Annotated in this window: 53 protein-coding genes and 2 pseudogenes (1 of these 55 running past the window's edge); 10 read left to right on the forward strand and 45 right to left on the reverse strand. The window is 37.6% G+C overall.

The window, feature by feature from the left end; translation table 11 throughout:
• Positions 1-128: 128 nt before the first annotated feature.
• Positions 129-452 (forward strand): annotated as a pseudogene (locus DYI81_RS04805) (triacylglycerol lipase); the annotation flags it as partial.
• Positions 453-512: 60 nt separating this feature from the next.
• Here DYI81_RS04805 and rplS read toward each other — a convergent pair.
• From rplS to ispH, 12 genes are all read right to left on the reverse strand, one after another.
• A complete protein-coding gene (rplS, locus tag DYI81_RS04810) occupies positions 513-887 on the reverse strand; it encodes a 50S ribosomal protein L19 (RefSeq protein ID WP_117006866.1) in 375 nt (124 codons plus the stop codon).
• Positions 888-1029: 142 nt separating this feature from the next.
• Positions 1030-1770, reverse strand: coding sequence for a tRNA (guanosine(37)-N1)-methyltransferase TrmD (gene trmD, locus DYI81_RS04815; protein ID WP_117006867.1), 741 nt, complete (start codon positions 1768-1770; stop codon positions 1030-1032).
• Positions 1771-1812: 42 nt separating this feature from the next.
• Complete coding sequence (gene rimM, locus DYI81_RS04820) at positions 1813-2361, reverse strand: ribosome maturation factor RimM (protein WP_106983964.1); 549 nt, start codon at positions 2359-2361, stop codon at positions 1813-1815.
• A gap of 18 nt (positions 2362-2379) precedes the next feature.
• Entirely contained in the window at positions 2380-2637 is a 258-nt protein-coding gene (rpsP, locus tag DYI81_RS04825; RefSeq protein WP_005013161.1) for a 30S ribosomal protein S16, read from the reverse strand.
• Positions 2638-2787: 150 nt separating this feature from the next.
• Positions 2788-3261, reverse strand: coding sequence for a type IV pilin protein (locus DYI81_RS04830; RefSeq protein WP_117006868.1), 474 nt, complete (start codon positions 3259-3261; stop codon positions 2788-2790).
• A complete protein-coding gene (locus tag DYI81_RS04835; RefSeq protein ID WP_117006869.1) occupies positions 3246-3722 on the reverse strand; it encodes a prepilin-type N-terminal cleavage/methylation domain-containing protein in 477 nt (158 codons plus the stop codon). The genes DYI81_RS04830 and DYI81_RS04835 overlap by 16 nt, the downstream gene beginning before the upstream one ends.
• 12 nt (positions 3723-3734) lie before the next feature.
• Positions 3735-7337 (reverse strand): PilC/PilY family type IV pilus protein, encoded by a 3603-nt coding sequence (locus tag DYI81_RS04840; protein ID WP_171356311.1) that lies wholly within the window; start codon positions 7335-7337, stop codon positions 3735-3737.
• A 13-nt stretch (positions 7338-7350) separates the two neighbouring features.
• Positions 7351-8205, reverse strand: a complete 855-nt coding sequence (locus DYI81_RS04845; protein WP_117006871.1) for a pilus assembly PilX N-terminal domain-containing protein — start codon at positions 8203-8205, stop codon at positions 7351-7353.
• Positions 8202-9146 carry a PilW family protein gene (locus DYI81_RS04850; protein WP_117006872.1) on the reverse strand — a complete coding sequence of 315 codons (945 nt, stop codon included), beginning with the start codon at positions 9144-9146 and terminating at the stop codon, positions 8202-8204. The genes DYI81_RS04845 and DYI81_RS04850 overlap by 4 nt, the downstream gene beginning before the upstream one ends.
• The gene (gene pilV, locus DYI81_RS04855) at positions 9147-9662 is read right to left on the reverse strand and encodes a type IV pilus modification protein PilV (RefSeq protein WP_117006873.1); all 516 of its coding nucleotides are present in this window, start codon (positions 9660-9662) and stop codon (positions 9147-9149) included.
• Positions 9659-10105 (reverse strand): prepilin-type N-terminal cleavage/methylation domain-containing protein, encoded by a 447-nt coding sequence (locus tag DYI81_RS04860; RefSeq protein WP_120363917.1) that lies wholly within the window; start codon positions 10103-10105, stop codon positions 9659-9661. The genes pilV and DYI81_RS04860 overlap by 4 nt, the downstream gene beginning before the upstream one ends.
• A 166-nt stretch (positions 10106-10271) precedes the next feature.
• Positions 10272-11222: a 4-hydroxy-3-methylbut-2-enyl diphosphate reductase gene (gene ispH, locus DYI81_RS04865; RefSeq protein WP_117006875.1), complete on the reverse strand. Its 951-nt coding sequence runs from the start codon at positions 11220-11222 to the stop codon at positions 10272-10274.
• A gap of 134 nt (positions 11223-11356) precedes the next feature.
• Between ispH and gmk the strand changes: the two genes are divergently transcribed.
• From gmk to bfr, 6 genes are all read left to right on the forward strand, one after another.
• Positions 11357-11980: a guanylate kinase gene (gene gmk, locus DYI81_RS04870; RefSeq protein WP_106983957.1), complete on the forward strand. Its 624-nt coding sequence runs from the start codon at positions 11357-11359 to the stop codon at positions 11978-11980.
• Positions 11981-12056: 76 nt separating this feature from the next.
• Positions 12057-12338, forward strand: coding sequence for a DNA-directed RNA polymerase subunit omega (gene rpoZ / locus DYI81_RS04875; protein WP_004809957.1), 282 nt, complete (start codon positions 12057-12059; stop codon positions 12336-12338).
• Positions 12339-12557: 219 nt separating this feature from the next.
• Complete coding sequence (locus tag DYI81_RS04880; protein ID WP_117006876.1) at positions 12558-14663, forward strand: HD domain-containing protein; 2106 nt, start codon at positions 12558-12560, stop codon at positions 14661-14663.
• A 77-nt stretch (positions 14664-14740) separates the two neighbouring features.
• Positions 14741-15124, forward strand: a complete 384-nt coding sequence (locus DYI81_RS04885; protein WP_106983954.1) for a RidA family protein — start codon at positions 14741-14743, stop codon at positions 15122-15124.
• A 155-nt stretch (positions 15125-15279) separates the two neighbouring features.
• Complete coding sequence (locus tag DYI81_RS04890) at positions 15280-15474, forward strand: bacterioferritin-associated ferredoxin (protein WP_117006877.1); 195 nt, start codon at positions 15280-15282, stop codon at positions 15472-15474.
• Positions 15475-15699: 225 nt separating this feature from the next.
• Complete coding sequence (bfr, locus tag DYI81_RS04895) at positions 15700-16164, forward strand: bacterioferritin (RefSeq protein ID WP_106983952.1); 465 nt, start codon at positions 15700-15702, stop codon at positions 16162-16164.
• A 31-nt stretch (positions 16165-16195) separates the two neighbouring features.
• On the opposite strand, the gene DYI81_RS04900 is transcribed toward bfr, so the two are convergent.
• Positions 16196-16645, reverse strand: a complete 450-nt coding sequence (locus tag DYI81_RS04900) for a pilin (protein WP_117006878.1) — start codon at positions 16643-16645, stop codon at positions 16196-16198.
• Positions 16646-16841: 196 nt separating this feature from the next.
• Here DYI81_RS04900 and DYI81_RS04905 point away from each other — a divergent pair, with 196 nt between their 5' ends.
• The gene (locus tag DYI81_RS04905; RefSeq protein WP_117006879.1) at positions 16842-17975 is read left to right on the forward strand and encodes a glycosyltransferase family 4 protein; all 1134 of its coding nucleotides are present in this window, start codon (positions 16842-16844) and stop codon (positions 17973-17975) included.
• Positions 17976-17979: 4 nt separating this feature from the next.
• On the forward strand, positions 17980-19050 hold the full coding sequence (locus DYI81_RS04910; RefSeq protein ID WP_117006880.1) for a glycosyltransferase: 1071 nt from the start codon (positions 17980-17982) through the stop codon (positions 19048-19050).
• On the opposite strand, the gene DYI81_RS04915 is transcribed toward DYI81_RS04910, so the two are convergent.
• The 30 genes and pseudogenes from DYI81_RS04915 to DYI81_RS05065 form a co-directional block, all read right to left on the reverse strand.
• The gene (locus tag DYI81_RS04915; RefSeq protein ID WP_117006881.1) at positions 19033-19764 is read right to left on the reverse strand and encodes a glycosyltransferase family 2 protein; all 732 of its coding nucleotides are present in this window, start codon (positions 19762-19764) and stop codon (positions 19033-19035) included. The two genes, DYI81_RS04910 and DYI81_RS04915, sit on opposite strands and share 18 nt — an antisense overlap.
• A complete protein-coding gene (locus DYI81_RS04920; RefSeq protein ID WP_117006882.1) occupies positions 19764-21188 on the reverse strand; it encodes a mannose-1-phosphate guanylyltransferase/mannose-6-phosphate isomerase in 1425 nt (474 codons plus the stop codon). The genes DYI81_RS04915 and DYI81_RS04920 overlap by 1 nt, the downstream gene beginning before the upstream one ends.
• Positions 21189-21203: 15 nt before the next feature.
• On the reverse strand, positions 21204-22172 hold the full coding sequence (locus DYI81_RS18015; protein ID WP_117006883.1) for a GDP-L-fucose synthase: 969 nt from the start codon (positions 22170-22172) through the stop codon (positions 21204-21206).
• Between the two features lie 3 nt (positions 22173-22175).
• Positions 22176-23294, reverse strand: a complete 1119-nt coding sequence (gene gmd / locus DYI81_RS18020; RefSeq protein ID WP_117006884.1) for a GDP-mannose 4,6-dehydratase — start codon at positions 23292-23294, stop codon at positions 22176-22178.
• Positions 23291-24481 (reverse strand): glycosyltransferase family 1 protein, encoded by a 1191-nt coding sequence (locus DYI81_RS04935; protein ID WP_117006885.1) that lies wholly within the window; start codon positions 24479-24481, stop codon positions 23291-23293. The genes gmd and DYI81_RS04935 overlap by 4 nt, the downstream gene beginning before the upstream one ends.
• Positions 24463-25221: a class I SAM-dependent methyltransferase gene (locus DYI81_RS04940; RefSeq protein WP_117006886.1), complete on the reverse strand. Its 759-nt coding sequence runs from the start codon at positions 25219-25221 to the stop codon at positions 24463-24465. Before DYI81_RS04940 ends, DYI81_RS04935 begins: the two co-directional genes overlap by 19 nt.
• On the reverse strand, positions 25221-26333 hold the full coding sequence (locus DYI81_RS04945; RefSeq protein WP_117006887.1) for a DegT/DnrJ/EryC1/StrS family aminotransferase: 1113 nt from the start codon (positions 26331-26333) through the stop codon (positions 25221-25223). The genes DYI81_RS04940 and DYI81_RS04945 overlap by 1 nt, the downstream gene beginning before the upstream one ends.
• On the reverse strand, positions 26334-26762 hold the full coding sequence (locus DYI81_RS04950; protein WP_117006888.1) for a hypothetical protein: 429 nt from the start codon (positions 26760-26762) through the stop codon (positions 26334-26336). It abuts the gene before it with no gap.
• Complete coding sequence (locus DYI81_RS04955; protein WP_117006889.1) at positions 26759-27658, reverse strand: glycosyltransferase family 2 protein; 900 nt, start codon at positions 27656-27658, stop codon at positions 26759-26761. Before DYI81_RS04955 ends, DYI81_RS04950 begins: the two co-directional genes overlap by 4 nt.
• A 2-nt stretch (positions 27659-27660) precedes the next feature.
• Positions 27661-28320: a hypothetical protein gene (locus DYI81_RS04960; RefSeq protein WP_117006890.1), complete on the reverse strand. Its 660-nt coding sequence runs from the start codon at positions 28318-28320 to the stop codon at positions 27661-27663.
• Positions 28321-28336: 16 nt separating this feature from the next.
• Complete coding sequence (locus DYI81_RS04965) at positions 28337-30055, reverse strand: ABC transporter ATP-binding protein (protein WP_240627344.1); 1719 nt, start codon at positions 30053-30055, stop codon at positions 28337-28339.
• Positions 30056-30057: 2 nt separating this feature from the next.
• Complete coding sequence (locus DYI81_RS04970) at positions 30058-30909, reverse strand: glycosyltransferase family 2 protein (RefSeq protein WP_117006891.1); 852 nt, start codon at positions 30907-30909, stop codon at positions 30058-30060.
• Between the two features lie 370 nt (positions 30910-31279).
• Positions 31280-32197, reverse strand: a complete 918-nt coding sequence (locus DYI81_RS04980; protein WP_117006893.1) for a glycosyltransferase — start codon at positions 32195-32197, stop codon at positions 31280-31282.
• Entirely contained in the window at positions 32173-33468 is a 1296-nt protein-coding gene (locus tag DYI81_RS04985) for a glycosyltransferase family 39 protein (protein WP_117006894.1), read from the reverse strand. Before DYI81_RS04985 ends, DYI81_RS04980 begins: the two co-directional genes overlap by 25 nt.
• Before the next feature lie 72 nt (positions 33469-33540).
• Complete coding sequence (locus DYI81_RS04990) at positions 33541-35451, reverse strand: tetratricopeptide repeat protein (protein WP_117006895.1); 1911 nt, start codon at positions 35449-35451, stop codon at positions 33541-33543.
• A gap of 69 nt (positions 35452-35520) precedes the next feature.
• Complete coding sequence (locus DYI81_RS04995; RefSeq protein ID WP_117006896.1) at positions 35521-35991, reverse strand: pilin; 471 nt, start codon at positions 35989-35991, stop codon at positions 35521-35523.
• Between the two features lie 202 nt (positions 35992-36193).
• Complete coding sequence (locus tag DYI81_RS05000) at positions 36194-36751, reverse strand: TPM domain-containing protein (RefSeq protein WP_117006897.1); 558 nt, start codon at positions 36749-36751, stop codon at positions 36194-36196.
• Entirely contained in the window at positions 36745-37824 is a 1080-nt protein-coding gene (locus DYI81_RS05005; RefSeq protein WP_117006898.1) for a TPM domain-containing protein, read from the reverse strand. Before DYI81_RS05005 ends, DYI81_RS05000 begins: the two co-directional genes overlap by 7 nt.
• Before the next feature lie 31 nt (positions 37825-37855).
• Entirely contained in the window at positions 37856-38446 is a 591-nt protein-coding gene (locus DYI81_RS05010) for a LemA family protein (protein WP_106983937.1), read from the reverse strand.
• A 138-nt stretch (positions 38447-38584) separates the two neighbouring features.
• Positions 38585-39469: pseudogene (locus DYI81_RS05015) on the reverse strand (metal-dependent hydrolase).
• A 221-nt stretch (positions 39470-39690) separates the two neighbouring features.
• On the reverse strand, positions 39691-41112 hold the full coding sequence (locus DYI81_RS05020) for an FAD-dependent oxidoreductase (RefSeq protein ID WP_117006899.1): 1422 nt from the start codon (positions 41110-41112) through the stop codon (positions 39691-39693).
• 74 nt (positions 41113-41186) lie between these two features.
• On the reverse strand, positions 41187-45662 hold the full coding sequence (gene gltB, locus DYI81_RS05025; protein WP_106983935.1) for a glutamate synthase large subunit: 4476 nt from the start codon (positions 45660-45662) through the stop codon (positions 41187-41189).
• A 444-nt stretch (positions 45663-46106) separates the two neighbouring features.
• Positions 46107-46967: a hypothetical protein gene (locus DYI81_RS05030; protein WP_117006900.1), complete on the reverse strand. Its 861-nt coding sequence runs from the start codon at positions 46965-46967 to the stop codon at positions 46107-46109.
• Positions 46968-46981: 14 nt separating this feature from the next.
• Positions 46982-48061 carry a 3-dehydroquinate synthase gene (gene aroB / locus DYI81_RS05035; RefSeq protein ID WP_117006901.1) on the reverse strand — a complete coding sequence of 360 codons (1080 nt, stop codon included), beginning with the start codon at positions 48059-48061 and terminating at the stop codon, positions 46982-46984.
• A gap of 13 nt (positions 48062-48074) precedes the next feature.
• Complete coding sequence (gene aroK / locus DYI81_RS05040) at positions 48075-48626, reverse strand: shikimate kinase AroK (RefSeq protein WP_106983932.1); 552 nt, start codon at positions 48624-48626, stop codon at positions 48075-48077.
• Between the two features lie 36 nt (positions 48627-48662).
• The gene (pilQ, locus tag DYI81_RS05045) at positions 48663-50753 is read right to left on the reverse strand and encodes a type IV pilus secretin PilQ (protein WP_117006902.1); all 2091 of its coding nucleotides are present in this window, start codon (positions 50751-50753) and stop codon (positions 48663-48665) included.
• A gap of 16 nt (positions 50754-50769) precedes the next feature.
• The gene (locus DYI81_RS05050; protein WP_106983930.1) at positions 50770-51297 is read right to left on the reverse strand and encodes a pilus assembly protein PilP; all 528 of its coding nucleotides are present in this window, start codon (positions 51295-51297) and stop codon (positions 50770-50772) included.
• On the reverse strand, positions 51297-51995 hold the full coding sequence (locus DYI81_RS05055) for a type 4a pilus biogenesis protein PilO (protein ID WP_106983929.1): 699 nt from the start codon (positions 51993-51995) through the stop codon (positions 51297-51299). Before DYI81_RS05055 ends, DYI81_RS05050 begins: the two co-directional genes overlap by 1 nt.
• Positions 51992-52645: a PilN domain-containing protein gene (locus DYI81_RS05060; RefSeq protein WP_106983928.1), complete on the reverse strand. Its 654-nt coding sequence runs from the start codon at positions 52643-52645 to the stop codon at positions 51992-51994. The genes DYI81_RS05055 and DYI81_RS05060 overlap by 4 nt, the downstream gene beginning before the upstream one ends.
• Positions 52645-53703: a pilus assembly protein PilM gene (locus DYI81_RS05065; RefSeq protein ID WP_106983927.1), complete on the reverse strand. Its 1059-nt coding sequence runs from the start codon at positions 53701-53703 to the stop codon at positions 52645-52647. Before DYI81_RS05065 ends, DYI81_RS05060 begins: the two co-directional genes overlap by 1 nt.
• Before the next feature lie 164 nt (positions 53704-53867).
• On the opposite strand from DYI81_RS05065, the gene ponA reads away from it, so the two are divergent.
• Positions 53868-56396 (forward strand): penicillin-binding protein PBP1a, encoded by a 2529-nt coding sequence (gene ponA / locus DYI81_RS05070; protein ID WP_117006903.1) that lies wholly within the window; start codon positions 53868-53870, stop codon positions 56394-56396.
• A 72-nt stretch (positions 56397-56468) separates the two neighbouring features.
• On the opposite strand, the gene DYI81_RS05075 is transcribed toward ponA, so the two are convergent.
• Complete coding sequence (locus DYI81_RS05075) at positions 56469-57272, reverse strand: putative RNA methyltransferase (RefSeq protein ID WP_106983925.1); 804 nt, start codon at positions 57270-57272, stop codon at positions 56469-56471.
• A 69-nt stretch (positions 57273-57341) separates the two neighbouring features.
• Positions 57342-57671 carry the 3' end of a phospho-N-acetylmuramoyl-pentapeptide-transferase gene (gene mraY, locus DYI81_RS05080; RefSeq protein WP_106983924.1) on the reverse strand. 789 nt of this gene lie beyond the right edge of the window, so only the last 330 of its 1119 coding nucleotides appear in the window; its start codon lies off the right edge, out of view; its stop codon occupies positions 57342-57344.

Consider the following 57671-nt stretch of genomic DNA (forward strand, 5'->3'; position numbering starts at 1 on the left):
CGTTGAATTTCTTTGTCAGACATAGTGATCAGCATCTATATTTATATCCAGTCCATGGTGATAAAAACCATCATAAACTAGACATTTTTATTGGTGAGAATATAGACACTTTAAATGGGTTCTAACACATGCCAACGACGGCCTGCGGTGATGGAGCTAGCCTCGCCAACGGTATTCGCTTTTATTCTTGGACGGGCGTTTCGAATACCACCAATTTACTTGACCCAGACACAATTTTTACAGCCTTGGGTCCAATTGCCTTTAGTGGCCAACCCAATGATGGCTTAGTCAGTCGTTGTAGTAGTAAATTAGGCCTGACCATTCGTGATGACTATAAATGGAACCATTTCGATGAAGTCAATCAAGTGCTTGGCTTAAAAGGCTTATTTGCACCAGACCCCGTTGCGGTATTTAGACAACACGCGAATCGCTTAAAATTACAAGGCTTATAAAATATTGAAATAAAAAAATGCGCCAAATGGCGCATTTTTTCACTCGTATAAAACTTAAAATTAAGCTTTAACTTTACGAGCTGGTAATTTTTCGCGAATACGCGCAGCTTTACCAGACAATTCACGTAGGTAGTAAAGTTTAGCACGACGAACGTCACCACGACGTTTCACTTCGATACCAGCAACGATTGGAGAGTGAGTTTGGAAAACACGCTCAACACCAACACCACTAGAAATTTTACGTACTGTGAACGCAGAGTTCAAACCACGGTTTTTCTTAGCAATTACAACACCTTCAAATGCCTGAAGACGTTCACGCTCACCTTCTTTTACTTTTACTTGAACAACTACAGTGTCACCTGGAGCAAAAGCTGGGATATCTTGTTTAAGTTGCGCGTTTTCAATTACTTGAACTAAAGGATGCTTACCGCTCATGGGGTATCTCCAATTTATGTGGGCCAGAAGAGGTCTGAGATCCACTGGGGCTAGAGGCTAAAGCGCATAGACCCGATTGACTTTCCCTTTATACTTGACCGCTTCAATGTATAAAGAGCCTAATAATAAGATTTAAAAAATTTTAAATCTTGGAATCTTTCAGCCATTTTTTTTGCTGCTTACTCAACTCTACTTTTTCAACCAATTCTGGCCGACGTTCAAGTGTCCGTTGATAACGTTGCAAAAAGCGCCATTTTTCAATATTTGCATGATGCCCAGATTTTAAAACTTCAGGCACATCCAAACCTTCAAAATGATCTGGCTTGGTATATTGTGGGCAATCTAAAAGACCATCCACAAAAGAGTCTTGTACGTGTGATTGCTCATCAGACATTGCACCCGGAAGTCTCCGAATAATACTGTCCAATAAAACCATCGCAGGGAGTTCACCGCCAGATAAAACGTAATCCCCTATGGACCATTCCTGATCAACATATTTTTGGATCAAACGCTCATCGACCCCTTCATAACGACCGCAGAGCACAATCAGTCCATCATATTCGACAAAGTCTTGTACTGCTGGTTCATTTAAGGTTTGCCCTTGTGGTGACATATACACCACAGGAACACGAACTGCACCCGCTTGCGTTGCAAGCTCTTTAGCACGGTGGATTGCTTTTGCCAAAGGCTCAGCCATCATTACCATACCTGGGCCACCACCAAATGGACGTTCATCCACTCGTTTGTAATTGCCCTCAGCAAATTCACGAGGATTAATACAATGGACTTGTACTATCTCTTTCTTTGCTGCGCGCCCGCTAATACCGTAGGCTGTAATCGCTTCAAACATTTCAGGAAAAAGCGTTATGACTGCAAAAAACATCGCAGACTCCTCTATTTTCCTGCTGCGTCAATCCTTTAAGGATTAATAATCTACGCCCCAATTCACGTAGATACGACCAGCTTCGAGATCAACTCGCTGTACCACATCTTTATGCCATGGAATCATACGCTCTTCGCTATCGATACTGTCAGCAGTAGCGCGAACTACCATCACGTCGTTAGCACCTGTTTCAAACAATTCGTGGATTTGACCAAGATTCACTTCTTGCTCTTCTTCATTTAGACCTAACACTGTTAAGCCTTTTAAATCAGACCAATAATACTCGTCCACGCCTGCTTGAGGCAGTTGCGATTTAGAAATCCAAACATTTGCGCCGACCAAGTTGTCTGCTGCAGTGCGGTCCAAGACCCCTTTCAGCGCAACAACTAAGCCTTTGCCATGTGGTTTCCAGCGTTTTACATCTGCTGTTTGCCAACCTGCTTTGGTTTCAATGTACCAAGGCAGGTAGTCAAAGATGTTGCTCATAGGTTCTGTATTGGAATAGACCCAGAGCCACCCATTTAATCCATAAGCTGAACGTAGCTGTCCAATCTGAATACGATCTTCTGGAACATTCTGTGTTGGTGTCATGGGCAAGCTACTACCGTATTAAACAGCAGCTGCAGCTTTTTTAGCTTGAGCAGCTAAAGAAGCAACACGGTCAGACGGTTGAGCGCCTTGAGATACCCAATGAGCAAAACGGTCAGCATCTAAACGAAGTTTTTCTGCTTTACCTTGAGCTGTAGGGTTGAAGAAACCGATACGTTCGATGAAACGACCGTCACGTGCATTACGGCTATCAGTCACAATGATTTGATAGAACGGACGTTTTTTAGCACCACCGCGTGCAAGACGAATAACTACCATGATACAACCTTATAGTTTTTACGGATTATCCCTGTACCGACCATCGATACACTTCAAACCCCTTTCATAGAGGGCGATATTTTACGCTAAAATCATATAAAGGGAAAGGTTAATATTCACTTATCCACAGTTTTGAATTTGGTTCAATTGTTATGGTGATTGTGTCGTCCAACTCGTTGAGGAGTTAGGATCGCACCACATTACATCAGAACTACTCCAACACCGCATATCAGCTTGGTTTAAACCTAAATAACCATTCCCCAATTGCCCACCTACAGGTCGAGCAGACAATCTCCAAGTATTGGCTGTCACTGCATTTAAAGTAATGATATAAGTTGCTTGTTGATTTGGCGCAAAGCTGTATTCACCACTTGAATTTACGGTGTAACCAAGATTTGCAAGGGTTACCGCCGTACCATTCGGTGTAAAAGAGTAATTTGCCATTTTAAATCGTTGCAATTGCCCCGCAATATTAACCAATTCAGTTTGGACTTCAACACGCTTCGTTTTTTGCCCTGCATTTTTATATGACGGATAAGCAATGGCTGCAATAATCCCTAAAATTGCAATCACAACGATTAATTCAACAAGTGTTAAACCTTTCTGCTTCAAGGCAACTTCCATGTCTCTTCTCCCGTACCACACGTAGTGAATGTAACATTTGCGTACGTTTTATTTTTACAACTTGCACCACTACTATTGATTAAATAGCTATATAACTTACCGTCTGTAGCCAATGCTCGAATAACCCAATTACGCCCTAGAGGTGGAGTGGTTGCATTCAGTTTTTTCGTTGGATCATCACCATCCATCACTTCTATTTTGTATTTAGCCGTAGTTGCTGTTGCACCATAAGGTAAATACAACGGATCAGGAGAGAGTACATAACCTAAATAATTAAACTGCCTTGATTTTTGATGCTCTAAATCTTTGACAATTTTTTGAATTTCCTGCTGCACATTACTTTCTTGCGACTTGCGCACAAAAACTTGATAACTTGGCAATGCAATTGCAGCGACGATTCCAACAATCATCACTACAATCATCATTTCCAGAAGTGTAAAACCTTTCCAATGTCTCATCATTTACACTTCATCCTAGTTCTTTTCATACCAACTTTGTGGGATTAGTTGATTACTTGCTCTGTAGGTTGTACCTGTAATTTTATTACTTGATGGTAAAACACCTAAAGATGTGATAACGCGGCGAGATGTTGGATCAGAACCTGGTCCCATTGTAATACCTAATAGTCCTTTGCCTAATTCCAAGGTATTACCAGTCACATTATCTGTATTTTGACATTGACCATACGGCATACAGAAACGGTGCGCACGACTCGTACCATAAATACCAGCCCCACAACTTGCCGTTGAATCAGTGCCCTCTGCATTAAATGTACTTACATATAAATCATTATCAATTGCAATTAAATCACCTTGAACTTTTTCAATTGCTTTACGCCCTGTACTTGAGGTAAACGCGTAATACCAGCCTTTGTAGTTCGAAGTCTCTTTATTAGCAGCCAAATTTGCAGGGGCAGTCTGTCCTGATGTAATTGCATTTAATTCACGATTACTATCGGTAATCGCAAAAAGATTAGTTCGCGTAGGACTTGTTCCCAGTGTTGCTGTAGCAGGGGTCTTTGTCGTAACTACAGTGTCATAAATATTATATATAGCATCATCTGTTAAAGTCGTATTTAATGCTGTTGTTTCACCGTTTACAATATAAGTACCGTTCACTTGCTTACCTAATAGTGGCGTACTTCTATTCCCTGAACCAATACTGATTACAGCAAATAGACCGCCAGTTCCTTGATACACTGTAAATGCAGGCATTTCATAGAAGCGTGGGCTTACACCACCATCTACATGACCATTATAGATTCGTGTGATTTGAGATGCATAATTAGCTACAGTATCTGTAGCACCATGTGTGCTCTTTAAATCTACACGGAAAACCTGACCACCTAAATCGCCAAAATAAAGATGATCTACATCGCCATCACCATCGCGGTCAACCCCTTTAATTTGACTTACGACACTGTATTTTAGGTAATCACCATCTCCAATGAGTGTTGTTCCTGCTGTTGCAGGTGTTTTTACAGCATCATAAGTCGACCATAAAAACTCACCTGTGTTGGCATCAAACATATAAACGCCAGCACCCATGCCGTTTGTCTGATTATAGTTAAAGGTTTCATAACCAGGATCATATCCACCACCAACAAACATCACTAAACGGCGTTTGCCTTTCCATTGCACATTAGCAATGGTCGGTTTTGACCAGCTTTGCCCCATTTTTGCTAAGTTTGCATAACGTGCCGTTTCAGCTGTACTTGATGGAGTTGCGAAACCATCGACACTACTATTCACTGGGTTAATGCGGAACTTAACAGTAGGTGAGTCCATATTGGTCAAATCTAACGCATAATAACTCCGCCCCCCCATCCGCAGTCCGCCATACACCCATTGTTTACCAAACTTTGTAGCAGAGTCGTAAACCTTAAACGTTTCATCTGCCGTGTTATATACATATTCAGTATGAGCTGTCCAAGCACCATCAACACCATAGTACAAATGATTCATACCATTTGAACTAGTATTAGTTGCATCTACCGTTTGCGGTGGATCTAAAAATGCTTTTCCTTGGGTTGCCAGCATTTCTTGCGGCACAAATGCAAAGACTTCTTGCCCTGCAGTGTTTCCAACAGTCGTTATCTCATCTGACTTCCCAGCTTTTACAACATGCAACACGCCCTGCGTTGTACCAAATAAGATATAGTCATCCCTATTGGTTGTATCCATATATGCATCTCGTGCGGCCACAGCAGCAGTTGTTGCTGTTGCTGCTTGAGCCGCTTGGGCTGCCACATAAGAAACTTTACCTGCTTGAGTAAGTAATACAGGCGTTGAATGCATTACAGCGCCAATTTGACGTAGTTCACTGGTTGTTTGAGGCAGTTGACTTAGATCAAAGTTAGAAGTTAACCCTTGTACTTGAGCAGCCGTAATGTCATAACCAAGCAAACCTAAGTAATAGCCACGGTTAGTTGGATCGGCTTTAATATAGTCTTCATTAACAGCAGTTAATGTTGTGCCATTACTGGTAAATACTTTACGGTTTAAGCTTGAACCCGTTTTTTGAAGATTTAAACGACTTAGCAGGCCACCTAATGCTTTTAAGCTTTGCTGATTAGCCGTCAACGTCGTATTTGTAGCATAATTTGGCGTCCATAAATCTTCATTAGCCGTATTTAAAACACTAGCACTGCTAAATAAAGCGGTATTATTTTTATCTTTTAAGATACCACCAGAAACATTATATTTTTTTAGATTACCCGTCCAAGCACGAAAGTCTTCAGAAGGTTTTGGTTGAAATTGTGGGAAATATGCATAAGGCTGAATAACTGAGGTATTCAAAACATCTTGCGGAATAGCAGATGTACCTGTAGTAATCGCTGGGATTGGAATTTTAATAGAATTTACAAAGTTGGTCACACTATTAACAATATCATTGGTATTAGATGCACTATACCAACCGCCTTTACCAGCAACAGCAGCTTTTGCTGCAGCAAGTGTATTTCCTGAGAAAGATTGACTTAATGTATCATCAGTATAAGTTGTCGTTGGATTATAAATTACACTCTGACCATTTGAATTTGAAAAGTTAAAAGCTGTACCAAAACCTACAACTGCTGTTTTAATCTCTACATTGCTATTATTTTTTTTCTGTTGAGAGTTTGCAGCCATAGATTGCACACATGACCACGAATCTGAATCTCCGCCCGTACACTGCGTATCAGTTAAAGCAAACGTATTACGCACTTTCGCATTGTATGTAGTTTTAGCTGATGATGGGTTATCTCCGGACGGATCACCATCCGTTAGATAATACACACCGTACCCAGCACAAGCAGTTTCAGTATTAGGGCTTGATATATGATCAAATAATCCTGATATACCTGTAGCATATGCACGCGCAATAGGCGTACCACCTGTAGCACTCCAAGTTTTTATTTCATTCAATAATGCCCCTCTATTTTCAGAATTCAACACCAGTGGGTTTGACTTAATTTCAGGAGTAGAATTTCGAAATGTTGTAAGACCAATTGATGATGTTGGCGGTAAAGGAGTATTTTCTGTAGCAAGTTTCCCACCATCGACAGAAGAATTTCCAGCAATTAAATCAAATAAGCTCCGCTTTAACATTGTTACACGGTCAGGGCAACTATAGGCTTGCTGAAGCTGTGAAACCCAAACTTTCTTCAACTCCCATCCAACCCATTTCCACTCCCAACCTCCGAAATCACGACTCTCTTTCAAACAGTTCTTCGCTTCAACTTGTGAAGTAATTTGAGCTCGCCTAGTAGTACTTAATCCACCAAACGTGCTCTCATTGATATAACAATATGAACCATTAAAGTCATAATTCACTCCCCCTAAAACACTACGAACAACTAAGCTCTCACTGGTACAACTTGTATTTGTTCCAAAAAAATCTCGTTGCACCGACTTATCTATTGACTGTGACATAGATCCAGATAAATCCAGCACAAACATTAATGTCGCACCACCATTTGTCGGCGCTTTATAAATCTCAATATCACTGGCATAAGTCGTTGCTGTTTGACACAACATTGCAGTTGAGAGAGCAGTTAAACCTGTTACTAAACCTTGTTTATATTTTTTGGTTTTCATTTTCATGTCCTCATTATTTGCTTAATGTCTGCGTCAAAGCATAATTGGCAACTTGTGTATGGGTAGGTACACCTAAATTTGATAAGCAACTTGAAACTGTGACTTTTGACAATTGTAAGTTTGCTTTTGTAGCCTCATTAGTGGCTTTATCTGCTGCTGATGTTGCTGGGTCATTAATCTTGCCATTAGCAGTCTCAATATCAACATCCAATTCACCTTGCTTAGTACTTGGGATACTATTAAAACGTGAATTAAAACATGCATTAATTTTGCTATTTAAGTCGGTAGAACTTAATGTTGAGGCACTTAAGTTTGGAAAAATCGACGTTGCATAAATTGTATACATCTGAGCAGGATCTTTTTTTGAAGACTCAGGATCAGTTCCCTTTTGCATATATTGGAAATCTACTGCATCCTTTGTGTCCATGGCTTTTACAGCAATCTGCGTAATTACAGCACTACGACCCGAGGTAAAAAAACCGCTTTCAACCTTACAAAAACCACCACTACTCAAACCATCATTTTTAATAGATGTACCATTCCAACTAATTAAACTTGAATTGGTAAGATTAAAAAAATTGGTATTACCAGATTTAAAACAAAATACTAATTCTTTACCAACATTATCTTCACCCTTGATATAACCAAACATTCCGTTTAAGGCCATATTTCTCATTAACTGGTCAGGATCTTCAATTTTAAATAATGCAGCATCTGAGTTTTGCAAAAGCAACTGTTGCGCTTGGCTCAATGTTGAAACCTTTAGTGATAAAACACTAGAGCGAATAGCCAAACTTCCAATGACAGTAATTGCAACAAGTAAAACCAAGACGATAATAAGCGTCGCACCCCGTTGATTTCTTATCATGAGCGACTCCCTAAAGCATTTCTTAACGCAACAGTTTGCATAATCGGTGTTCTAACATAACGATTCGGAAAGGTTGTTTTTTGAGTTATAGTCTGCCCAAACATTGAAAACTCTTGCGAAGTTGATACTGCTCGCTCAACGCTTGTATCTTGTGCTCTTGCAATCACACCTAACTGTACGGCAAGAATACGAGGTTTAGTTGTCGTGAGTGCGTTATAATCAAGCACCGTCATATACTTCTTCCCACTTGTATCCTGTACTAGGAAGCGGACACGAAATAAATCAACACGCTTCATAATAATTTCACCACTACCATACAAACCCGCTGTATTTGAAGACTCTAACGCTGTTGCTACAGTTAGTCCTGATGAGTACCGACTTGATGCACAAGCCAATGCTGACTTTTCAGCATCTGTACCACTACCATTCGTATCAGTGCGTACAAAATAACGTTCTAAAATATAAATATTGGTACTATCAATTACTTTCCCTTCGCAATCATAACCACCTATTTCAGTAGGTCGATATTGAATGACCAATTGATCATTCACTGCATCGTCAAAACTTGCAGGAGTTGTCGTAGCATTTTTTATACGCATATTACTGGTGTTAGTACTAATATTTGCCGTTACAAATTTGCTATTAAAATTAGTATTCAAGACTAATTTATTACTAACATTCGCTGAACTAAAAACAATACCAGAGAAGTTAGAAGTATTACTCAAGCTGGCTGAAGGGCTATTTAAATTAGCTTTGCGAATATTTTTTGCAATGTAGTTCAAGCCAAAGTTCTGGTCATCTTGTAAATCTGTCGTATTTTTTTGCATCGCAACGTTACGTTGACCACTTAGAAATAGTAAAAGTGCAGCAGCAACGATAATCAGCCCAAGAACAATCGAAATCATTAACTCAACGAGTGTGAAACCGGTTTGCTTTTTCATTTAGTAAACCTCCATCATTACACACGTTGAATTTGCTCTATATGCATTTCCATTCACACAGGAATTCGCATTAGAACTACTATTTGTAGGCAAAGTACTTCCCCAAGCAACAAATAAACATTGTCGCCCTGTTGTATTAGGACAAGCAGACATCCCCAACGTCATGCCATACTGCGTCGCATATGTTGATATTTCAGCCACATCAAAATCAGCAAGTTGAGCTTCATTGCAAGCTGAAGATGCACAGTCTGGAGTCGTACTAGCACGCGATTGCGTACCTGCGAGTTCTGTTAAATAAGTGTTTGTTGTACCATCCCAAGCAGTACGATTCACTCTCACGCGCTCAGCAAGATCTCGTGCAATATTAATTGCCTGAATACGCTGAGTACCTTCTACCGTTGCTTCCATTGCCCGGACCTGCAACATCACATAACCCAATACACCAATAGCTAAAATAATGAGCGCCACCAAAACTTCAACCATACCAACACCCTTTTGTGATGATCTTGCGCTCATGGACAACTCCCATCTTCAATTTTTTCAATTTGACCAAATTTAGTTAAGGTTATTTTTTTAGAACTTGTCGGATTAGTCGTTGAAGCACCTGAAGTTTTACATAATTCAACAACTGAAAATGTACTCACAAGTACCCCATTTCCATCAAATTTAAGCTCATCATTCGCTGGAGTCTTTAAAGCAACCTTACCTTCTTGCATCCAATTTAAAGTCGTCGGTGCATTATTGGCAGAAGACGCTAACTTTAAAGTAATTTGTCTTTTCTCCAAAATTGCTTTAGTTCTTGCTGCTTTAATCTCTTGAGTCAATGTATTTGTACTTTTCTTTAAATTTTGATTTAAGCTTATGGAGTTAAAAGAAGGTACTGCCATAGTTGCAATTATTGCTAATATTGCAATCGTGACCATTAGTTCTATAAGAGTAAATCCCTTACTTTTATACATGCACACTCCAAAGACTAAAAAACCAAATACCCTATTACAAATCATAGCGTGTTCACGTACAAACCAATTACAAATAGGGATAAAAGGTATAAAAAAACAGATAATTGCTAAAAAGCAATTATCTGTCAAATGTTTAAAAATATCAGAATGTTAAATAATTAACACTTTAAGCTTGTGTTACAGGAATACGTAACTCTTTCGGTAAACTAAAGGTAATGTTTTCTTCCCGACCAGCCAATTCCTGCGGCGCTTTTGCCCCCCAATCTTGTAACCGCTGAATCACTTGCTTAATTAAAATTTCAGGTGCAGATGCACCTGCTGTCACCCCAATTTTTGAGTTTTCTTCAAACCATTCTTTTTGCAATTGCTCAGCATTATCGACCAAATAAGCATGCTTACCCATACGTTCAGCTAGTTCACGCAAGCGATTCGAATTTGACGAATTTGGTGAACCTACCACCAATACCACATCACATTGTGTCGCTAAATCACGAACTGCATCTTGACGGTTCTGAGTTGCATAGCAAATATCATCTTTACGTGGACCCTGAATTTTTGGGAATTTTTCACGTAAAGCATCAATCACTTTTGCAGTATCATCAATTGATAAAGTCGTTTGCGTTACAAAAGCCACATGTGATGGATCTTTAATTTCTAAAGCACCAACATCATCTTCATCTTCCACCAAATAAATAGAACCACCTTGTTTGGTGTCATATTGCCCCATAGTCCCTTCTACTTCTGGATGCCCTTCATGACCAATTAAAATGGCTTCGACACCCTCTCGAGCATACTTAGTAACTTCAATATGCACCTTAGTCACTAAAGGACACGTTGCATCAAAGACTTTTAGACCACGGCGCTCAGCTTCCTGTTGCACCGCTTTTGAGACACCATGTGCACTAAAAATCACAATATTATCATCAGGAACTTCATCCAGTTCATCAACAAAAATGGCGCCACGCTGACGAAGATCATCCACCACAAATTTGTTATGTACCACTTCATGGCGCACATAAATGGGCGGGTTAAAGCATTCTAAAGCCCGATTGACAATCGCAATGGCACGGTCAACACCAGCACAAAAACCGCGTGGATTGGCTAAAACAATTTCCATAGAATCCTCAATGCCCATTCAATAATTTGGATATTCAACTGAAATAAATGTAAACAATAGATGTCTAACTCTTTAGTTTAAAGCGTGTCTGCTCTAAAATAGAGAAGATATTTTATCATATCAGGAAAAATATCATGTCGGGTCTCTTGTTTGTCGTTTCTGCAGCGTCAGGAACAGGCAAAACATCCCTCGTTAAAGCCCTACTCGAACGTGTAAACAACTTACATGTTTCTGTATCTCATACCACTCGTGGCCAACGCCCTGGTGAACTCGATGGTGTTCACTATCATTTCTCAAACAAAGATGATTTCTTGGCTTTAGTTGCGAAAGGTGGCTTTATTGAATATGCAGAAGTATTCGGCAACTATTACGGGACTGCGCAACAAACTGTAAAAGAACAACTTGAGAAAGGTCACGACGTCTTGCTCGAAATTGACTGGCAAGGTGCAGAGCAAGTTCGTAAGCTTTTTCCTGAATCAAAACAAATTTTCATTTTACCGCCAAGCCAATTTGACTTACGTCAACGCTTATCTAACCGCGGTACAGATTCTGTAGAAGTCATTGAGCATCGCTTAAGTTGCGCAGTAGAAGACATGCAACAATATACAAACTTTGACTATGTCATTATTAATGATGACTTTAACAAAGCCCTGCATGATCTAGAAGCTGTCATTATTGCGAATCGTTTGGTGCTGAATCAACAAGCCAATCGACACCAAGAGTTGATTCAAAAGCTAATTACTCCGACTTCGTTGTGATTAAAACTTGAGTCTATAGCCAAAGACTCTTATACTGCACAGTCTGTTAAAATTTATTATTCAAACGAGATTTCTTATGGCACGCGTAACCGTTGAAGATTGTTTAGACCATGTAGACAACCGCTTTGAGCTTGTACTAGTGGCAAGCAAACGCGCGCGTCAATTAGCACGTCAAGGCATTGAACCTACTGTTGAATGGGACAATGATAAGCCGACTGTTGTTGCACTTCGTGAAATCGCTGAAGGCCATGTATCTAAAGATATTCTAAAGCAACGCGATCAAGACTACCAAACTTCAAGCCTTGATCTTGCACTTTCAGCAAACAATCTTAACTTGGATGGTTTTTCTTTCCAATAATTATAGATTGATGTAAAAAAGCCTAGTTTTTAACTAGGCTTTTTTATGTTCATGCTTTTATATTTGACCAATAACAGTTATAAATAAACAGATAGAAATGCTGTGCAGATGTTGGTTTTTTTCATTTTTTTGAATGAATAAATTGACAAGTCATGCAATATGCATTTCATTAGAGGATTAACCGTTTCATTTGTAAAATTTAGTAGTAAAAGGTGTTTTATGCCAGGCCCAGAGGTCAGTCAAGCCAAGCAACAGCTGAAAATCATTATCGACGCTTATCTACCAGAAAGTGATGTCGAACGTGTGCTTGAAGCTTGCGACTATGCCGACATCGCGCATGATGGCATTACACGTAAAAGCGGTGAACCCTATATTCTGCATCCTATCGCGGTCAGTTGTATTTTGGCCCACATGCGCATGGACTCAGAAACACTGATGGCTGCGCTTTTGCATGACGTTATTGAAGACACCGATTTTAGCAAAGAAGATATTAGCGAAAAATTTAGCAAAACAGTTGCAGAGTTGGTGGATGGCGTAACCAAGCTGAGCCAATCCAGTGATAAAGAATACAATAAAGCCGCGTCCTTCCGTAAAATTCTGCAAGCCACCCTACAAGATCCACGTGTCATTATTATTAAATTAGCCGACCGCTATCATAATATGACTACACTTGGCGCATTACGTCCCGATAAGCGCGCCCGTATTGCCAACGAAACTTTTGAAATTTTTGTACCCATGGCCCGCCTTGTTGGTATGAATGAAATGGCGGACAATCTAGAGCATCTGTGTTATCAAAATTTAGACCTCGACATGTATAACAACGTCCAAGTCGCTCTAGCACAGACCAAACCAAAACGTTGTGAATACCAAACCAAATGGGAAAACAACCTCAACACCCTACTCCAAGAACACCACATCGCCGGCCGAATTAAAAAGAAAAATAACAATATTGAGCTCTTACGCCACTTCGTTAAAAATGACATCGATTTGCAAGAGCTAACTCATAGCCATGCATTTGAAATTATTCTACAAAGCATTGCAGACTGTGACCGTATTGCAGAAATCCTTCGAGATAGTTTTCAAGTACTTCATTATGCCGATCATATTCGTCGCCCACTCCCTGGTGGCAATCAATCCTTAATGATGCGCTTGAAAGGTGAAAAAACAACGCTATCGCTTACCATTCAGACTGAGTTAATGCGCAAGGCTGCCCGTTTTGGTGTGGTTTTAGGTGAAAATGCACCCCAAGCTTGTCGCTCAGCCATTCAAGCATCTATGCAAAACCTCAACGTATTAGTTGATGGGGAATGTGCTAAAACAACTTTTAGTGAATTATTAGATTATCTTCATCAAGAAAAAATCTGGGTCTATACCCCACAAGGTCATTTACACGAATTACCTCAAGGGGCAACTGCAGTTGATTTCGCGTACTCAGCCAGCCTATTTTTAGGTAACCATGCTGTAGGTGCAAAAATTAATGGTGAAACAAAGCCATTATCAACACCACTCATGAGTGGTCAAGTCATTGAAATCATCACGGATGTACTCGCTACGCCTAACCCCGATTGGCTAAGTTTTATTAATACGCAAAAAGCACGTCGTGCACTACAAAATATTTTGCGTGATCAAGATTTAGATGAACAACGTCTGGTTGGGCAACAAGCCCTCAACCGAGCGCTCAAATTATTTAATCGCTCTGTGAACGATCTCACTACAGAAGATTGGCAAGATATTTTAAATTGGCGTCATATTGCAGATCAAAATCAGCTATTTGAACAAATTGCTGTGGGTGATTTATTACCACAATTGGTTGCTAATCATTTGTTTGCACAAGATTCAACACATAGCTCTACTGGCTCAGATCGCCTTATTCAGGGCACTGAAGGTGTAGATGTTAAATATGCACACTGTTGCAACCCTGTGCTTGGTGATCAAATTCAAGGGCATTTATCACGTAGAGGCTTGATTGTGCACCGCTCACGTTGTCACAACCTCCTACATGAGCAACACATGCATCCTGAAAACATCATGCCTTTACAATGGAATGCTGAAGAAATTGAAGATATTAGCTTTAGTGCTTTCCTTTGTATTAGTATGAGCATGACGGATGAGCAAATTTCAGAATTAATCTATCAATGCCGTAAAGAAAAAGTAGGGGTAGAATCCGTTCGTACACACGAAGGAAAGACATACGTTAATATTGTCGTGCATGACCGAAAACAAATTGCGAAAATTATTCGTGACTTACGTATGCTGTTTGGTTTCCCTCGTATTTCACGTTTAGCACAGCCTATCAATTTTGCAGAAACATCGAAAGCAAGTTAATGTGCATGATCAGACCTAAATATGCGCAACTGCATAAGAGATCTTGATTTTGCATGCCATGTTACAAGGAGAAAATGATGTCCCGCCAAGTGATCCATACTGAAAATGCACCTGCTGCAATTGGTACTTATTCACAAGCTATTTTAACTGGAAATACATTATACCTTTCAGGTCAAATTGGCTTAGATCCGTATAGCATGGAGTTGGTTGAAGGCATCGAAGCTCAAGTACGTCGTGTTTTTGATAATCTAAAAGCAGTTTGTGAAGCGGCTGGTGGAACTTTAGCAGATATTGCAAAATTAAATATTTTCCTTACCGACCTCTCTCATTTTCAACTCGTTAACCAAATCATGGGCGAATATTTTGCTCAACCCTATCCTGCACGTGCAGCCTTAGGTGTCGCAGCACTACCCAAAGGTGCTTTAGTGGAAATGGATGGTGTGGTTGTTATTAATCAATAAGATACCTTCTTATAAAAAAGACCACCGATAGAGTGATCTTTTTTTATTCAAATTCCCAATCACCATAAATTAAAAATGAAATGATTTTAATTGACAAACAATAATAATTATCAATAATATTACTTATCTTATTCATTCACTGTGGTTGTCGTCAAATGTACGTTTGTTTGTGCCGTGGTATTACAGATCAAGACATTAAAGATGCCATTGCCAATGGGGCTGAAAGTTATCGCGAAGTGCGTGACTTACTTGACCTTGGTACTTGCTGTGGTCGCTGTGCACCTGAAGCACGTGCAATCATTAGTGAAGAAGTTGCTATGATTGCCTCTAGACTCGCAATCGCGGCTTAAACCAAATAATCATAATGATAAATCAATAATCGTAAGATTATTCCTCCTCCCCCGCCATGACTCTAGGCGGGTTTGTTTTTTAGACCCTATTGTTTTTGATTGCGATTTTCATTTGCTGTTCAATAAAGTACTCGCCATCTAAGTCCATCTTGTTTAATATATTTTTTAATACAGTTTTTAGTGCCTAGGTCTATTTACTTTGGCAACTTTGATGGAGCAAATGCAATGAAAGGCAATCGTGATGTAATTAATCAGTTAAATCAGGTGCTCTACCATCATTTGACTGCAATCAACCAGTATTTCCTACATTCTCGTATGTTTAATGACTGGGGAATTGAGCAACTTGGTTCAGCTGAATATAAAGAATCGATTCGCCAAATGAAGCATGCTGACAAAATTATTGAGCGTGTTTTATTCTTAGAAGGTTTGCCAAACTTACAACACTTAGGAAAACTTTATATCGGCCAACATACAGTTGAAGTATTAAACTGCGATGTACGTAAAGTAAAAGAAAACATTGAAGCTATTCAAAAAGCTGTTGCCTTAGCAGAAGCACACATGGATTATGTAACACGTGATTTAGTCCAAGAAATTCTTGAGAAAGAAGAAGAATGGTTGGATTGGACAACAACACAATTAGATTTAGTTGAAAGTGTTGGTGTTGAAAATTATATTCAGAGTCAGATTTGATATTTTAAAGCCCGCAGTTGCGGGCTTTTTATTAAATGCCTTTACATGCTGAGGGTAAGTAGAGTTGCTTAATCTCCGTTGATGCACACTCCCAACGCGCCGAACCATTTCCTGCATAATTCATCATTGCAAAAATGAGTTTTTTACCAGCAACTCCCGCATTCATTCCAGAACTATTAAACGTAAATTCAAAAGCACAAACTGCGCTAGGATACGTTGTATTTAAGCTTATACTTTGTACATATTTAGAATTAATTAGTCCTGTTGATATAACCCCCATTTCTATCAAAGACGTTGGACAAGACCCCGTATCACCAAATACAGAAATCATCTCCCCTTTATAAGTACTTGCCATACCCAATGCTTCAGATACCTGAGAGCGTGTTGTATAATTTTGATATGCAGGAATAGCAATAGCAGCTAAAATACCGATAATAGCGACAACAATCATGAGTTCTATCAACGTAAAACCTTTTTGCATTTCCCATTCTCAAATCATCACATCACATAATTTTAAGATCAAAAAACATGCCAAATATTTATCTTTAATATTCATAAGTTTATTTTTTTTCTTTTATTATCAATGTCAGTTTTTGTCTAAATATGACAAACTTTATCACTTTATTACTACCAAAAACTAGATACAATAAGCTAACAGATTCATTAATATATTTAACATGTTTAAAAGAAAAATTTTAATAATCACACGTAATCTTCCTCCGCTTATTGGCGGTATGGAAAGATTAAATTGGCATATAGCAGATGAATTAAGCCAACAAAACGAAGTTATTTTATTAAGCCATATTCAAGCAAAAAAACAGGCTCCACCTCAATGTAAATTTTATAGTGCCCCACTCAACCCATTGCCTATTTTTTTAATATTTTCTTTCTTTAAAACATTTCTGATTTATTTATCCACCAAACCAGATATCTTATTTGCAGGAAGTGGCTTAACAGCACCTATTGTAGTTTTTTGGGCAAAGATTTTTAGAAAAAAAAGTATTATTTATCTTCATGGGCTAGACATAAACAACAATAGCTTTACATACCAAAAATTATGGATGCCCTTTCTTCGCTCAGCAGATTCCATTATCTGTAATAGTACCCCCACAAAACAACTAGCGTTAAATAAAGGAATAGGAGACTCAAAAATCTCCATCATTCATCCAGGTGTAAATTTTCCTCCAAAAGAAAAAGATGAAAACCTAATCACAGAACTAAAAAAGCATTTCTGTATTCAAAATAAAAAAGTTTTACTCTCTGTTGGACGCCTAACTGAAAGAAAAGGGTTATTAGAATTTATTGAAAACTGCTTACCACAGATTGTAAAAGAAATACCAAACACTATTCTCCTTATTGTCGGTGATACAGCAAGTAATGCCTTAAATAACAAATTTCAAAATAAAGAAGAATTGCTAAATATTGCAAAAAAAATAAATGTTGATCAAAATATTATTTTCACTGGTGCTGTAGATGAAAAAGTTCTAACCCAACTTTATTATGTGGCAAATATACACGTATTTCCTGTAAAAGATATTCCAAATGATCCAGAAGGATTTGGTATGGTTGCTATTGAGGCTGCTTCTTATGGCTTACCAACTATAGCATTTGCGACTGGAGGAATTATTGACGCGATTAAAAACCAAGAGAGCGGTTTTCTAATTACAAGTCAAAACTACCTTGAATTCACTGCTTACACCATTCGAATATTAAAAAACCCATCTATAATTCAAACAGAATCATGTCAAAATTTTGCCAAAAAATTTGCATGGCATAATTTAGCTGAAAAATTTAAAAAGGTATTAAATTAATAGAATGGACGTACTATTTATTGGTAAAAGATTTTATACAAATCGTGATGCTTATAATGAGAAATTTGGTCGTATATATCAAATTCCTCACTATATATCCAAAAAAAAGATGACCCATCTTTGGCTTATTGACTATCACACTCGAAATACAAAAAGATCAAATGATGAGCAACTACAAGTAACTACTACACCTATATTCAGCTTAATGTTTCTTTATATGATATTTAAAATGATATTTAAAAGACCAAAGTTAATTATTGCGAGTGGAGACTGCTATATTGGGTTATTAGGGCTAGCTTTATCTAGAGTTATTCGCTCAAAGTTTGTTTTTGATGTATATGATAAATATGACACATTTGCAGGATATCGTAATTTATTTTGGATTAATTTATATGAGTTTTTACTTAAAAAAGCAGATATATGCCTTTTTCCGAGTTTAAAATTATTAAATGATAGCAATAATATATGCAAAAAAACTTTATTTTTACCGAATGGAATAGATGAAAGCCAATTCTATCCAAAAAATAAAAACCAAGCACGACAAGCCTTTAATTTAAAAAATAGCGATTTATATATAGGTTACTTTGGCAGCATGGAAACCGAAAGAGGTATTGATGACCTCATTGAAGCTATAAAACTTGTTCGAAATACAGGTGTGAATTTAAAATTACTTATAGGTGGAAAAAAACGAGAAGACTTAAGTTTCAATAATGAATTTATAAACTATTTAGGAAATGTACCTTTTTCCAATATATCGGTAGCAATGGCCTGTTGTGACTTACTTGCATTACCTTATAGAAACTCTTCATTCTTAGATAATGCATCATCTTGCAAAATTGCCGAGTATCTTGCTCTTCAAATTCCAATAGTAGCTACAAATACCCCAAACTTAGTCTCAAATTTTTATTTAACTGAAAATGAAAAAATAATGCTTGCAAAATCTTCAAATCCCAATAGTTATGCGCAAGCCATACTGCATCAACTTAAAAACCCACATTGCCTCAAAGCAAAAGATGACCGCACTTGGACTTCTATTAATCAGCAATTATATACAGTACTATTTAAGGATGAGTAATCGCTTAAATATTTTCAATATGAATAAGATAAATTGGATCCATTTATTCTTTCCAAGCAATAGCTGAACTCTAAACTTTTCTGTACATGTACCAATCATATCTTCACTGCTCACACCACTTGTACCAAACTCCCCAACAACAGAGTCCAACCGAATAGTTTTAGCACCATTTTCACAGCACTGCATTATAAACAATTGATCAGCAGCAATAGGAAATTTCCTAGAATAAAATCCATGTTGTGAATGTAAATTTTTTTTTATTAATGCACCAAGAGAATGGCGCGTAATATAAGCACACTGATCAAACAACCATGCACCACCTTTCCTCACATGAACTGAATGGCCATTTTTATGAACTATACCTGTAATAATATCAACGGAATGATCTATCCTATTTTTATAATCTTGAATAGCATTTTCATAAAAAATATCATCAGCCCCAGCAACTAAATAATATTCACCTGTGCAAACCTTTATTCCTTTATTTAAAGCATCATAAATTCCAAAATCTGGCTCAGAAATAATCCTAATATTTAGATCGCTTATACTCTTCAAGATTTCCAATGTTCGATCTGTTGAAGCTCCATCAACCACAACCCATTCAAAATCCTTATCTTTCTGAACCCTTAAACTTTCTATCAAATTTTGTATACATAACTCAGCGTTATAGACAGCTGTAATTACACTAATTTTATATTTATTATTTTCCTGCATTATTGAACACGTCCATATAAATCTTCAAAACGATGAATATCATCTTCGCTCAAGTACGAACCTGTCTGTATTTCAATCAACTCCAAAGGAATACAACCTGGGTTTTCTAAAGAATGAATTTCGCCAATAGAAATATAAGTTGATTCATTTTCACTTAATAAAAAAGTATTTTCGCCTTTTCGCACTTTAGCCGTCCCCTTCACAACAATCCAATGTTCTGCACGATGATGATGCAACTGTAAAGATAACTTTTGACCTTTATTTACGGTTATTCGTTTCACTTGATAACGAGTTCCAACATCTATACATTCGTATTTTCCCCACGGCCTGAAAGCTTCACAGTGGATTGTTATTTCCGTTCTTTTATTATCCTTCAAAATTTGTACGATATCTTTAACATGCTGTACATAAGCTTGGTTTGCAATCAATATTGCATCTTTTGTTTCTACTACGACCAGATTATTAACCCCGAGAAGACTGACTAATTTATCTTGGGCGTAAACTAAGTTTTTTTGACTATGTAGTTGTATTACATCACCTTTTAATACGTTTTGATCTTTATCTTTTTCTTGAATATCAAAAAGTGCGGACCAAGATCCAATATCACTCCAACCTGCATCCAGCTGAACCATCAACAAATCAGCTACCCTTTCAATCAATGCATAATCAATGGAGATATTTGGACATTGTTTAAATTTCTCCAAATCAATACGAATAAAATCTAAATCAGCTATTGATGTTTCATACGCATTTATACATGTACATTTAATGTCGTTTGCATATTGATCCATTAAATCTAAAAATCTAAACAGATCAAACATGAACATACCACTATTCCATGCATATCCACCTGTTCGTAGATAATTTTCTGCTGTTGCTAAATCAGGTTTCTCTACAAAATTTTCAACATGATAAAGAGTACCAGAATCTATAGACGCACTATATTTGATATAACCATAACCTGTTTCTGGGTAAGTTGGTTTAATACCAAAAATTACAGCAGGCGCAACATTCAAATAACTATAAGCTTGCTCAATACTGAATTTAAATGCTTCATGATTTTGTATTTCATGATCAGCAGAAAGAATAAATAGGCTAACATTTTGTTGTTGATATTTTTTTTGAGCATGCAGAGCAGCCAGTGTTATTGCTGGTGCTGTATTTCTTCCAATCGGCTCTAAAATAATATCAGCCTGATCAATATCAATCTCTCTTAATTGCTCAGCAACGATAAAGCGATGTTCTTCCCCACAAATAATCATAGGAGCAGTAAAAGGCAAATCTAAGCTTCTGAGTCTTAGAATTGTATTCTGTAACAAAGAATGCTGGTTTAATAGCCTTAAAAATTGTTTTGGATAACTACTACGAGATAATGGCCATAACCGCGTGCCAGAACCTCCTGCCAAAATCACAGGAACAATCATCCGCTTTCCCCAAAATCAGATCTGTCTTAATTGATTTTCATTTTCTAAAAACCAATCATACGTGATTTTCAGTCCTTGTTTCAGTCCAATTTGAGGTTGCCAACCTAAATTGTTTATTTTTTGACTATTTAAGAGTTTACGTAGAGTCCCGTCTGGCTGTTTTGAATCAAAAATTAATTGACCGTTGTACCCGACAACATCCTTGATGACATTTGCCAGCTGTAGTATTGAGACCTCGTCATTAGTGCCTATATTGATATGAGACAGCATTGGAGTAATATGATGTTGATAAGTGCTTAACTCTAAGTTTTGAATATGTACACAAGCTTCTGCCATATCATCAACATATAAAAATTCACGTAATGGCTTTCCTGTGCCCCAGATTTCTACATCTTTTAAATTAGCTAACTTCGCCTCATGAATTCGTCTTATCAGTGCTGGAATAACATGGCTGTTTTTAGGATGAAAATTATCATGGATGCCATATAAATTTGTGGGCATTACACTTCTATAATCACGTTCATATTGGCGATTATAACTTTCACACATTTTAATCCCTGCAATCTTCGCAATTGAGTAGGGTTCATTAGTAGGCTCTAAGTGTCCAGTTAAAAGTTCGGTCTCAGCAATAGGTTGTTGTGAAAATTTAGGATAAATACATGATGATCCTAAAAATAATAGTTTTTGTACATCATTACAATGTGCAGCATGAATCACATTACTTTGAATCATTAAATTTTGATAAATAAAATCAGCTGGGTATTGTAAATTTGCGCCTATACCACCAACTTTTGCTGCCGCCAAGTATATTTGATCGACTCTATGTTTTTTAAAAAAAGCATTTACAGAAGCTTGATCCGTTAAATTTAGCTCCTGTTTTGATGCTGTTATAATTTCACAAGTTTGATCATGCTCAAGTTTTCGAATGATCGCGGAACCCACCATTCCTTTAGAGCCAGCCACAAAAATACGTTGTGAATTCATAACTTATTTTTCCAAAGAAACATCAATTTCAAAACCATGCTGTTTTAAGAGCGAATTTTTTTGTGCTGTTTTTAAATCATGCTGAACCATTTCAGCACATAATTCTTTGACACTAATTTTAGCTTTCCAGCCTAATTCCTGTTCTGCTTTGGTCGCATCACCAAGTAGCGTTTCAACCTCGGCGGGTCTAAAATATCGAGGATCAACTCTCACGATAATTTGTCCTACCCTCAATGCTGGGCATTGTTCTGAGTGAATTGATTCAATAATACCCACCTCCTCAATACCCTCCCCTTCAAAACGCAACTGAATACCTAATTCACTTGCTGACCACTCCACAAACTGACGAACGCTATATTGTTCTCCAGTAGCAATAACGTAGTCGTGCGGATGATCCTGCTGAAGCATCATCCATTGCATTTTCACATAATCTTTTGCATGGCCCCAATCTCGCAGTGCATCCATATTTCCTAGATATAGACATTCTTCTATACCCACAGCCATATTAGCAAATGATCGAGTGATTTTACGTGTTACAAAGGTTTCACCCCGTCTTGGAGATTCGTGATTAAATAAAATCCCATTACAGGCAAACATTCCATAAGCTTCACGGTAATTCACTGTGATCCAGTATGCATATAATTTAGCTACAGCATATGGTGAGCGTGGATAAAATGGTGTCGTTTCTTTTTGTGGTGTTTCTTGCACTAAACCATAAAGCTCAGAAGTAGAAGCCTGATAAAACTTGGTTTTTTTCTCTAGGCCTAAAAAACGAATGGATTCTAATAAACGTAATGTACCTAGTGCATCCACATCTGCAGTATATTCAGGCGATTCAAAACTGACTGCCACATGAGATTGTGCTGCCAAGTTATAAATCTCATCTGGTTGTACTTCATTGATAATACGCGTTAAGTTTGATGAATCAGCTAAGTCACCATAATGAAGTACTAAACGTTGATGGTCCACATGCGGATCTTGATAGATATGATCAATCCGTTGTGTATTAAAGTTTGAAGCACGTCGTTTTATGCCATGTACTTCATAGCCTTTTTCCAATAGAAACTCAGCCAGATATGAGCCATCTTGCCCTGTTATTCCAGTGATGAGTGCTTTTTTCATAAAAACTTCCAACATTTTAATTTAACAGAATAATCATCGAAAATTTTTATCAATGTTTGATCGATTGAATACTTCTGTAACTCTTCTAGTCGCTTATAACCTAACTGGATAAGCTCTGTTCTTTTCTCTGAATTATTAATTAATGACTCCAAATGCTCTACTAAATGACCACTATTATTTAAATCACACAAAAGCGCAGCACCTTCAACTTGCTCACGCAATCCATCTAGATCCGAATAAATAACTGGTGTTCCAATAGCAAAAGCCTCTAAAGGAGGAATATTTGTTGGTCCAAAATAACTTGGCATCACCAATGCAAGCGACTGTTTATATAAATAATAAATTTCTTCATTCGGTGCAAAACCTATATAATGAATCAAATCTTCAACATTTAATTTCTTTGCATAATCCAAAATATATTTTAAGTTCCCTTTATCAGAACCACTAAAAACCGCAGCCAATAAAATTCCTTTTTTCTTCAACTTTACTATTGCGTCTATAATATATATATGATTTTTATGAGCCCAAAATTGAGCTGGGTAATATATGTAATCTACATCAATATTATACTTTTTCTTAATATCAATAAAATTTGATTCAACTATATTAATGGATGGAGAAAACGAAGAACTAAACACCCGACTCTCATCTAAATTATAGCGTCTAATTACGTTTGATTTACCCAACTCAGAGTCAGTTAATACTGCAACAGCTTTTTTAGGTGCATTATTATATAATATTTCTCTAACCTCAAACTCTCTATAATAGTTAACTTCAGGAAATTCAAGCATATCTCTATGACATAAATCCCAAACTGTATAAATATAGTTATGATTTAATAAATAAAGTGCCAAACTTGATGGGGATAAAAAATAGACTAAATCTATAGAATGATTATCTAATTTTTTTTCAAATGTAGTTTTCCATTTAAACCTTAAAATTTGAAACCAAATTTGCAAGCTAAAAATTTTTAATATTTTATCAAAAATACTAGTTTTAAGACAAACTACATCTAAGCCATGCTTAATTAGCAACTCTTTATTTTTATTTGAAAATGTAAATGCTGTTATTTTATACTTATCATTTTTAGATAGTATCAAAATTGTTGATAGTTGAGTCTGAAATCCTCCACCACTTTCTATATCGCCTTCAAATACACAGGCTATATTTAATTTTTGAGTATCCACACTACATTCCAACTATTAAAATTAGGAGTATTTTGACTCATCCACTCATATTTATTTAAAATATCAAAGCCAACTTCATTACAAATTAATTCTAATTCAGTATCAAATAAATACCGCATAGAATGTAATTCTCTTTTCTCTATAAAGTTTTGAGTCTCTTTATCTTTAAGAAAAAGATGGTAGTTTACATCAACAATATTTTTCTGAGCATATAAAACAGGCTCTGCTAATCTAGTCACTTGTAGTTGATCATTTTCAAGTCTCTTGATTCTTGTTGTCGGTAAGTCAGTCAGTACTGCTGGACCATACCAAAAATCAAAAATCAAAATTCCATCATCAACCAAATGTTCTTTCGCCACTCTAAAAGCTTGAGTTAATTCCTGATTTGAATTTTGATAACTCATTACATGAAATAATGAAGTCACTACATCATATTTTTTATTTAATTTTAAGTTTTGAATATTTGCGTGGCTAAAACTTAGTTGGCTTTCTTTACCAATTCTATGCTTTTCAGCAACATCCAACATATCCTCACTTACATCAACACCATGAATGGTGAAGCCTTTTTCACATAATAATGATGCATGCCTACCTGTTCCACAACCTAAATCTAAAATTGTCTGGGCTTCAGGTGAACTTTGGTTAATCAAAGCAATAACATAATTTACTTCAGCTTGATAATCTTTATCTTGATAAAGCAAATCATAATATTGTGAATATAATTCACCAAATTGGTTCATTATAGCACCTCATGTAACACTTTAGAAACTTCAAAAATTTGAGATTCTGTTAACCCTAAACCACTCGGAATATAGAACCCATTTTCATAAAGTTTTTCCGCATTTGGATAGCTTTCATTTTTAAATAAATCCATTTTTTTAAATACAGGTTGCTGATGCATCGGGTAAAAAAATGGACGTGTACCAATTCCCCTAGCTCCTAACTCTTTCATCACATGCTGGGCAGTTTTAAGATGCTCATCTTTTAAAGTAATAGCGAATACCCAATAAATATTTTCAGAAAATTGCTTTGATTTAATGGGTAAATTAATTCCATCTATATCTTTGAGTAATTCTTGATATAAATTTCCAATCCAACGTTTTTTCTCAACAAACTCTTCTATCCGTTCTAATTGTGCAACACCAAGTGCTGCTTGTAGATTAGTCATTCTAAGGTTCCACCCAAGCTCTTCATGAATAAATCGCTTACTTGAGTCAGATGAAAAACCAAGATTACGTAATGATTTACAGCGATTATAAGTATCTTCATCGTCTGTAAGTATCATTCCACCTTCACCAGTAGTTATATGTTTGTTTGGATAGAAGCTAAATATACTAATGTCCCCAAAACTACCACATTTTTTATTGTTATAAGTCTGTCCATGCATTTCAGCAGCATCTTCTATCACTTTTAAGTCGTATTTTTTTGCCAATTCTAAAATAGGTTTTATATCTACAGGTAATCCATAAATATGTACGATCATGATTGCTTTTGTCTTTTTTGTAATCTTAGCTTCAATCTGCTCTACGCACATATTAAAGCTATCATATTCACTATCAATAAGAACTGGGATCGCTCCTGCTTTTACAACTGCTTGAGCACATGAAATGATGGTAAAGCTAGGCATAATCACTTCATCGCCGGCTTGAATATCTAATGCTACTATCGCCATTTCCAGTGAAGCCGTACCATTTGTGACAGCAACTGCATATTTACGCCCAGTATAAGCTGACATCTCGTGTTCAAAACGTGTAATAAATGAACCTTCTGAACTAATCCATCCAGTATCTATACATTCATTTAGATATTTTTTTTCGTTTCCATTTAACAGGGGTTCATTTACAGGAATCATTTATTTCACTACCAATTGATCACTTGGAACAGGCTCAAATCGAGTTTTATCTAAATCCCCTGCATAAGGGCCTTGTTTAACTTCAATTATTTCTGATTCTTCCAACATTTCAAAGCCATGACCTCCAAATGCTAAAAGAATTACATCACCCGTATTAAGAACTGTACTTTCTAAATATTTCTGTTGATCATCATAAAAATCTACTCTAACTTTACCACTTTTTAAGTACAAAACTTCCTTTGTGAATTGTACTTCACGAGGAACAGGGTTATGCACATGTGGAGAGATTACATAGTCTTTAGGACGTTTCATGTATGCAAGTTGTTGAGAGAAATCATTGGGTGTAAAGAACTCAATTCCTTCTTTGTCGAAAGAATGTCGAATGATGATAGATAGCAATTGTTTATTATTAATAATATGTTGGATCATAAAAATACCTTTGTAATAAATCGTATTACATATTTATTACGTATTCTATATTTTATAAGAATACAAAGTAAAAAAACTAGAAAACTTGATTTTTTATGAAAATCTATAATTCTTTCAGCATAATCAAATAACTCAAAACTTATGGACTTCAGTACTAAGTTTAAAATATGTCTATCATAAAACTTATAACTTTCCATCTGATTACGATATTTATTTATTATATATAAATATCCTTCTATATCACGTTTTGTATCTTTTGAAATAGTTTCCCCCTGATGTAGCATATAAGTAAATAAAGGCTCTCTTATATGAAAAAAGATACTCTTTTGTGCTAATTTGATCACTGTATCCCACTCTTGGTATGATGGAACATCTTCATCAAGCATACCGCAGTTATATAGATTTTCTTTAGAAGTTAATAAAGTTGGAAATAAAGGAGCCGGCCTTTTTAATAATAACTCTAAGCATGAGCCTTCTGTTTTAGGTACATTCCAGACCCACTCTTTTCCACTTTCTTCATCAAAGCATTTACAATCAGAATGAATTACTATATTTTTTTTAAAATGATTAGCTTCTAATATATTTAATTGTTTTTCTAATTTATTTAGCATCCAAATATCATCAGAATCATTAAAAGCAATCCACTCCCCTTTTGCTTCTATAATTCCCCTATTTCTAGCAACTTGAGCACCACTATTTTTATCAAGCTGCACTAACTTAACCCTATTATCTAAATAATTTTTAACAATATTCACTGACTCATCATAAGAGCAATCATCTACAACAAGTATTTCTATATTTCTATATGTTTGCTGAGAAACTGAATTCAAACATTCATTTATTGTTTTTTCCCTATTATACATTGGAATAATAATACTTATTAATGGTGTATTCATTATTAGTCCATCACATAATAAAAATGTTTTACGATTTTTTCTATTTCATATTTTTTATCTTGAGTCAAAGCTTGGGTGATAAATACAGCCTGTCTACCATGCTTTTCTTTAATCGAAGCATACTCTTCCACAAGATGGTATTCAGGACGATTAGTATAGTCATCAAAAATAATAACAGTACCCTTTGGTGCCTTTAAAAGGCATGTTAAAAAACAGGCCACTCGAAAACGACCATCTATTAGAACTAAATCAGGCGTTAGATTTTGCTCCCATAACTGATCTGCATAATTTTTAAAATTTTCTCTTTTTGTATAATCTATTTGTCTACCCCAGTCTCCAACTACTCCTACGTCAACGTAATATATATCTAATTTTTTTGAACTATCTGCTTTAGATTTGACTAAGTTAACCCATTCATTAGATGAATCAATAGAAACTATTGAACAATTTGTATTTTTCAAAACATATTCTGTACTGAGGCCACATCCATATTCTCCATACACATTACATTTTTGAATATATTTTTTAAATAATAAAGCGTTTTCTTCGCCATCAAAAAGAGCTGGCTTATAATTTTCAAAAAAACTAATAATTGATTTAAAAATTATAGGTGGTGTAAAAGCCCTAAACAAACGAAATAAAAAAGAAGGTTTATTATTCACTATAAAATCCCTAAAATTATTTTAAGTTAAGAATGTCACTGCATCCAACAACTGCGCTTTCTCTATGTGCAATAATCACCATTGTCATTTTCCCATTCAAACTTTGAATCGCTTCATTAACTGCTTTTTCAGTTTCAGTATCTAAAGCACTTGTAGCTTCGTCCATAAAAATAACTTGTGGTTGCTTATAAAGAGCACGTGCAATTCCCAAACGCTGCCGTTGTCCACCAGACAATAAAATACCACGCTCCCCTATCACCGTATTATAATCATCTTTCAAATTTTGAGTAATAAATTCATCTATTTGCGCAAGTTTCGCAGCATTTTTCACCATTTCAAAATCTATTTGATCTTTGGGAACGCCAAAAGCAATATTTTCAGCAATAGTCATGTCTGCCAAATAAATAAACTGAGGTACATAACTCACTAAGCTTTGCCAGCTGCGTATATTCTCTTTATTTATAACCTTACCATCTATGTGTAAAGTACCAGAAGTTGGCTGTAAAAGCCCCAACATAATGTCCATTAAAGTACTTTTACCAGACCCACTTTTACCAGTAATTCCAAGACTACTGTTCTTATCAATTTTTAGATTAATATTTTCTAAAATTTTCTTCTCTGGTGTATTTGGATAAGCAAAGCTCACTCCAACCAATTCAATACTGTGATTAAATAGAAGCTCTTCATCATCGCTCTTTTTTACACTCTCAGTCGAGTCAATTTCAAACTCACGAATTACCCCATTTAAAATATGCTCTGAAAACTTATATGTTGTGATCGCTCGATAAATGTTTTGTGCCGCAGGTAACATACGATATGCTGCCACGCCATATAGACCAATGACTGGTAAAATTGTCCCAACGCTATGGTTCTGTAAAACCAAAAATATAGCTAAAAGAATCAGACAGCCATAACCGATCGTTTCTATTACATGTAATGGAATTTGCCCCAGAGATTCATGCGAAGCATAATGTCTTGCATAAACTCGAGAGTTTCTATCAAATCGCTGATAATAATAATCATGTGCATGATTAATCATCACATCTTTTATGCCACCAAAGACTTCCTGACAACTTTGATATCTTTCTTGATTAGCAACTGAAAACTCTTTGCTAATTTTTTTCATAAAATTTTTGACAATATAAAACATCAACGCATAAAAACTAACAATCACTCCAGCAGTCGTTAAGGCCATCATAGGATCATAAAAAATAAGCAATATAATCATTGCGATAATAATTAAGCCATACGATAGTATCGACAATACAGGCTTAATTACCCCCCAAACAACCTGATCCACATCATTTAATAAAATTTTCGTTAAATCTGCACTATTTCTTTGAAGGAAAAAACTATAATTTTGTTTTAAATAAATCTTAAGTAAGCGACTAGAAAAATAATGCCTTTGTAGACTTGAAAAACGATTCAAAGCATATTGTGTTAATATTTTCAAAAATGCTGAAAATATAACAATAACAAGTGAAATAATACCCAAATGGATAATAAATTGATTGGAATTTTGGGCTTGAAAAAAATTATATATTTTTTTTAATAAAAAATTTTGTTGTATACTTTCCGGATTCGCCAATACAGCCAGAAATGGCATTATAGAAACAACACCTATAGATTCAATAATTGTCATAAAAATAACTAAAATTGAAACTACTCCTAATTTTTTTTTATCTAGAGGCGTCAATATTTTCCATATTTTTAAAATTGAGTTATTCAAAATCATCCTCAATCTTCTTTCTTATACATCAATGCTGTGATTTGCTCAGAAATCAACCCCATGAGAAAAATCATAATACTCCCCGTAAAAAGTAGGGCACTCATATTAGTGAATCTTTGGTATTCATAAAGAGTATAACCATACCAACTGGTTGCTAATAAAAATAGCAACATTGCAAAAGGTAAAAACATTTTTAGAGGTGAGAATAAAGTTGCAATTTTAAAAATAATAATAAAGAAACGGATACCATCTTTTAATGGTTTAATATGACTCCTTCCTATTCTTTTTGCAGCATGAATTGGTACGTAAGTCACAGAATAACCTGCCCTAAAAAACGCCATGGTACTCGTCGTTGGGTATGAAAAACCATTAGGAAGTAGATATAGAAATTCACGAAATTTTTCTGCACGTACCGCGCGAAACCCTGAAGTTAAATCTTCCACATTATGTTCAGTCATATAGCTGGCTAAGCTATTATATAAGCCATTTGCTATACCTCGCCCCAGGCTGGCTTGAGAACCTTGCTGCCTCGCACCAACAACAAGATCATAACCCTCATTTATTTTTTGCAATAAACGTGGAATATCCTTTGGATCATGCTGTCCATCAGCATCCATAAAAATAATAACATCACCACTGGCTTGACGTGCGCCTGTTTTAATAGCTGCCCCATTACCTTTAGAATATGGATGTGTTACTACTGTTGCACCAGCCTGCTCAGCAATATCCTTTGTAGCATCTGTCGAGCCATCATTAATAACAATAATTTCATCAACAATTTGCAATTTTTGAATTCTTTCAATTGTTTGACCAATTGCTCCAGATTCGTTTTTAGCAGGAAGAACGACAGAAATAGCCATCAATAGCCCTCAGGTTTAGTCTTAAATGCAAAAAATTTTGCATAAAAAAAATTAGATATTACAGTAATTCCAGCGGCCACTAGAAACCCAATATTTTGATTTCCCGTAAAAGAATAGATCACTGTGAAAATAAACATATTTATTAAGAATCCTTTCAATTGCCCGAATATATATGCGGTATAGATAGCATTACACTGTGAAAAAGTGATAAATTTATTCATAAGATATGTAAGCTGTACAGCACATATGAAACCAATTATTTTAGAAGTATATGTGTTCAGAAATATATTTGTCACAGAAAAAACTAAATAATCAAATATAAAACCCACACCTCCAACTAAACAAAAAAAGTAGAACTTTTTCATAAAACTTAATTAATTGATAAAAAAGCTAATTTTTTTATTTCACGTCTTAGCTTTGATATCGAACTCAAAACAATGCCAATAAAAGCAGTAAAAATTCCAATAGTAACTAATGCTGAAGCCAAAATTGCACGTGGAAATTTTGGTACTAAACCAGTATAGATATACTCAATAACTACTGGGATTCCAATAAAAAAGCCAATCAAAATAAAACATATTGCTAAAATAAAATAAACAACCTTTGGCGCATAATCTTTATAAAGTTGAAATATCTCTTTACCAATCTTAAAACCATCCTGCCAAGTATTTAACTTGCTTTCAGTGCCTTCTATGCGTGGCAAATAATTAATTGGATGCTCAATTATTTTTGCTCCAACTTCAATTGCGTGAATCGTCATCGCTGTTTCGACTTCAAAACCCTTTGAGAATAGTGGCATCGTTTTCACATATCGTCTAGACATTACCCTATACCCACTCAATAAATCATAAGCTTCTGTTGCAAATAATTTATTCACTGTATTTGTTAATAATACATTACCTAAAAAATGCTTCTTTCTACTTTGACTATTTTTATATGTCCCTAAACGACTACCTATTACCAAATCGGCATCATGGAGCATAAGTAGATTAACCATTTCTCTTGCTTCTTTCGCAGGGTAAGTTCCATCTCCATCTGCAAGGATGTAAATATCGGCATCAACATCCCGAAACATCGCTTGAACAACATTCCCTTTTCCTTTCATCTTGACTACTCTAGTCAATGCACCAGCAGATTGAGCTTCTTCTATAGTATTATCTGTTGAGTTATTATCAAAGACGTATACTGTACAATTTTCAACATGCTCAATAAATCCCCGCACAACATTTGCAATAGCCTTTTCTTCATTCAAACATGGCAAGACTACACAAATTTTCTTTTGAGCCACTTGATTATCTCACTGAATGTAATTGCAAATATGATCATTGCTGGAATTTTAAAAGGAATACCATAACGCGGAAAGGGAGCTACAATAATATGAATTAAAATAGCATATAAAAAAACTGCACTAATGACTAGAATTGCAAAACTCAAAGTTTCTCTTTTAAAAAATCTTTTAATAAGAACTATCAGGCCAGAAAAAGCACCTATCAACCAGAATACATGAACACATTTATTTATAGAATATGTAAATAATGAAATCTTTTCCCCATAATATGGTGAGGCTAAAGTTGGATAAATAAAAATATCCCCTTGACCAGCAATAATACTCCATTGCCATAAAAAAAATTGCTTTCCAATTAGATACCAAGATAGATAATTCAAAGGATCTTCAACAAATCTTTCGAAAATAATTTCAAGTGTCCTACCAACACCTTGATAAACTTCATTTGCTTGTGGATCAAAATTATAAGGAAAACCAAAACTTTCAGGAATATCATTGTACATAAACCATGGAAAACTTCCATGATACAAGCCATTAATCATTAAAGTCGGATCAGACCATTGCCCGATAACAAAAAGATTTCGAGCACCCCAAAGTAGCATTGGTAGTAAAGAAATAATCAAAAAGAAGATTGAAAACTTGGTGATTTTTCGATAATAAATAAAATAAATAATGAATAAAAACACGGGGAAATATTGTAATGTTGGACGCACAAGTATTGCTAAACCTAACAATATAGCAAAAAAAGTATAGTAAAACTTTCTTTTATGCTCTGCAAAATTAGATAAAATAGCCATCCCAATTAATAAAGCTAATAATGATGTAAATAATGACTCTGATAGAAAATAAATATTAATATTTACAAAATGAGGAAATGTCCACAAAAACCAACCTGTTATTAAAGAGACAACTACACCATAAAAACGATGTAATACAAAAAAAAGAAATGTAAAAGAAATTACTTGAAATATAGTTTGAGCAATAAGAACGTGTTTAATAAATATATCTTGATTTGAATTATAAAAAATAGATGCAAAAAAAGAAAATCCTGGACTTCTTAAAGAATCTGGCTTTGGGCTCTCACTTATAGCATGATCTTTTGAATATACTCCCCACTCATGAATATTGACTGCATAGTTATAATATTCACGCGCATCTGCTCTTAAAGGTGTATCAACAACTGAATACTGGACTACTAAATAACGAAGATATAATCCAAGCATTATCATTATAAACATAGAAAAATAAATTATTTTTTTTTCCTTTAATTCCATTCCAGCTTCCCCAACCAAAAAACATCAGTTATTAATTTTTCTTCAAAAAGAATTAAAATAAAACTTAACATTTCAAATACTATGCTCAACTTTATTCATTAAAAATATTTTTAACCGTTTAATTTCAAAGTCATATTCTGACTTACTACGCTTTAATGTCTGAATATCTTGCTTCATATATACTTCTTCTACCTTATACAAAAGACTTAATGCTTCCCTGTAATTTTTAGTTTCCCCAATTTCAGCTACCATCATCATTCCTGCTTCAACATCATTATAATGAGATAATGCAATAGTATAATTTTTTAAAGCTAAACCTGTATTGCCTTGTGCTAAATAAATTTGTGCTTCTAAATACGGAGTTAAACGCTGAAATAAGGGGAAATTACTATAATTTGGATTTGTATTAGCAATTTCAATCAATGATATCATCCAGCTTCCATAATTTTGTGCTAGCCTCTCATTCACAATATATTCAGTCAAACTACGCAATGCTTGTACAGCCTGTGCATCAAAGGGCTGTGTTTTCATTCGGTTAGCCACCTGCTTAAAATCAGACTCATTAACCATTCCAGAATAAACTTTTTGCATTAATAAGTTCAGATTTAATAGTGCGCTTTCTGGCATACGCTGTATAGCTTGCTCTAAATAAATATTTGATTCAGCGACATACCCATTTTCAAAATATAATCGCGCAATTGAGCTTTGTGCCCGAGGTGAGTTTGGCGAGTTTTTTGCCCAATACATTTCTAGACTTTCAGTATTTGACCATAACTTCACTCGCTCATATGTAAAAAAACTTAAAATACTTAAAATAAGCCCAACAAACAAAATTACCAACTTATCATCAATTTTATTTTTTAAAAGAAATAAACCATTCGCTATTGGTAAAAATAGAAAGAGTGCTGCTAAATAGTTCCGATGTTCAAAATACAACTCCAACCCAATAACAGTTGATTCCATTAAATGTGCAACTAAAAAAAATAAAATTGCTAATGAAATTAAGGGATATTTTTTTTTATAAAAAATTGAAAATATGAAAATAAAAAATAAAAAAATAAAAGAGAATAAAGTTGTAATAGGATTTAAAAGCGACTTTGATATAATATAGCCATCCTGATACAAACCTCTTAATTCTATTTTTGGCACTGCCAAGTTATATAGGTACTCCGTTACAATTCTGGCTTCACTATATAATCTCTCAATCATATTAAAATTACGATTTAGCCAAGGATTTTCTGCAAAAGTCACATACTTGCTAAGTAAGACTAGAATCGCTATTGATGGAAGCCACAAAAATATAGCTCGCCATTGCCATACTGGCTTATTACTTTTATTTGGATTGCAAAATTCTATAACTAAAATTAAAAAAGGAAGTAAGGCTCCATTTTCTTTACTATAGGTTGCTAAAACTGTACTAAATCCTAGCAATATTGTCATACCTATATATGCTTTAATAGGCTTAGTAGATAGATATAATCGATATTTTAAATATCCTATGATTCCAATTAAACTAAAAAGTGTTGCAAGCTGTGCCATCCTTTGCACAATATATAAAGTTGTTGACACAAAATAAGGATGTAATAACCAAATAGCAGATGCGACTAAGGCAATCCAAAGTGCTTGTTGCTCTTTATAATTATAATTTTTTAATAGCAACAATATAGACCAACATAAAAGAACCCCATTTAATAAATGAAGCATTAAATTAGTATATTTAAAAGGATATGGATCAGCAGGCCAAGTATTTGCATCAATTAAAAAACTAAGAAGCGAAATTGGTCTCCCAGTAGGGCCTGCAAACCCATTAGATACAAAATTTCTGACTTTTTCCCAGCTATCAATCACCCCATAGGTTCCTAAGTCTTTTAAATTTGGATAATCATCAAAAAGAAAATTACCACTCAAGCCAGTCCAATAAGTAGTAACTGTTAACAATAGAATAAAGACAAAAAAAATGACTGGTTGATATTTTTTTAACATAGATCATATCTTATAAATTAAAAAACGCCCATCAAATGATGAGCGCTATAGCTAATTTATATAGCCAAATTAACGACAGTTTGAAGGAATTAATTGAGGGTCGAGCGCGTTAGAACCTGGAAGTTTACATTTCCATTGAATACCGCCTGCTGTAGTTGATGGGCTGAGTAATAGTACATTTTTTGCTGGTGTGCCATTATCAACTTTATCATTATATTTAATAAAGATCTGACCATCGGTAGCTTGGGCTGCTGTTGCTAAACCATCAACCTGTCCTACACCAACAGATGTAGTTGCATTACCTTTAATAGTCGTAGCAACAGCTAAACCAGCACTCTGATTATTTTTTGGAAAACGGTTGTTTGATGAGTAGAACTCAGCAACTGAAGCTTTTGCACCACCTGCAAGGTTAATACCCTCAGTAACATGAGCACGCTTCGTATAGTTTTGATAAGCAGGAATTGCAATCGCAGCAAGAATACCGATAATTGCAACAACGATCATTAATTCAATAAGGGTAAAACCTTTTTGAGCATTCATAACATTCTCCACAAATGTATAATTTAATTATTAAGCCTTTAAAGCTAATTTATTTTTAGCACTAAGTGTGCCAAGAATGATTATAATAAAAAAACTCAAAAAAACAGCATTTTAAAAAAATATTTATTTTTTTGTGAAAACTTTGTCTCTTTTTGTGTTTAAAAGTGACAATTAATGTCACTATCTTACTCATATTTCATGCCTACAAGATCACTGGCAAATCCGCAATTTCGTTTTTTTTGTCTACTTGCACTTCTTCATAAAATTTTCCAAGCACATCCCCTATTTCCAGCACCCCATTCACCACAGAATCGCGATAATATCCTTGTTTTAAAGCTGTCAACATACGTTCACAAATATCTTGCCAAACCTTTTGTTCGGTTAAATTTTTAATTCCACGATCAATCACAATCTCTACACTACGTTCACATAAATTTAGATATAACAATACACCACTATTATGCTCAGTATCCCATACGCCCAATTCTGCAAATAATTGCTGTGCCCGTGCATAGGTATTTTGTGAATAGGCTTGATGTGCAGGAATATGCCCCTCAATAACGACTTGTATTTCCCCTACATGCCCCTGCTCTGCACGTGTCACAGCTTGTGCTATCGCATGCTGATCTTGTTGATCAAAATAGCGTTTTGTCGCAGGTAAAAAGCAAAAATGCTTAAGCCAACGTTTGAAGCTTGGCTGGTGCAAATCTTGAATTTTAGGTTGCGTTAAAATTTTTGTTGTTTCAGATGTTGTTACCATGAGCCTGAAGCACCTCCTCCACCAAAACCACCTCCGCCTCCACGGTAGCCTCCACCGCCAAAGCCCCCACCAGAGCCGCCGCCGCCTCGCCCACCACCTGAGAGGAAGGCTTGAAAGATCACCTGTGCCAACGCCGTAATTAATAAAAAGAAAATACCACCACCAATAAGCAAGCTAGTAATTAAGCCTGCACCATTCACTAAGCCCGCAACCGTACCTGCGACAGCTGCTGTTGCTGCACTCAATCGATTACCCACAATATACGAGCCAATAATGCCTGCAATTAAGATAAACAAAGCAGTCATCATGGTTTTTTCTTTGGCTTGTTGCTCATGTAAAGCCTGCTCCTGTTGCTCTTTTAAAGCTTGAGCGGCTTGAGCTGCCACTTCTGGGTCCATATTCAGGACTTTTTCAATCTCATTTAATCCCGCTTGAATCCCTTGAGCATACTGATTTTGCTTGAAATAGGGTGTGATGTTATTCCGAATAATTCGACTCAATACCACATCAGGTAACACACCTTCTAATCCATAACCCGACAATATTTGTATGCGATGATCATTCACAGCAATCGCTATTAACAGACCATTGTCTTGTTTGGCTGTTCCAAGCTTCCACTGATCTGCAACTCGCATGGCATAAGAGACAATGTCTTCTTGCCCCGTGGTCGGTACAATAACAATACCGACCTGTGCTTTGGCAGTTTTATGTAGCTGTAGGACTTTCTGGCTAATGGCCTGATTTTCCGCTGCACTTAATAAGCCTGCTTGATCCACAATCGGTGTGTTTAGTGTCGGTAAAGCTCGCTCACTTTGGCCTTCTGCCATATCATTGGCAATATTAGGTGCAGGCTGTGTTACTGCGTCAGCTGATGCCGTTGCTGTTGGTTGACTCGTCTTTGTCGCCGATTGTTGCTCTTTTATGATCTTTGAAGCCACGGCTATTTCATTCACAGCCTCATCTTGAGCAACAGCAGTCTCACTCCAGGTATGACTACTCAGACTCAATAGACTTAAGCACAGAGCGAAATACAACCCCAAGTAAGCTTTAGAGTTGTGCAAACGTTTAGACATCAGCATTCCTTACAGGCTTCAGCGCAACAATTTAATCAAAAGTCACTTTAGGTGCAGATTGAGCACTTTGCTCAGCACTAAAGTTTGGTTTTGTTTTCATTCCAATCACTTTTGCAGTCATTGCTTGAGGAAATTGGCGGACATAGCCGTTATAGTCCTGAACAGTTGAAATATAACGATTACGCGCAACTGCAATACGGTTTTCTGTACCTTCTAATTGCACTTGTAGGTCTTTAAATTGCTCATTGGCTTTTAAATCTGGATAATTTTCTGAAACTGCAATCAAACGTGATAACGCACTGGTCATTTGCGATTGGGCTTCTTGATATTTTTTAAATAGTTCAGGATTTTCAAGTACTTCTTTATCTACTTTTAAACCGGCAACATTTGAACGAGCCTGCGTCACTTCAGTCAGCACTTGTTCTTCATGTTTTGCATAACCCTTCACAACATTAACCAAGTTAGGCACTAAATCTGCACGACGTTGATATTGGTTTTGTACCTCAGACCACGATGCATTGACTGCCTCATCCTTCACTTGCAAAGTGTTATAGCCACAGCCTGTTAAGCTTAAACTACCTGCCAAAGCCAGCGCCAACATACTATTTTTTATTAAATTCATCCCAATTAACCTCGAGTATTTATTTGTATTTGTTTAAATAAAATTATTCTAGCGCTATTTTCTTTTGGTTTTGTTGCATTTCTTTAACAAAGTGAAAACACATAAAAAAAGCCCAATTCTTGGGCCTTTCATCATCATTCAACTATATCGTATAAGCGTCTGCTCCGTTTGAAAGCTTTCCACGTGGTATTCATCTGCAAGTTGCTGTTTCCAATACTGCACAATGTCTGTGTAATCAATTTCAGAAGGATGAAAGTTCTGTTTGTAATAAGATAAATATTCTGGAATTAACTGTATAAACATTTTACCCAGCAAATACGTGCCAAAAATATTACCGCCTACTTTGGGCAAACTCTTTTTACGGTCTTGCATAAACAGCTTAGTGGCAGAATAAAAAGTTAAACTGGCAAAACCTGTAGTCACACTACGCATAATCATACGGCGGATCTTGTCATCGCCATAAACATGCTGATAGACATCAAATGCCACTGAGCGGTGTTCGATCTCTTCTATCGCATGCCAAACCCAAAGTTTAACGGCATCTGAATCTAAAGTACTTAACACCTCTGGATGGCGCAGAATATAGCCCCCCAATAACGCGGTAAAATGCTCAAAGGCACAGGTAATTGCTAATTGAATTTTAGGATGTAAGTTTTTCACATAGCTATCTTTGCGCGCTCACCATGCTTGAAAACGATCTAAGTTATAATCGTCTGAACGCCAAGCATCATTAAATTCGGCATGCGCCTTAGAATGCATCGCCTCCTGACCAATAAATGCAGCGATTTGCGCCTGCAATTTTTCATCCGTCACCTGATTCCGCACATTACGTACACTATGTACAAAAAATTGCTCACCAATTGGAAATGTTGAAGACAGTGCGGTCAATAAATGTGACATCACAGGTGAATTGGCAAAATAGTGCCGGCGAATAGCCTTAGGATTAAACTGTAATTTACGTACAGTAATACCAATGGCTTTGGGACGATTTTGATATGATTTTTGTGTCGTCACTGCAGTCATTTTGAACATCTCTAATTTAGAATTCAAGAATCCAGTATGAGCATCATAAAGCCATGCACACATGGCAAAAAAGCTTAGCCCATTTGCAAAATTGTTCAATTTTCAGTCTTGTTTTACAATCTGAAGATGGATTTATCCGAATAGACCACATACGTATCATTTTAGGCAGTCAGCCCAATAAAAAACCCGCCGAGGCGGGTTTTAAAACGATATAGGCTCAATTAAACATCAAGGTAATCTAAGATGCCTTCCGCAGCCTGACGACCTTCTGCAATTGCAGTAACTACCAAGTCAGAACCACGAACCATATCGCCACCAGCGAAGATTTTTGGATTTGACGTTTGGAATTTAAATTCTTGCTGTTCTGCTGCCACTACACGACCAGAACCATCCAAATTAATGTTCACACCTGCAAACCAATCTGCCGGAGAAGTACGGAAACCAAAGGCAAGAAGTACCGCATCAGCAGGAAGAACTTCTTCAGAGCCTGGAATTGGTTCAGGACTACGACGACCACGGCTATCTGGCTCACCCAACTGAGTCGTTACCACTTTAACGCCAGTCACTTTGCCATTTTCACCGACGATTTCGATCGGTTGACGGTTGAATTTAAATTCAACGCCTTCTTCTTTCGCGTTTTTCACTTCACGACGCGAACCTGGCATGTTTTCTTCGTCACGACGATATGCACATGTTACAGACTCAGCACCTTGACGAATAGAAGTACGGTTACAGTCCATCGCAGTGTCACCACCACCCAGTACAATGACCTTTTTACCTTCTACACTGATGTATTCAGATGGGTCTTTTTCCCAGCCTTGAGTACGGTTGACATTGGCGATCAAGAAATCCAGCGCATCAACAACGCCGTCTAAATCTTCACCTGCAAAACCACCTTTCATGTAGGTGTATGTTCCCATACCCATAAACACAGCATCGTAGTCTGCAAGTAGCTGATCAATGGTCACGTCTGTGCCAATTTCAGTATTTAAACGGAATTCAACGCCCATGCCTGTGAAAATTTCACGGCGACGTTTCATCACATCTTTTTCCATTTTAAATTCTGGAATACCAAAAGTCAGTAAACCACCAATTTCAGGACGTTTATCAAATACAACGGGTTTTACGCCATTACGTACCAAAATATCAGCACACCCTAAACCTGCAGGACCTGCACCAATAATCGCAACTTTTTTGTCCGTCCATGTCACAGATGACATATCTGGTCGCCAGCCCAAAGCAAACGCGGTGTCATTGATATACTTTTCAGCATTACCAATGGTAACTGCACCAAAACCATCATTCAGTGTACATGCACCTTCACATAAACGGTCTTGTGGACATACTCGACCACAAACTTCAGGCAAAGTATTGGTTTGATGGCACAGTTCAGCCGCTTGGAAAATACGACCTTCTGCAATCAACTTCAACCAGTTTGGAATGTAGTTATGTACTGGACATTTCCATTCACAGTAAGGGTTACCACAACCTAAACAGCGATGTGTTTGATTGGCAGCCACTTCCGCAGTGAACGGTTTATAAATTTCCACAAACTCTGCTTTGCGGACATCAATATCTTTTTTCTCTGGATCTTGGCGTGGTACATCCAGGAATTGAAAGTCATTATTTAGGCGCTCTGCCATGTCTCTCTCCGTGGGTAGATGCAGACTGATTCCAAGTCAGCACTGCATCTGCCTATATCTCTGCAGTAGTGGAATTATTGTGGATCAGCTTGAGTTGTTTTTAACAAAGTCTGCAAGTTTGCAGCTTTTGGTTTCACAAGCCAGAATTTACGGCTATAGAAGTCAAACTCATGGCGGATCTTATACGCCCAAGCACTACCTGTTTCTTTAATGTGTTGATCTAAGATACGAAGTAAGAATTCTTGATGCTCTTCCATCGCTTCTGTAGAAATACGGTTCAACTCAATCAGTTCGTGGTTGTAATGATCAACGAAGTCATTATCCAAATCAAGTACATAAGCAAAACCACCTGTCATACCAGCACCGAAGTTATGACCTACTTTACCCAGTACAGTCACAATACCGCCAGTCATGTATTCACAGCAATGGTCGCCTGCACCTTCAATCACCGCAAATGCGCCTGAGTTTCGTACCGCAAAACGCTCACCCGCAGTACCTGCAGCAAAGAGTTTACCGCCAGTCGCACCGTACAAACATGTGTTACCAATAATTGCCGTATTTTGCGTTTGGAATGGTGAACCTTTTGGTGGGAAAATTGAGATACGACCACCCGCCATACCTTTACCCACGTAGTCATTTGCATCACCCTCAAGGCTAATATGCAAACCACCCGCGTTCCACACACCTAAAGACTGACCCGCAGTACCTGTTAAATTCACTTTAACTGGGTGTGCTTCCATACTCAAGTTACCATAGCGTTTTGCAATTTCACCCGAGATACGTGCGCCAATTGAACGGTCGCAGTTACCAATCGTGAAGCTATATTCACCCGTTGTACCCGCTTCAATCGCTGGAAGCATTTCTGCCACCATTTTCTCTGCAAGCAAGCCTTTGTCAAATGGCGCATTGCCTTCAACTTGACAGTACTGTGCTTTACCTTCAGCTGCTGGGTGTGATTCAAGTAATTTGCTTAAATCTAGATGTGCATGCTTTTCAGTTTCGCCAGGTAATGCTTCTAATAAATCTGTACGACCGATCAAGTCTTTTAGACTTGCCACACCTAATGCTGCCAACCATTCACGCGTTTCTTCTGCAATAAAGTGGAAGAAATTGATCAACATTTCAGGTTCACCAATATAGTGTTCCTGACGTAAATGATCTTGCTGTGTTGCAACACCCGTTGCACAGTTATTTAAGTGACAAATACGTAGGTATTTACAACCCAAAGCGATCATTGGTGTAGAACCAAAACCGAAGCTTTCAGCACCTAGAATAGCTGCTTTAACCACGTCTAAACCTGTTTTTAAACCACCATCGGTTTGAACACGGACTTTACCACGTAGGTCATTCACACGAAGTGCTTGATGCGCCTCGCTTAGACCAAGCTCCCAAGGAGAGCCTGCGTGGTGAATTGAAGAAAGTGGAGAAGCCGCTGTACCACCGTCATAACCAGAAATGGTAATGAAATCGGCATACGCTTTTGCTACACCGGCCGCAATCGTACCAACACCCGGCTCAGAAACAAGCTTAACTGACACCATCGCCTGTGGGTTAACTTGTTTTAAGTCAAAGATTAACTGTGATAAATCTTCAATTGAGTAAATGTCGTGATGCGGCGGAGGCGAAATCAGCGTTACACCCGGTACAGAGTAACGTAAACGTGCAATTAAGCCGTTCACTTTACCACCCGGCAACTGACCACCTTCACCTGGTTTTGCACCTTGAGCCACTTTAATTTGAAGCACTTCTGCAGAAGTTAAATACGCAGGAGTGACACCAAAACGGCCTGATGCAATTTGTTTGATTTTCGAGTTACGGATTGTGCCATAACGCGCTGGATCTTCACCGCCCTCACCAGAGTTAGAACGGCCACCGATCGTATTCATCGCAATTGCAATCGCTTCATGTGCTTCAGGTGATAAAGCACCCAAAGACATCCCTGCTGAATCGAAACGAGGTAAAATAGCTTCTACTGATTCAACTTGATCCAATGCAATTGAATTGTCAGTTTTGAGTTTGAATAAATCACGAATCGTTGCGATTGGACGGTGATTCACTAACTCAGCATATTCTTTAAAGTCTGCATAGTTGCCCGAACGTACTGCTTTGTGTAAAGCATTAATCACGTCTGGGTTAAATGCATGGTATTCCTTGTCAAAGACAAACTTCAACATACCGCCTTGATCGATTGGCTTACGTGATTTCCACGCTAAATCTGCCAATTTTTTCAAATCATTTTCAAGGTCTACAAATGTTGCACCTTTAATACGACTTGGTACACCCGTAAAGCACTTCGCAACCACTTCATCCGACAAACCAACGGCTTCAAATAGTTGACCACCACGGTAAGACGCAACGGTTGAAATACCCATTTTAGAAAGTACTTTGAGTAAGCCTTTCTCAATGCCTTTACGGAAGTTTGCTTGTGCATGAATTGGGTCACCCAATAACTCGCCTTTCGCGATCAAATCATTAATCACGTCATAAGCTAAGTATGGATAAATTGCTGTCGCACCAAAACCTAAGATCACGGCAAATTGGTGAGCATCACGTGCCAAAGCTGTTTCAACAATAATGTTAGCATCTGTACGTAGACCAGCATTAATCAAGTGATGATGCACTGCGCCTGTTGCCATCAAAGCATTGGCTGGCAAGAAGCCTTGACGAATTTTACGATCCGTTAAAACCAACAAAGTTTTGCCTGCGCGAATCGCCGTCGCTGCTTCTTCACAGATACGTGCAATTGCAGCTTCTAAACCTTCTTCTACAGCATAGTTCAAATCAATATCTGCAATTTCATAGCCAGTACGACCAATCGTACGGATTTGATGCATTTTTGAATTAGATAGAACTGGGCTTGAAATAATCAAGCGATCCGCATGCTCTGGACTTTGTTCAAATACGTTTTGCTCGCGTCCTAAACATGTTTCAAGCGACATCACAATTGATTCACGTAATGGATCAATTGGTGGATTGGTTACTTGTGCGAACTGTTGACGGAAATAATCAGAGACGTGACGAACTTGACGAGACAATACTGCCATTGGCGTATCATCACCCATTGAACCCACTGCTTCTTGACCGCTTTCTGCGATTGGACGAAGCAATTGGTCACGCTCTTCAAAAGTTACCAAGAACATTTTTTGTGCCGCTTTTAGGTCATCGCCTTTTAAGCCTTGCTCACATAAATATTCTTCAAGCTCAGGGCTACCCTGAATACGTACTGAGTTTTCACGTAACCATTGACGGTATGGGCGCATGCGTTTGAGGTGATTGCTCACATCTTTGGTATCGAGCATTTTGCCCGTATGCGTATCAATCACTAAGATTTGACCCGGACCTACACGACCTTTAGAGATCACATCTTCTGGTTCATAACCCCATACACCAATTTCAGATGCAAGCGTGATGTAACCATTTTTAGTAATCACCCAACGTGCTGGACGTAAACCGTTACGGTCAAGCATACAAATCGCATGACGACCATCTTGAATTACCAAGCCTGCTGGACCATCCCATGCTTCCATGTGCTTCGAGTTAAACTCATAGAATGCACGCAAATCTGCATCTAAAGTTTCAACGTTTTGCCAAGCTGGTGGAACAAGCATACGCAGTGCACGGAACAAGTCCATACCACCACCAACTAGGAGTTCAAGCATGTTATCCATACTTGATGAATCCGAACCTGTACGGTTTACAATTGGATTCAACTCTGTAATGCCCGGCAAGAGCGGGTTTTCAAATTTAGGCGTACGCGCCATTGCCCAGTTACGGTTTGCCGTAATGGTATTGATTTCACCATTATGTGCCAAATAACGGAATGGCTGTGCCAAAGGCCAACGCGGTAAAGTGTTGGTTGAGAAACGTTGGTGGAAAACCACAATATGAGAGGCTAAGCGTTCATCAGCTAAGTCTGTATAGAAGTCTGCAATATATGCAGGCATCATCAAACCTTTATAGCTGATCACAGTTGAACACAAAGTTGTTACATAGAAATACGGATCGGCAGTTAACGCTTCTTCAGCGCGACGACGCGCCATTAATAACTTACGGTTAAATTCAACCTCAGTTACACCCATTGGGCAGTTCACAATAATTTGTTCAAAGCCAGGCAATGACTGCATAGCAATTGAACCTAAAGCGTCATTATTTGTTGGAATAACACGCCAACCTAAAACTTTACAGCCTTCAGATTCAATTTCTTTGGTTAATACTTGTTTTGAGTGCGCAGCAAGGGCTGGATCTAAATTTAGAAAAACCGTTCCGACAGCAAAGACTTCACTTAAAGTGATATCACTAATTTTTTTCGCTTCTTCACGAAAAAATTGCTTTGGCATGGCCAAAAGCAAACCACAGCCGTCACCCGTTTTACCATCGGCAGCAATACCGCCACGGTGGGTCATACAGCTTAGGCTATGAATAGCGGTCTTAACGAGATCATGGCTTGCATCACCCTGCATATGGGCAATTAAACCGAAACCACAGTTATCTTTAAACTCATCCGGTTGGTATAAACCTTGAGCGGGAGCTACAGTATTAGGCGATGGCATGTGCATAGCGTACCCTTCTTTTCTACACTGCTCTTTCGAGCCAATAACAAAATCTAATTTTTTCTTCGCGATTTAGTCTTAATCTACTCACATAAATTGTTTTGCTGAGCAAATTTATTTCTTCTTCACATGCTTAAGATATACCGAAAATCATAATCTTGCATGTAAATTGAGACATATTTTGCAGAACCATCAGTTCTCATCAGCCCGACCGCTTCGCACTCTCATCGAATCATTTTCGCGCCAAAATAGGGAGATATATTCAATTGATGCACCAATAAAGCAAGTTTCATGCCACATTAAAGAAACCTACAAGCAAGTATCTAGGAGTTAAGGATTTTATATTCAATATTGTTATTTGATGTTTTATTTTTAATCAAAATTGCACCAATAAGGCGCACTTTTAAAATAAGATGACAACTTAGTGCGCCATTTTAGCCCGAACTAATTAAATGGGTCACTCACCTCATGTTCCGCACTATTTGTTGGCGTTGTTTTAGGGCGACTTGGCTCTACACTACTCTGAGATTTCTGCACATTGACCACATTACCCGATGCATCTCGTCGAGTTACTGTGGTACTCGTGGTAACATTTTTCGTTGAATCCACTTGTGTTTCTGACTGCTGGGCTTGTGCTTTTATTCGTGCTGCCGCCAACTGTGCCTCATCAACCTGTGGCAGAGGTGCAGTTTTTAATTTAACTGAATAAACCTTACTGTTATTTTTTAATTCTTCTGTACCTAAATCATTCACCAAGGGCTGATATTGATCAATCGCAATAACTACTGGCTTTACAGAAGCAGGTAACCCTATTTTCATATCTGCAATAGCCTGATTTGCTTCACTATTACTACGATACACACCATACAATAAAACATATTGCTCTGGGTGATCCTCACCAGAAAGTCTCAAATAGATGAAAGGCTTACGATCACTTTGCTTTTTCAAGAAGCTTTTTACAATTTCTTCATTTGAGCTACGAAAAATCTCGACTGCCACATCATTTTTATGTTCAGCGATGAATTTTGTACCACGAAACTCAGCTTCATGCTGTGCAGTCACCACCACACGTGTAGTCATATCTAAAGGTTTCACCTCATCATATAACGCACCAAGATGGTTCATTGCAGCAACTTTTTCAGGCTGAATTTGTAATTCAACTTCTGTTTCGGGCTGTTTATCCACCTCTATTAATTCTTTGGTGTCTGTAACCGCCCAGAACACGAGCGCGCCAAACAGGCAAGCCCCTCCAAATACGAGCCAAACGTATTGCTGGATAGGAAATTTTGCCTTTTGAAGCGCCATGATGAACCTTTTACTTATCTTTGATTTGCCAGAATGGCTTGTTTCATTAATTCCACATCAAATTCTTTCGTGATGACAGCTTTACCGAGTTGCTTCATTAGCACCAAACGCAACTGACCATTCAACACTTTTTTATCATGCGACATATATGACAAGAATTGATCTAATGGAATTTTAGGGCAAACTGCAGGTAAATTGGCACGTAAAATGATATTTTTTGTACGTTGTACATCATCTGCACTAAGCCACCCCATACGATGCGACAAGTCTGCTGCCATAATCATACCTACAGCAACAGCTTCACCATGTAACCATTCACCATAACCTAAGTATGATTCAATTGCATGACCAAAAGTATGACCTAGATTTAACAAAGCACGCTCACCTTGTTCCTTTTCATCATTGGCCACAATTCGCGCTTTATGTGCACATGAGCGATATACCGCTTCTGCTAGCAAGTGAGCATCACGCTGCACTAAGCCATCCATATTTTGTTCTAGCCAAATCAAGAAATCTGAATCACCAAGTAACGCATATTTAATAACTTCAGACAAACCTGCTGATAACTCACGATCGGGTAATGTATCCAATTGAGACATATCTGCCAACACAACCTGAGGTTGTTGGAATGCACCAATCATGTTTTTACCCAAAGGATGGTTAATGCCTGTTTTACCACCAACACTTGAATCTACCTGTGACAATAAAGTAGTAGGTACTTGAATAAAGTACACACCACGCTGAAAACATGCCGATGCAAATCCAGCCATGTCTCCAATCACACCACCACCCAAAGCAAGTACAGTACAATCTCGATTGAAGCCAGCCTGAAGTAAGGCATCAAAAATAAGATTCAAATGCTCACTATTTTTATATTTCTCACCGTCTGGCAAGATACATGTCGCAACTGTTTTACCCAAGGCTTGGATTGATTGCTGATAGTGCTCTAAATACAGTGGTGCGACTGTCTCATTGGATACAATCATCACTTGCTGCCCATGAATATAAGGTGCTAACAAGCTTTGTGGATTTAAATCACTACCAATAAATATAGGATAACGGCGTTCGCCAAGTTCAACATATAAAGTTTGCATGAATATCGCCGATCTAGGACTGACTAAGTACAGGAGTGGAAACGATTAAGTTCAAGATTTTATGCGCTAAATCACGCGCTGCACCTTGATTCGTTTCAATAATATGATGTGCAACTTCACGATAGAGTGGGTCACGTATCGCAAGTAAATCTTTCAACTTCTGTTCAGGATTTTCAACTTGCAATAAAGGGCGATTTTTATCGCGAAAGGTGCGCTGCAATTGAATTTCAACTGGCGTATAGAGATAAACCACAATACCACGATGCTTGAGAAATTCGCGGTTAGGGGCTTGAGTGACTGCACCACCACCTGTGGCTAAAACCAAATGTTCTCGAGCCGTTAACTCATCGATAACAATAGTTTCACGACTACGAAAACCCGCTTCCCCTTCTTTTTCAAAAATCCAGGGAATGGTAGCACCTGTTTTACGCTCAATTTCATGATCACTATCAAGAAATTCACGCCCTAACAATTCTGCCAGATGCCGTCCAACGGTTGTTTTGCCTGCCCCCATAGGCCCTACCAAATATATATTTGGTAGGGATTCAAACTCTTTGCTTGGCAAGGAGTCACCTTTTGATTTTGTTAATTTCAAAATATATTAATGATTTCTTGAAACACTGTCATTAACAATTCGTGGCGTAACAAAAATTAGCAACTCAGTTTGCGCATTTGTCTTCACATTGTTTTTAAACAACACTCCAACAAATGGTAAATCACCTAGGAATGGAACTTTTTGATACTGATTACGTTTGATATCATCAAAAATACCACCCAATACAATCGTCTCACCATCACCAACTAGAACATTGGTTTCAAGTTTGTTTGTATTGATTAGATAACCAGCCGAAGTCAGTTCACCAATGGTATCTTTTTCGATTTTGAGATCCATTTGTACTTTGCCATCAGGCGTAATACTCGGCGTGACTTCTAACTTTAGGTTAGCATCAACGAAGCTAGTTGTCGTACCACCCTCAGCACTCCACGATTGATATGGAATTTGATCACCACGTAAAATTGATGCCTTCTGCTTATCCCCAGTCATCACTTTTGGTGCTGATAAAACCTCACCATGACCATCAGACTGTAGCGCAGTTAATTGTAAATCCAACATAAAATCAGAAATCTTTAACAAACCAAAATTAAAGGTTCCCGCTGTCCCAGTCGCCAAGTCCACACCTAGATCAAACTTAGGCGAATAATCTCCACCCCAAACGTTTGAACCGTTTGCACCAGCACTTAAGCTTGGATTATTACGTTGCAAGCCCCAACTCACCCCCAACTCACGTGAAAATTCTGTTTGAGCTGTAACTATTCGCGCCTCAACCATGACCTGCTTCACTTCAACATCAAGTAAATCGACCATCTTACGGATTTTATCAATATTTTGAGCTGTATCATTGACAATTAAAGTGTTAGTTCGCGCATCCACTGAGATTGAACCACGTGAACTAAGTAATGCATCAGAAGCATTATTACCACTATTTGTACCACCCGTATTGTTGGTCTTACTTTGTGTAATTAACTTTTCAATATCAGCAACTTTGGCATAGCTTAGCTTTAAGTATTCTGTTTGAATTGGTGCAAGTTTTATACTCTGCTCAATGGCTTTTGCTTCATCTTCTTCTGCTTTAATCAACTCTGAAACAGGTGCAATCCAAATGACATTACCATTTCTACGCTTATCTAAATTCTTAGTTTTTAGTACAATATCTAATGCTTGATCCCAAGGAACATCTTTTAAACGTAATGTAATATTGCCATTTACAGAATCCGCAGCAACCATATTGATATCTGTAAAATCTGCAAGTAACTGTAATACACGACGTACTTCAATATCTTGGAAATCTAAAGAGATCTTTTTGCCCGTATAGTGATTTGAAGCTTTTGCACGCGCTGGGTTTTTATCTTCAGGACGCTTTAAGCTAATGGTTAGTCGATTATCTGTCTGATAAGCCATGTATTCATAACTACCACTCGATGAAATCGTAATCAACCCACTACCACGATCATTTTGTGCATCTACCGTAGCAACAGGTGTCGCAAAATCATTCACATTCAAACGACGTGCCAAATGTGCTGGTACTTTATTCCCTAAAGTACGTACAACAATTTTGCTACCTTGTTGTTGTACATCAACAGGGGTATTGCTTCCTAACAAATCAATAACAACTAAGCCTTCGCCAGCTGAACCACGTTTAAACCCAATATCAGAAATGCCTTGTGCCTGCTTTTGCGCCGCTACAGGTGTAGGTGCCAATGCATTTGCCGCATTAATTTTTAGAATGAACGTATTCCCTTCAACACGTGTTGTAAATGCGCCTGCATCAGCTAAATTGACGGTTAAACGAGCGCGCTGCGCATCTGAACTAATATCAACAGAACTCGCTTCACTGGTCGCAACTGGGATCGAGCTTTGTTTAAGATTTTGCTGTGCTTTATCAAAATCTAAAACTAAACGTGATGGCTGTTCCAACTGATAAGCTTGTGGTTGTGGTGGCAAACCATTGAACATGACACGAATTTCAGTACCCTGTCCTGGAATTTGCATTGGCACCACATTCGTCACTGCAACACCCGCACTTGCGGCTTGCATGACAGCCATTGCTACAGCACCCATAGAAAACTGACGAAACATACGGTTCATTGTATTGCCATCCCCAAAAATAAAATCTTGCATACTATTTTTCATTTTTATTCCTTTAAGCTTAAGGTGCTGGTCCAATTAAAATAAGACTTCTCGGACGTTCCACATATCCTTCTCGCCCATCTGGAATAACCTCAATCAAGTCAATCTGTGTCGGCGTGATATTAACAATACGCCCCTGATTAAGCCCCATATAATTACCACGTTGAACACGCTCAATTTGCCCATCAGGAGTTTGAATCAATGCGATAATACCACCCGCTTGATTACGCAAACTTCCCTTCATATTTAAAGTTTCTAAAGCATAACTTTCTAAAGGCTGTTGCTGACGATTAAAGTTTGGATAAACACGTTTACCCGCCATAATTTTCAGCTCTGCTGCCAATGAACTTGGCAAGAAAGGGCTCTTTAGTTGATGTGCAGCATAAACAAAGGTTTCTGTCGAAGTAAAATCTGGTGCTGGCTCAATTGGCAAAGGTGGTTGATTACGAATATTTGCCATTTCTTGATTAACTGCATCAATACGACTATCACATCCAACTAAAACAAAGCCAATGAGTGAAAATAAGGCAATTTTATTCATTTTCATTATTGTGCTCCTTCCGTGGATGCATTATCACTATTACCTACATAACGATAAGTTTTGGCCTGAAGAGTATAATTTATGCTTGGAATTTCAGATTTTTTCTGAGGATTTTCAGAAGAGCTAATCGTAAAATCATGCAAAGTGACAATACGAGATAATCCTGCAATTCCACTTACAAAACTACCAAAGGCGTGATAATCACCAGTTGCTTCCATCGAAATCGGCTGTTCAATAAAGAACTCTTGCTTTACTTCCGGTTCAAGTCGAATATTCTTAAACTTCAACCCCGAATTCACACCTGTTACGTTGATATCTTCAACCAAACCTGGAATTTCAGTTTCTTTCGGCAATTGATCCAATTGCTGATTAAAACGCGCCTCCATATCCTGCAATTGAGTTTGATATTGTTGTAAATTACGCAACTTAGATTCTTTTTCACGGAATTCATTTAATAAGTTTTGTTCTTGTGCATTTGCATTTGCGATTGATTCAATTTTGCCTTTGATCATGACAAAATAAGCTAACGCTAATACCAGCAGTACAATAAAAATCCAACAAGTAATTTTGACCGATAAGGGCCAACTACCATAGTTATTTGGATCCAAAGTATTGAATTGTTGTAAGAATTTATCCAGCGTCATTTTTTTCTTTGCGGGCGCAACAGATGCTTGATTTAATTCATCAAATTCTTCACGACTCATTTCGCCACCTCCGCTGTAGATGCTGCTGAATCAGCTCCTGTAGCACTTCCTTCTGCATTTGCTACGGGTTGTGGGATCGTATCTAGATCTGCAGTGACCACAAAATTACCATAACTCTCTTCAACACGAGGAACCACGGATTTTGGGGCTTGATCTTTATTTACTTCAACAGCCAAGAACGAATTCATGAAAGCATTTCGATACCAGGGTGAAGCTTCCAAATTACGCAAAAATTCTGCAACAGCGTTTGGACTTTCCGCCTTACCTTCAAAAGTAAACTTATCTCCAGCTCGAGTAAACCTTGTAATATAAACATTACTCGGTACCACACGAACCAATTCATCTATCAGATGTACTGCGATTGGACGTTGGCTTTGTAAACCTTGAATGAGCTTCATGCGTTCAATAATTGCATTACGTTGTTCTTGCAAACCATCGAGTGACTTTAACTGCACATCTAAATTTTGGTTAGTACTCACAATCAACTGATTGGCTTGCTCTTGATCTTGTAATTTCTGATCGTAGTAGAACCAAACCGCAGCTGCTGCAATAACCCCTAGAAAAAATGCCCCAATGCAAATCGCAATAAATTCTTTTTTTCGTTTCTCTCTTAGCTCATCGCGCCAAGGGAGTAAGTTAATTTTTGCCATTAATCAAAACTCCTCAATGCTAAGCCACATGCCACCAATAATGATGAAGCATCATTTTCAATTTTTTTAATATCAATTTGAGGTGAAAAACCCATTTGTAAGAATGGATTGGCAATCGTGACTCGATATCCCAGCTTTTGTTGTAACAATTTTGCAAGACCAGGAATATTGGCATTTCCCCCAGCCAATAAAATATGATCAATTTCATTGAACTGTGAAGATGAAAAGAAGAATTGTAATGAACGTGCAGCTTGTTGCACTACGGCCTCTAGAAAAGGCTCTAATACTTCAACATCATAATCGTCTGGTAAAGCACGCGTTTTTTTCGCACGCCCAGCTTCTTCAAAAGAAAGACCATAACGGTTTTGAATTTCTTGGGTAAGTTGTTTACCACCAAATACCTGTTCACGACTGTAGATAACTTTATTGTTTTGCATTACATATAAGGTCGTCATGCTATGACCAATATCTAAAATCCCAACCGTTTTTACACCCATCGGTAGCGTATCTGAAAAAACCTTAAAGGCATTTTCTAATGCAAAACTTTCGACATCCGCAATTTTAGGTGTTAAACCCGCCATTTCTAAAACTTCAGAACGCCCTTCGATATTTTCAATCAGCGTTGCAACCAATAAAACATTAACGCGATTTGGATTAGATAAAACGTCAGGGAGAACTTCAAAATCTAGACTTGCTTCATCCAGCGGGAATGGAATGTATTGTTCAGCATCCATACGAATTTGTACTTCACGCTCATCACTTGTCATATCCGCATCCATCTCAATGACCTTTGTGATCACCATAGATGTTGGAATTGCAAATGCTGCATTTGAAGATTGCGTATTGGCTAAATTAATTGCGCGCTCAAGAGAATCCCCAACCGCTTCAGGGTTTAAGATATTTTTTTCAACAACACTGCCTTCTTGCAGTGGTACCAAAGCATAGCTTTCGACCCAATGCCTGCCGCCTTTTACAGAAAGTTCCAGAACCTTAACAGAAGTTGAACTAATATCTACTCCTATTAACCCCTTATTTGGCTTACGATATAACCTGAGCACAATATCATTCCTATTATTTTTTTATCCCCAAAAAAGTAACTAACTAACTATAATCGGCCTATAATTTATCGCAGATACAATATCTCATATAACAATCTGCGCGCCTTAAGGATATACTGACCGCTAATTAGTTTGCCATTAGCTCTTATTAAAACTTACTTGTTATGAAAAAGCTATCTTGTTCAGGCCTTGTTCATCCATTTTTTTTGATCTTAATTTTAATTTTGATCTCTATTCCAATGGGTTTTTATGGCATGTATCTCTATATTGCACCATCTTTGCCAGAAATGTCCACTCTGAAGAAGGCACCATTATTAAAACCATTACAAGTTTATAGTGCCGATAATGAGCTTATTGCGGAATATGGTGGCAAACTTTCTGTGCCTGTAGAATACAATCAAATACCACCCAACTTTATCCATGCTTTTCTAGCAGCTGAAGACTCCTCTTTCTTTGAGCATAGTGGCATTAGTTTCAAAGGCTTAGGTCGGGCTGTTAGTGAGTCTATTACAGGCTCAGATGTACAGACAGGTGGTTCCACCATTACCATGCAGGTGGCCAAGAATTATTATTTAAGCCCTGAACGTACATTAAAACGCAAACTCACCGAAGTATTTTTAGCTCGTAAAATAGAACAAAATCTCACCAAAGAAGAAATTCTCTCTTTATATGTCAATAAAATATTTTTAGGTAAAAATGCATACGGTATCGCCGCAGCCGCTAAGATTTATTATAACAAAAGTCTAAATGAACTCTCATTGGGCCAAATGGCGATGATTTCTGGCCTGCCTAAAGCACCTTCAAAATATAATCCAGTTGCTAACCCAAAACGTGCACTTGAACGTCGTAATTGGATTTTGGGGCGTATGCTACAACTAGGTTATATCAACCAAAAAGAATATGAGCTTGGAATTGCTGAACCTATTAATTTAGATATGCCTGAACGAGGTGTAAATAATCGTTTTCCCTATGTCGGCGAAATGGTCCGCTCAGAACTGATTAGTACCTTGGGTGAGCAAGCGATTGACTCTGGTTATAAAGTCTATACTACGATTAACAGCCAACGTCAGACCTATGCGGAACAAGCCATACAAGAGGGTTTAGAGGATTATGACCGTCGTCATGGTTGGCGAGGTGCTGAAGCGCATGGCGAACCGCTTAAAAATTTCACAGCATTTGCTAACACCTTCCCCGCTCAAGTAGTAAAAGTCGATCGCTCAAGTTTTGATGCACTTTTACAAGATGGCACCACAGTGACGGTGCCGTGGTCAGGCATGTCTTGGGCACGCCCTTATCGCAATGCAAATAGTGTGGGTAATGCGCCCAGCAATGCTTCACAAATTGTCAAAAAAGACGATATTGTACGGTTAAGACCAAATGACAATAAAACAGCTTGGGCACTGGTACAAATTCCCAAAGTTCAAGGGCAGTTAATTGCGATTAACCCCAATAATGGTGCCATTGAAGCGGTGGTGGGTGGATATAATTTTTATCAATCCACCTTTAACCGTGCTGTTCAAGGTTGGCGTCAACCCGGCTCAACCATTAAGCCTTTTGTATATGCATTGGCCTTAGAACGTGGTTTAACGCCTTATAGTATGGTTAATGATAGCCCTATTACGATTGGCAAATGGACCCCTAAAAACTCTGATGGTCGCTACCTCGGAATGATTCCACTGCGTCGTGCATTATATCTTTCACGTAATACGGTATCTGTACGCCTATTACAAATGGTGGGGATTGAACGTACACGCCAATTGCTGATGGATTTTGGCTTACAAGAAAATCAAATTCCACGTAACTACACGATTGCCTTGGGTACACCTCAAGTACTGCCTGTACAAATGGCCACAGGTTATGCTGCCTTTGCCAATGGTGGTTATCGTATTCAACCGCATTTTATTAGTCGCATTGAAGATGCTTATGGCAAAGTCATTTATCAGGCTAATCCTGAATATGCATGTATCCAATGTATTAATGAAAAGGAACCTGCTCCTGAAAGCGATAATCTGGCAACGCCAGATGATGAAGCTTTCCAAGTTTCAAATTCGGCAAGTGAAGCCACTTCAAGTGATAGCGCAGAAGTTGATACTGGCGATTATCGCCAAGCACAGCGTATTTTAAAATCAAGCTCTGCATTTGATATGGCCAATATCTTACGTGATGTTATTCAGCATGGTACAGGTCGTGCTGCCCTCAAAATTGGTCGTAATGACCTTGGCGGGAAAACAGGGACCACCAATGATGCTAAAGACGCATGGTTTGCGGGCTTCAATGGCAAGCTGGTATCGATTGCATGGGTGGGCTTTGACCAACCAACCACATTGGGCCGCCGCGAATATGGTGGTGTCGCAGCCCTACCAATTTGGACCAACTTTATGGAAAATGCATTAAAAGGCACTCCAGAATCTTGGGTTCGTTTTGATAAAAATGCCAAACTTCCTGTACAACGTGGTCAGGCGGTACCAAATAAAGATGCAAATAAACAGGATCGTGCAGCACCTGCTCTAGCACAACCTTTATATCGCCCTGCCCCAGTTGCGCCACGTCCAACTGTGCAAAATGACTTCGAAGATTTACCAGGTGATCAACCTTTGGTGCCAAACCAAACTAAACCACCTGCACTAAATAACAATCCCCCGCCTAAACAAGGTGGAGATGCCTTAGATCATTTGATCCAGCAAGTACAATAATAAAAAAGCCCTCGAATTCGAGGGCTTTTTTATTATCGTCAGATTTAGTGATCTTGCGACAACCTTAAACAATCACTTCTTTTGAAAGATGTAGATTTGATAATGTGCAGTCAGTTCAAAGCCATTTTTCTGCTCTAGGGCCTGGCGGCGCTCAGGTTTTGCTTTGTATGCATACGGCGTCATGGCAATCAGATTTTTTAAATCCTCTTGCTGAAGACACATCTTAGACTGCACAATTTCTTGATCAATTAAAGTAAAGTTGCCAGCCAATTGCTCCGCAAATTTATTTGGCTCATGCGCTTTTACTTCCTCAAATAAAGCTTCGCGCATCGCGTATAAATGCTCAGGTGCAGGCGTTACCACCAAAAGATAAGCTTCGGGTTTCAGCACACGTAAGATTTCTTCTTGCGGGATTGGGCTAAATAAACTCGTACACAAATCAATACTCTGATCAAGCACAGGTAAAGTCGCCCCTGTACCCACAACCCAAGTGACATTTTTATTGAGTTTTGCCGCCACTTGCACTGCATTTTTAGCAATATCTACCCCTACGCATTGCAACACTTCTTGTTGCATCGCATCGGTGTAATAACCTTCACCACAGCCAATATCCAATAGATTTTCTATACGTAAATCACGAATTTTTTGCACAACAGCTTGCTGGAGGGGCGCATAATGCCCTGCACTTAAAAAAGCACGACGTGCTTGCACAGACTCAGGTGTATCCCCTGGGTTTTTACTGTGCTTATGCTGTACCACATGTAAATTTACATAGCCTTGTTTGGCTACATCATAACTATGGTTGTTTTCACAGCGCCATGTTCTTTCCTCAAGCACCAAGTTTGTTTTACAAACTGGGCACATCAGCAGATTCATCATTTTCTCCAAGGCCATTGAGGCATAAAAAAAGCCGGGCAATTGACCGGCTTTTCATTTCAATTTTGCTTAACGCAATTTTAAGGTCATTAGGCCTAAAACTACCAGCATAATTGTGATAATCCAGAAACGGATCACGACTTGGGTTTCACGCCAGCCTTTCTTTTCATAATGGTGATGTAATGGCGCCATTAAGAATACGCGCTTATTTCGCATACGTAGTGAGCCAATTTGCAAGAAAACTGAAATCGCTTCAACCACAAATACACCCCCCATAATGGCAAAGACAATTTCTTGTCGAACCATTACCGCAATTGTACCTAGCATTGCACCTAAAGATAATGCGCCAACATCGCCCATAAAGATTTGGGCTGGATGTGCGTTATACCAAAGGAATGC

Origin of the sequence: Acinetobacter sp. SWAC5 (assembly GCF_003419885.1) — a bacterium.
GTDB classification, from domain to species: domain Bacteria; phylum Pseudomonadota; class Gammaproteobacteria; order Pseudomonadales; family Moraxellaceae; genus Acinetobacter; species Acinetobacter cumulans.

Bases quoted from the DNA above. Each gene is read 5' to 3' on its own strand.
- rplS (WP_117006866.1), bottom strand. From the start codon at position 887: ATGAGCGGTAAGCATCCTTTAGTTCAAGTAATTGAAAACGCGCAACTT.
- trmD (WP_117006867.1), bottom strand. From the start codon at position 1,770: ATGTTTTTTGCAGTCATAACGCTTTTTCCTGAAATGTTTGAAGCGATT.
- rimM (WP_106983964.1), bottom strand. From the start codon at position 2,361: ATGACACCAACACAGAATGTTCCAGAAGATCGTATTCAGATTGGACAG.
- rpsP (WP_005013161.1), bottom strand. From the start codon at position 2,637: ATGGTAGTTATTCGTCTTGCACGCGGTGGTGCTAAAAAACGTCCGTTC.
- DYI81_RS04830 (WP_117006868.1), bottom strand. From the start codon at position 3,261: ATGGAAGTTGCCTTGAAGCAGAAAGGTTTAACACTTGTTGAATTAATC.
- DYI81_RS04835 (WP_117006869.1), bottom strand. From the start codon at position 3,722: ATGATGAGACATTGGAAAGGTTTTACACTTCTGGAAATGATGATTGTA.
- DYI81_RS04840 (WP_171356311.1), bottom strand. From the start codon at position 7,337: ATGAAAACCAAAAAATATAAACAAGGTTTAGTAACAGGTTTAACTGCT.
- DYI81_RS04845 (WP_117006871.1), bottom strand. From the start codon at position 8,205: ATGATAAGAAATCAACGGGGTGCGACGCTTATTATCGTCTTGGTTTTA.
- DYI81_RS04850 (WP_117006872.1), bottom strand. From the start codon at position 9,146: ATGAAAAAGCAAACCGGTTTCACACTCGTTGAGTTAATGATTTCGATT.
- pilV (WP_117006873.1), bottom strand. From the start codon at position 9,662: ATGAGCGCAAGATCATCACAAAAGGGTGTTGGTATGGTTGAAGTTTTG.
- DYI81_RS04860 (WP_120363917.1), bottom strand. From the start codon at position 10,105: ATGTATAAAAGTAAGGGATTTACTCTTATAGAACTAATGGTCACGATT.
- ispH (WP_117006875.1), bottom strand. From the start codon at position 11,222: ATGGAAATTGTTTTAGCCAATCCACGCGGTTTTTGTGCTGGTGTTGAC.
- gmk (WP_106983957.1), top strand. From the start codon at position 11,357: ATGTCGGGTCTCTTGTTTGTCGTTTCTGCAGCGTCAGGAACAGGCAAA.
- rpoZ (WP_004809957.1), top strand. From the start codon at position 12,057: ATGGCACGCGTAACCGTTGAAGATTGTTTAGACCATGTAGACAACCGC.
- DYI81_RS04880 (WP_117006876.1), top strand. From the start codon at position 12,558: ATGCCAGGCCCAGAGGTCAGTCAAGCCAAGCAACAGCTGAAAATCATT.
- DYI81_RS04885 (WP_106983954.1), top strand. From the start codon at position 14,741: ATGTCCCGCCAAGTGATCCATACTGAAAATGCACCTGCTGCAATTGGT.
- DYI81_RS04890 (WP_117006877.1), top strand. From the start codon at position 15,280: ATGTACGTTTGTTTGTGCCGTGGTATTACAGATCAAGACATTAAAGAT.
- bfr (WP_106983952.1), top strand. From the start codon at position 15,700: ATGAAAGGCAATCGTGATGTAATTAATCAGTTAAATCAGGTGCTCTAC.
- DYI81_RS04900 (WP_117006878.1), bottom strand. From the start codon at position 16,645: ATGCAAAAAGGTTTTACGTTGATAGAACTCATGATTGTTGTCGCTATT.
- DYI81_RS04905 (WP_117006879.1), top strand. From the start codon at position 16,842: ATGTTTAAAAGAAAAATTTTAATAATCACACGTAATCTTCCTCCGCTT.
- DYI81_RS04910 (WP_117006880.1), top strand. From the start codon at position 17,980: ATGGACGTACTATTTATTGGTAAAAGATTTTATACAAATCGTGATGCT.
- DYI81_RS04915 (WP_117006881.1), bottom strand. From the start codon at position 19,764: ATGCAGGAAAATAATAAATATAAAATTAGTGTAATTACAGCTGTCTAT.
- DYI81_RS04920 (WP_117006882.1), bottom strand. From the start codon at position 21,188: ATGATTGTTCCTGTGATTTTGGCAGGAGGTTCTGGCACGCGGTTATGG.
- DYI81_RS18015 (WP_117006883.1), bottom strand. From the start codon at position 22,172: ATGAATTCACAACGTATTTTTGTGGCTGGCTCTAAAGGAATGGTGGGT.
- gmd (WP_117006884.1), bottom strand. From the start codon at position 23,294: ATGAAAAAAGCACTCATCACTGGAATAACAGGGCAAGATGGCTCATAT.
- DYI81_RS04940 (WP_117006886.1), bottom strand. From the start codon at position 25,221: ATGAACCAATTTGGTGAATTATATTCACAATATTATGATTTGCTTTAT.
- DYI81_RS04945 (WP_117006887.1), bottom strand. From the start codon at position 26,333: ATGATTCCTGTAAATGAACCCCTGTTAAATGGAAACGAAAAAAAATAT.
- DYI81_RS04950 (WP_117006888.1), bottom strand. From the start codon at position 26,762: ATGATCCAACATATTATTAATAATAAACAATTGCTATCTATCATCATT.
- DYI81_RS04955 (WP_117006889.1), bottom strand. From the start codon at position 27,658: ATGAATACACCATTAATAAGTATTATTATTCCAATGTATAATAGGGAA.
- DYI81_RS04965 (WP_240627344.1), bottom strand. From the start codon at position 30,055: ATGATTTTGAATAACTCAATTTTAAAAATATGGAAAATATTGACGCCT.
- DYI81_RS04970 (WP_117006891.1), bottom strand. From the start codon at position 30,909: ATGGCTATTTCTGTCGTTCTTCCTGCTAAAAACGAATCTGGAGCAATT.
- DYI81_RS04985 (WP_117006894.1), bottom strand. From the start codon at position 33,468: ATGGAATTAAAGGAAAAAAAAATAATTTATTTTTCTATGTTTATAATG.
- DYI81_RS04990 (WP_117006895.1), bottom strand. From the start codon at position 35,451: ATGTTAAAAAAATATCAACCAGTCATTTTTTTTGTCTTTATTCTATTG.
- DYI81_RS04995 (WP_117006896.1), bottom strand. From the start codon at position 35,991: ATGAATGCTCAAAAAGGTTTTACCCTTATTGAATTAATGATCGTTGTT.
- DYI81_RS05000 (WP_117006897.1), bottom strand. From the start codon at position 36,751: ATGGTAACAACATCTGAAACAACAAAAATTTTAACGCAACCTAAAATT.
- DYI81_RS05005 (WP_117006898.1), bottom strand. From the start codon at position 37,824: ATGTCTAAACGTTTGCACAACTCTAAAGCTTACTTGGGGTTGTATTTC.
- DYI81_RS05010 (WP_106983937.1), bottom strand. From the start codon at position 38,446: ATGAATTTAATAAAAAATAGTATGTTGGCGCTGGCTTTGGCAGGTAGT.
- DYI81_RS05020 (WP_117006899.1), bottom strand. From the start codon at position 41,112: ATGGCAGAGCGCCTAAATAATGACTTTCAATTCCTGGATGTACCACGC.
- gltB (WP_106983935.1), bottom strand. From the start codon at position 45,662: ATGCCATCGCCTAATACTGTAGCTCCCGCTCAAGGTTTATACCAACCG.
- DYI81_RS05030 (WP_117006900.1), bottom strand. From the start codon at position 46,967: ATGGCGCTTCAAAAGGCAAAATTTCCTATCCAGCAATACGTTTGGCTC.
- aroB (WP_117006901.1), bottom strand. From the start codon at position 48,061: ATGCAAACTTTATATGTTGAACTTGGCGAACGCCGTTATCCTATATTT.
- pilQ (WP_117006902.1), bottom strand. From the start codon at position 50,753: ATGAAAAATAGTATGCAAGATTTTATTTTTGGGGATGGCAATACAATG.
- DYI81_RS05050 (WP_106983930.1), bottom strand. From the start codon at position 51,297: ATGAAAATGAATAAAATTGCCTTATTTTCACTCATTGGCTTTGTTTTA.
- DYI81_RS05055 (WP_106983929.1), bottom strand. From the start codon at position 51,995: ATGAGTCGTGAAGAATTTGATGAATTAAATCAAGCATCTGTTGCGCCC.
- DYI81_RS05060 (WP_106983928.1), bottom strand. From the start codon at position 52,645: ATGGCAAAAATTAACTTACTCCCTTGGCGCGATGAGCTAAGAGAGAAA.
- ponA (WP_117006903.1), top strand. From the start codon at position 53,868: ATGAAAAAGCTATCTTGTTCAGGCCTTGTTCATCCATTTTTTTTGATC.
- DYI81_RS05075 (WP_106983925.1), bottom strand. From the start codon at position 57,272: ATGAATCTGCTGATGTGCCCAGTTTGTAAAACAAACTTGGTGCTTGAG.